Consider the following 56,947-nt stretch of genomic DNA (forward strand, 5'->3'; position numbering starts at 1 on the left):
AGAAGCCGTCCTCGTCCCGCCGGGCCATGTCACCGGTGCGGAACCAGCCGTCCCTGATCGCGTCGGCGGTCGCGTCCGGCTGCTGCCAGTAGCCCTTCATCACGTTGTGGCCTCGGATCGCGATCTCACCGACCTCGCCCGGCTCGACCTCCTCTCCCCCGTCGTCGACGAGATTCAGGTCGACGCCGTCGACCGGCAGCCCGATCGAGCCCGGCTTGTGGTGGTCGGCCCGGTTGAACGTGGCCACCGGTGAGGTCTCGGACAGCCCGTAGCCCTCGAGGATCGTCGCTCCGAAGGTCTGCTCGAAGCAACGCAGCACGTCGACCGGCAGCGCGGCGCCCCCGGAGACGCAGAGCTGAAGCGTCGACGTGTCCGCCGTTCCCCCACCCTGGGCGAGCAGACCGACGTACATCGTGGGCACGCCCTCGAAGATCGTGACCTTGTCGCGTTCGATCACCTTCAGCGCGGTCGCCGGGTCGAACCGCGGGACCAGCGTCAGGCAGGCTCCGGTGGCCACCGCACAGTTGAGCCCGCAGGTCTGGCCGAAAGCGTGGAAGAGCGGCAGGCACCCCATCACCACGTCCTCGTGCCCGAAGCCGAACAGCCCGGCCGTGACCGCAGCGTTGCGGCGCAGGTTGGCGTGGGTCAGTTCGGCGCCCTTCGACGTCCCTGTCGTGCCGGAGGTGTAGAGGATCACGGCGGTGTCGTCGTCGGCACGGTCGGGGACCGCACTCTGCCGCGTCCACTGCGCGACCTCGCGGAGGGTGTCGTCGTCGACGGTCACCATCTGCGCACCGACCGTGTCGGCGCCCCTGCGGGCTTCGGCGGCGGCCCAGGTCCAGGCGAACATCAGCCTCGCCTGCGCGTCACCCAGGTAGTGCTCGACCTCGCGTCCTTTGAGCAGCGGGTTCATCGGGACGACGACGCCGCCGGCGCGCAGCACGCCGTAGTAGAGGACAGGGAAGGCCGCCACGTTGGGCAACATGACCCCGACCCGGTCGCCCGGCTCCACGCCGAGGCTGCGCAGCCGGCCCGCGACCCGGGCGGACAGGTCGTCGAGGTCGGCGTAGGTCAGCACGAGGTCGTCCTGGCGGACCGCCGATCGCTGCGCCTGCTCGGCTGCGGCTCGGAGGAGGTTGTCGGTGAGGTTGGCCATGGTCCGGCTCCTTCCTGCTGGGTCGACGGTCAGGCGAACGCGGACACGCCGGTGATGTCGCGGCCGACGATGAGCGTCTGCATCGCCTCGGTGCCTTCGAAGGTGTGGATCGCCTCGATGTCGGCGAAGTGCCGGACGACATGGAAGTCGAGCAGGATGCCGTTGCCCCCGAGCAGATCCCGGGCCTCCGCGAGCACCACCCGGGCAGTGCTCGTGTTGTGTGCCTTGGCCAGGCCCGCGAGGGTCGGTTCGACGCGGCCGGCGAGCGCCAGGTCGGCCAGCCGCCGGCAGTAGAGCTGCATCGCCGTGACCTTCATCAGCATCTTGACCAGCCGGTCCTGGATCAACTGGAAGCTGACGAGGGGCTTGCCGAACTGGGTGCGTCGCTTGGCGTAGGCCAGCGCGGCGTCGTACCCGGCGACCGCATGACCCAACGCCGCCCAGGCGCAGGTGGCGCGGGTGGTGGCCAGTACGGCCGCGCAGTCGCGGAAGGACTCGGCGCGGGGCAGCTTGTTCTCGGCCGGCACGCGCATCTCCGTCATGTCGATCTCGGCCTGCCAGACCGCCCGCAGCAGGCCCTTGCCCTCGATGACCCTGGCCCGGTAGCCGGGAGTCCCCTTCTCGACCAGGAAGCCCTTGACCTGACTGTCTGCGACGTCGCGGGCCCACACGACGACGACGTCGGCGATGCTGCCGTTGCCGATCCACTTCTTCGACCCGTTGATGACGTACGAGTCGCCGTCGCGCCGGGCGGATGTCTCCAGGCCGACCGAGTCCGAGCCGTGGTCGGGCTCGGTCAGCGCGAACGCCCCGAGCTTGTCCACCCGAGCCATGGACGCCAACCAGCGCTGCTTCTGCTCCTCGGAGCCGAGCATCGCGATCGAGCGCATCGCCAGGCCCGCCTGGACTCCCAGAAACGTCCCCAGGCTGCCGTCGCCTCGGTTGATCTCCATGTGGATCAGGCCGGCGGACAGGGCGTCCATGTCCGGGCACCCGTATCCGGCGATGCCGTCGCCGACCAGCCCGGCCGCGCCCATCTTCTCCACCAGCGGCCAGGGGAACTCCGCCCGCTCCCAGTAGCCGTTGATCGACGGAAGCACCTCGCCCTGCACGAAGTCCCTCGCCCGCTGCAGGTATTCGAGCTGCTCCGGGGTGAACTCCTCCCGCAGCTGGAAGTAGTCGGTGTGGAGCGAGTCACCGATGTGCGTCGTGAGGTCCATGTCCCGGTCCTTCCAGCGGTCGGGCGGCTCTCGCCGCGCGACGGCCCCGTCAGGCTTCTGCGACGGCTCCCGCCCACACACGGAACAGTAGGAATGCACGAGGTCTCTGGCTTCAGGTTCCGGTACCAACCAGGTCGACACCTACTGGGCGCCGGGACCAACGGCCGGGACTGCAGGCTGTGTCGCTACCGCGCCGCCACACCGAGTTCGGGAGCTAGCGCGGTCAAGATGGGCAGCCGATCAGCGCTCGGGACCGCATTCGCGACTAGGTGTGAGGCGCCGGCGTTCAGTTGGCTGCGCAGCTGCTCGGCTGCCGTCGCCGCGTCACCCTGCGCCACCAGGGCGTCGACCAGCGCATCGCTACCTCGATCGGCCAGGTCGTCTTCGCCGAAGCCCATTCGGGTGAGGTTGACCCGGTAGTTCGCCAGCCCCAGGTTGACCTGGATGGCCGCACGACCAGCGGCGCGGGTGCTGGTCGGGTCGCCGAGGGTCACGGTGTGCTCCACCGCCAGCAGCGAGTCCGGGCCGATCAGCTCGCGCGCCTGCCTGGTGTACGCCGGCGTCACCAGAAACGGGAATGCCCCGGCAGACCGCTCGGCGGCCAGCTTCAGCACCCTCGGGCCGAGCGCGGCCAGCACCCGCCGCTGCTTCGGCACGCCACGCTCGTCCAACACGTCCAGGTAGTCGACCAGCGCCTGGTACGGGGAGCGGAAGTCGGTCCCGAGCTCCCGGTGCCCCACGCCGATACCAAGCAGGAACCGCCCGGGGTAGGCCGCCTCGAGCCGGTGGTAGGTGTCTGCCACAGCGCGCGCTTCGACATGCCAGATGTTCACGACGCCGGTGGCCACGGCGAGCGTCTCGGTCGCCGTTAGCACCCGCTCCACGATGGTGAGGCGCGCTTCGCGCGTGCCCGCGATCCATACCGCCGTGTAGCCCAGGCGCTCCACCTCGGCCGCCGCCTCCGGGGTCAGCTCCCCCTCGACGTAGAACACCCCGATCGTGCCGAGGTTGACGGGCGTCGCGGTGTGGCTCATCGATGATCTCCTCACGTGCACGTGAGAGCACGTGGTGGGCGGTCGGCTGCCGAATCCGCAGCGCCACCCCCTGGCCTCGTCACCGTCGCTCATCGAAGCTTCCGCCGACGAACACAGGTCGGCATCACCCGACTCGTGCGATTCGAGTTGGCCGCTCAGGCCGGATCCGCGGCGGGCGCTGCCCGGTCCGGCGAAGATTCCCGATGTGCCGGTCCGGGTTGATGCGTCGGTTCGCCGGGGTGGCTTCGTGTGAGTGGGGCGTGGTGCGCGAGCCACATCATGTAGCCCTCGGTGAGCAGTGCGAGCCCGATGCGTCCGAGCAGCGCCGCAGGGACACCGAATCCGGTCCACAGGAGGCTGGCGAGGAGGGGCGCGGCGACACTGCCGGCGTCCTCGCCTGCGGTGAGGTAGCCCATGGTCCGGCCGCGTTTGCTCGGGTCCTGGGATGAGATCTCGGCCATGAGGGAGCCCCATGCGGGCCGGTAGGCGGCCTTGCCGAGGTCGTCGATGCTCTTCCCCACCCAGATGCCGGCCAGGGTGGGCGCGAACAGGTAGAGCAGCGCCGAGCCGGCGTTGGCGATGCCGCGTATGGCCAGGACGAGGGAGCGGCTGACCCGGTCGGCCAGCCGGCCCCAGAGCGGGCCGGTGAAGGCGAACGCCGGCGTGACCAGGTACAGAGCCCCAGCCTGGGCCGGGGTGAGGTGGGCGTACTCGGTGGCGAGGATGGGAAACAGCGAGGTGAGCATCGACGAGGTGCCGGAGACGAGGAAGCCGAGTCCCGCGTAGCGGACGACAGGTGGGCGGGCGGTGCTCGGCGCCGGGCGCGGCGGAGCGTTTACGGGGACGACGGCCGGGGCCGGCCGCGGGACCGCTGAGTCGCGTGGCACAAGGAGCAGCACGGGCAGCACGGGCAGCAGGGAGAGGGCGAACGCGACCATGAAGGCTAGCCCGAAGCTGCCCCCGGCGGCCCAGGTCAGCAGGACCCCGGCGATGCTCCTTCCTGCGGCGCCGGCGGTGGTCTTGGCCGTCTGGTACCAGGCGAAGGCGGAGGCGACGGCCTTCTCGCCGCCGTTCGTGGCGATCAGGGCGTTCACCGCCGGGTCCCGCACCGCATCCGAGGCGCCGTGAAGACCCTCGATGGCGTACAGCTGCCAGGGTAGGCGGGCCATCACGTACCCGAGGCCGATAACGCTGCGCACCACGAGCCCGGCGAGCAGGCTGCGACGCAGCCCGGTCCGGTCGACCAGCCGGCCGAGCACCGGTTTGAGCAGGATCGCCACGACCGGTTCGAGCGAGGCCAGCACGCCGATCGCGACGATGGACATTCCCAGCGAGCGACCGTAGAGCGGCACGGCGAACGAGAGCACGCCGAACGCGATGCGGGAGGCGAACCCCTCGCAGACCAGCGCGGCGAGCGGTCCGGGGCGGCGCATCTAGACCGCCGGCGGGAGGGCGGTGGCGAGCGGTGCCGCGTCGGGGACCGCTTCCAGCGGGGGCAGCGGGAGCTCGCGCCGGTTCTCGGCGTAGTCGGCGATGTAGTCGGCCATAGGGCCGGCCACGCCCTCGCACCCCTTGTAGCCGGGAAAGGCGTTGAGGTCGACGACTACCGGACCGTCGGGGCTTTCGATGACGTCGATCCCGAACAGCCCCAGCCCGCTTGCGGTGCCCACGCGCAGGGCGATCGCCTCGATCTCCGATCCCACCGGGACCGGTCGTCCCGGGAGCGAGAAGCTCGTCGCCGCGAACGGTTTGCGGACCGCCCAGACCAGTTCGCCGACGACGTAGACCTTGAGGTCCACACCCGGCCCGGCGACGAGGTCCTGGACCATCACCGGGCCGTCCAGCGGCGGCAGCGCGACCACGTCGCGTGGTGTGCACACCTCGTGCACCCCGACGCCGCGGTAGCCGCGGACCGGCTTGACCACCAGCGGCCCCCGCTCCTCGAGCAGGTCCAAGAGCCGGCGGACGTCACCGGTCACGAACGTGCGCGGCACCGGCACACCGGCCCCGCGGAGCCGCTGGACCGCCAGCACCTTGTCGTGCGCCACCGCCGTGGCCGGAACAGGGTTCAGCACGCGAGCCCCCTGCGCATGCAGGGACGCGGCCACCGACAGGGCCAGTTCGGTGTGCGACTTGAGCACATAGAGGTCGTGCGCGGGGGCCAGCCGGTCGCCTTCGACGAGCATCTCCTCGGGGGTCCCGGACTCGACCTCGTAGCCCCGGGTCCGCAACCGGGCGGCGACGTCGACGAGCAGCGGGCTCGGCACTGGGGGGACTCGTCGGGCGAGCAGAAAGTAAAGCTTCATGAGGTCCTCTTTCGCGTCAGGACGCCAGCAGCGGCGTCTGGTCGATCTCGGCGGCGAGCGCCGCACGGACGCTGGTGATCGAGCAGTTCCGGTCCAGGAGCGAGAAGGCGCGGGTCACGAGCCCGGTGAGCGGGCTGTTCGCGGGCAGCCCGGCGGGGCGTTCGAGCACGGCCGGGACCCCGTCGCGGTGCAACCGGCGCGAGAGCATCGGGTTCTCGGTGCCGAACCGGAGGGCGGCGGCGGCGACGACGGGCAGGGACACCGGGCGGATCCCGGCCTCGGCGGCCAGGAGGGCGGGACCGAGGATCCTGTCGTCCGGGCCGAGCTTGCGCAGCGGGTCGTGGCCCACCCGCTCGACGGTGTCGGCGAGGGCGACCTGGCCGAAACGGGCCAGTTCGGCAAACCGCCGGCTCGCCCCGCCGGCGAAGCCGCTGCCGTAGCGCGCGGCCAGTCCGGCCTGGCCCTCCTCCATCGCTGCGAGGACGCCGGCGCGCACGTCCGGGTCGTCCACGGCGCGGGAGACGAGTCGATGGCCGCGCAGTGCACCGAGGTAGGCGGCCGCCGCGTGCCCGGCGCTGAAGACATACAGCTTGCGCTGCACGTTGGCGCCGTAGTTCTCCACCGGACGCAGCCCGGCGACACGGGGCAGGGCCGCCCGCAGCGCCCCCGCCTCGACCGCGGCGTTGATCCGGGCCTCGGCGACGTACCGCACCGCGCCGTCCGCAGCGTCCCGGCGCGTGGTGACGACCCGGTCGACGAGAACCCCGGCGTAGCCGTGGTGCTCCACCGCGCCAGGCGCGTGAGCCGTCACGAGTTCCCGCAGCCGAGGTCCCCCGTCGGCCTGGTTCCCCACCACCAGGACGTTGACCGGCTCACGGTGCGCGGCCAGCCCCGGCGCGATGGTCGCGGCCACGTCGGCCAACTGAGAGCTGCCCACGGAGACAACGACCAGCGCCGACTCCGCGACGCGGCGGGTGACGGCGGGGCCATCCTCAGTGGGCAGCGCCTCCAGGGGACCGACGAACCGGTCACGGACACCCGCGTGGGTCAACAGATCCACCCGCACCCCGCCGTCCCGGTTCACAGCCTCCGCGCGCTCCGCGGTGCGGGCCACCAGCGTGACCTCGAACCCCGCCTCGAGCAGCCGCTCGGCGACGTAGCCGCAGCCGATGCGGCCGGCCCCGACCACAACCGCCCGCCCCGTGTTCACGCCGCACCCACCAGGCTTGACGCGAATCCGGTCACCACGTCCGCGATCGCCTCGGAAGCGCCTGGCGCCCCGCGGTAGGTCGGGTAGTCGTTGACCTCGATCACCAGCGGCCCCGACGGACCGGCCACGCAGTCCACGCCATACAGCCGCAGCCCGAACACCTCGCCGCACCGCCGGGCCAGCTCGGCCAAGGCCGGTGTCACGGGAATCGCATCCCCGCTGGTGGCGATCTGGCGGGTGCGCCCGGCGGCGTCGATCGGGGACGGCCGGCGAACCGCCCACACCCGGTCACCGGCCACGTAGAGCTTCAGGTCGAGGCCGGTCCCGCGGTGGTAGCTCTGAGCCAGAGCCACCGGCTCCGGCCACCACAGCCCGGCCAGCTGGGCGCGGGAGTGGACCACGACCAACCCACGCGCGTTGTCGCCGTACACGGGCTTGAGCACCAAAGGGAACGACAGGTCACTACGCGCAGCCAGAGCCTCGACGGGCCCGACCCAGGTACGGGGCACCGGGATCCCCGCGGCCGCGAGCGCGGCGCCCATGCCTGCCTTGTTCGCCACCGCCGCGATCGCCGCCGCCGAATTGACCACGGCGACACCGGCGGCCTCCGCGGCACTCAGCAGGCTCACGAACGCCGCGCTGCGGCCCCGCCCGAGCAGCACATCAACGCCGGCGGACGCCCCCAGAGCCGCGGCCTGCCGGTCCGCGACCACCACGTCCACGTCGTGACCCGCCGCCCGCAGCACATCCACCGTTCCCGCCGGCTCGCGCTGGGCCAAGTAACGATCCTCCACCAGCACGCCGATGCGCAGTGCCGAGCCGCCCGTTGGTTCGCGGGAAATCCGTGGCGGCATCGGGACGTGGTGGTGCGGACGGCGCGCGGGGACGGGCGCCAAGACCCCACCCCTCCGATTCGTAGAGCTGATCCCCTGCCTTCGTGCGTTGTTCACTCGCGAGACACCCGCGAGGGCCAGGCTCCGGTTGCGGTCGATCGGATGGTGCTGCAGCATGGCGCCGCTCCCTTCATCGCTGTCGGTGTCGTGCAGCCTTCGGCCCGACGGGATGAGTGGGGATCGCGCGATCCTGGTTAATCGCGCGTTTCTGCGATCTGCTCGCCGTTCCGACCCGGGTGCGGCACTGTCGATGAGCCTGGTCACAGCCCTGTCAGTGCCTGGCGCGTCCAGGCGCGTACGCGGCGTTGGTTCTGATGCGCCCAAGTTTTTCGGGGTGACAGGGTCGCCAGGAGGGTGAGAGTTCGTCACACTTTAGTGATGAGCCGCGAAGGCGGCCGGGGCTTGAGCGCCGTCCACCTGCGGGATGACGGCTTCCACACCGCCGATGCCTCCGTCACTCGCCGCAGGACAGCCGGCATCGTCGAACGCCCTGTGCTGTTCGACCGGTTGACCGCCGCCCCGCGGATCACGCTGATCTCGGCACCGACGGGAAGCGGGAAGACGCTCTTGCTGCGGTCCTGGCTCGTCGCGGCGGGGCTGACGGAGTGCACCGGGTGGGTGTCGGTGCCACGCGAAGAATGCGCTGCGCAGCGTTTCTGGATCACGGTGCTGGACGCGCTGCGAGCCACCACGCCAGGGGCGGCGCTCATCGGTCCCTTGACGGCGGCGCCGGAGCTGAACTGCGGGACGGTCCTTGAGCGGCTGCTGGCAGACCTCGCCGAGCTCGACGAGCCGCTCTGGCTGGTCATTGACGACTTGCATGAGCTACCGGCCGAGGTGCTGCACCAGCTCACGCTGCTGCTGCTGCGCGCACCGGAGCAACTGCGGTTCGTGCTGACGACCCGCCGGGACCTGCGGCTGGGACTGCACCGGTTGCGCCTGGCGGGCGAGCTCACGGAACTGCGCGCTGCCGATCTGTACTTCACCCTGGACGAGGCCCGGGAGCTGCTGCAATCGGCGGGGGCGGAGCTGTCCGAGTCCGCCCTCGCGCGGTTGCTGGAGCGGACCGAGGGCTGGGCCGCCGGGCTCCGGCTCGCCGCCCTGCAGTTGGCCGGGCACCCCGATCCGGAGCGCGCCGCTGCGGAGTTCGTCGGCAGCGAGCGCACCGTGGCCGAGTACCTGCTCGCCGAGGTGCTCGACCGCCAGCCCGAGCCGGTCCGGCGGCTGCTGCTGCGCACCTCGATCCTCGACCGGGTCAATGGCCCGCTCGCCGACCTGCTGACGGGAGAATCCGGCGGCGAGCGGACCCTGCAGGAATTGGAAGAGGCCAACGCCTTCGTCGTTGCACTGGACCCGCAGCGGACCTGGTTCCGCTACCACGCGCTGTTCGCCGACATGCTGCAGCTGCAGCTGCGGCGAACCTCGCCGGGCGATGTCCCCGCATTGCACGCCACGGCGGCTGAGTGGTACGCCCAGCACGGGTACCCCGTCGAGGCCATCCGCCACGCCCAGGTCGCGGAGAACTGGCACCTGGCGTCCCGGCTTCTCGCCGGCCACTGGCACGACCTCTGCTTCGACGGACATACGGCCACCGCGCACCAACTCCTCGCCGCATTCCCGGCCGGCGTGGTCGCCACCGACCCGGAGCTGGCTGGCCTCGCGGTCATCGACGAACTGGCGAGTGGATCACTCAAGAAGGCGGAGTGGCAATTCGCCGTGGCCAGCCGAGCGACGGCCGCGGTGCCCGCCGAGCGCGGCGAACACCTCCAGATCCAGCTCGCCCGGCTGCGACTCATGCTCGCCCGTCGTCGCGGCAACCTGCCGGCCGTCATCGAAGAATCCTGCCGCCTGCTCGCTCCCGCCGAGGGCGCGACCTCCCCCCGCGTCGACTTCAGCGAGGAGTGGGCTGCGGTGACCCTCAACCAACTCGGCATCGCCGAGGCGTGGGCCGGTCGATTCCATGACGCCGAGCGCCACCTCGAGCGAGGCGTTGCCCTGGCGCGCCAGATCGGACGTCCCTTCCTCGAGGTGAGCGGCCTGGCACATGGGGCGGTGGTCGCAGCCACTTCGTCCTCGGCCCTGGCAGCACAGCGCAGCGGGCAGGCGATCGAGCTGGCCCGGCAGCATGGCTGGACCGACGAGCCGATCATCGGCGTCGCCTACGCCGCCCGCGGTCGTACGTACATCGCCCAGGGGCGGCTCGAGGAGGCCGCGCGGTGGCTCGGACAAGCGGAACGCGTGCTCCACACCGAGAGCGACCCTGCGGCCGGGCTGATGCTCCACCATGGCCGCGGCATGCTCGAGATGGCGCGCGGCCGAGACCAGGAGGCGCTGATCGCTTTCCGAACCGCCGAGCGGCTGGCCGGCCAACTCGTCATGCCGCCCAGGCTGGCCGCGAATGCGCGCGCATTGCTGCTGCACACCCTGGTGCGGCTGGGCGCGACCGACCGCGTCGAACAGATCCTCGCCGAGATGGACCAACAGGAGCGCGACACCGCAGAGATGCGCACCGCACTGGCGGCGCTACGGCTCGGCCAGCACGATCCGCAGGCGGCGACGAAGGCGCTCGCGCCCGTCCTCGCCGGGCCCGCGGCCACACACCCACTCTGGTTGGTGCGGGGTTTCCTGCTCGAGGCGATCGCTCGCGACGCGCTCGGCGACCTGCCTGCCGCCGAGCGTGCCCTTGAGCGTGCACTCGACCTCGCCGAACCGGACGGACTGCTCTGGCCGTTCCTCATCCACCCCGAGGCACGGGACCTGCTCGAACGCCACCCCGGGCATCGCAGCACGCACGCTGCCTTGATCGTCGAGATCCGCAACGTGCTCGCCGGCAGCGGGCCGCCGGCATCAGGCGGCGAACCCGAGCCGCTGCGCAATCCGCTCAGCACCAGCGAGACCCGAATCCTGCGCTACCTGCCGACGAACCTCACCACGCCGGAGATCGCCGACCAGCTCCACCTGTCGGTGCACACCGTCAAGACGCACATACGCCACCTCTACGACAAGCTCGGCTCCCATCGACGGGGCGAGGCCGTCGAGCGGGCCCGCACCCTCGGCCTGCTCGCCCCTGCCCCGCGCCGCGCCGGCTAGTGCGGTGGCCACGAACGTTGCCGGGGTGATCGCGGGATCAGAACGGCGCCTCGCAAGGCGCCCCCGCACCCTCGTACCGGGCGTACTTGGGTGCGGGGGCAACGCGGCGAGGCATCGTTCTGGCCCGCGAGGACCCGGCGGACGTTTGTGGCCACCGCACTAGACACCGTCGCTCCCGCCGAGCGTCGACGCGAATCCCACCACCTGAATCCCACCACCTGTGTGATGCTCCGTGCGATGTCCGCTCATCCCGCCGCCGGTGAGAGTTGCGAGCCCAATACGGCGACAGACGGACAGCAACAACAAAAGCAAGGAGCAGCTCTGATGGCTTACTCCACGGCTCGACCCGAGGTTCCCTGGACCACCCTCGTGCCCGTGACCGATCCCCTGGACATCGTGCTCGACGAGCTCGCGGCGGCACGTGACCGGCTGAACGAGGCCCGGCTGCGGCAGATCGGCCGAAACTCGCCCCGCCACCGCGCCGCCGTCGCCGAGCGCCTCGCCCAGATCGACGCCTTGCTCGACGTGTACCTCCAGGTCAGGTCCCGTCGACGATGAGCAGCCCATGCTTGCCGCCGATCAACTCGGCAGGAGAACCATGACCGAGAACGTGATCACGACCGCGATCCTCGAGTCAGCGCGACGGCACTTCGGGGGTGCCGGTTCGCCGGTTGTGGTGCTCCGACAGCCTGGACAGCAGCGGCCAGGCTGTCGGCCGTCGCATCGTCGATCTCGTCGAGGTGTCAACAACGGCTGCCTTTGGTGACCACGGCGACCTTGCCGTCCAGGGAGAATAAGTCTCCGGTCACGACGCGCTGAAGCCGCCGGGGAGAACCGTGGCCAGCTTCTGCAGCGCGGCCTCCCGACGGGTCGGCAGGTGCCCGCTCGGGAAGAGCGTCTCGACCGGCTGGTATCCGGCGAGCACGTCACGGGCGATCGTCACCCGGTGGACCTCGGTTGGCCCGTCGGCGAGCGCGAGCATCTCGGCGTCGACCATCATCGCGACGAAGTCCATCTCGTTCGACACACCCAGCGCCCCGTGCAGGTGCAGCGTCCGCCGGGCCACGTCGCTCAGCACCTTGGGCATCGCCACCTTCACCGCCGCGATATCGCGCCGGACCTTCTTGTAGTCGTTGTGCTTGTCGATCAACCAGGCCGTCCGCATGACGAGCAGGCGGAACTGCTCGATCTGGATCCAACTCTCGGCGATCTGTTCCTGTACGACGCCGAGCGTGGCCAGCCGACCGGTGCGCACATCACGGGACAGAGCCCGCTCGCACATCGCGTCGAAGGCCTTGCGGGCGCGCCCGATCGTCCGCATGGCGTGATGCACGCGACCGCCACCGAGCCGGGTCTGGGCGATGACGAACCCGTCACCGCGCTCCCCCAACAGGTGGTCGACCGGGACACGCACCTCGTCGTAGCGGACGTAGCCGTGGCTGCCGTGACCCGCCGGCTCGTAGCCGAGGCCCACGTTCCGGATGATCTCGACCCCGGGGGTCTCAGCCGGGACGATGAACATGCTCATGCTGCGGTGCGGCGCGGCCCCGGGATCCGTAACCGCCATGACCAGGAAGAAGGCCGCATAGCGCGCGTTGGTCGAGAACCACTTCTCGCCGTTGAGGACCCAGGAATCGCCCTCGAGCCGAGCAGCGGCCCGGAACAACGTCGGGTCCGCACCCGCCTGCGGCTCGGTCATCGAGTAGCAGGAGGAGATCGAACCGTCCAACAGGGGCTCGAGATAGCGCTCCTTCTGATCCGCGGTGCCGAACCGGGCGAGGATCTCGGCGTTGCCGGAGTCCGGCGCCTGGCACCCGAACACCGACGGCGCCCACCGCGATCGGCCGAGGATCTCATTCAACAGAGCCAGCTTGAGCTGGCCGTAGCCGGGCCCGCCGAGCTCGGGGCCGAGGTGGGCGGCCCACAATCCGCGCTCCCGCACCGTCTTCTGCAGTGGATGGACGATCGCGTTCGCCACCTCGTCGGTCTTGTCGTACGGGTTCCCGAGCACGACATCGAGGGGCTCCACCTCATCCCGGACGAACTCCTCGACCCAGTCCAGCTGCTCCGCGTACCGAGGGTCTACCTCGAAGTCCCACGCCATGTGTTCGTGCCCTTTCTGGTCACCTGCTGATCAAGCTCGTTCGAGGTCGTCAAGAAATTCGAGGAATGCCCTGCTGACCTCGGCAGGGCATTCCATGCAGAGCAAAGCGGACGAATCGGTTGCGCAGTCGGATGGGCTCACCGGCTTAGCCATGTCCATTGGGGCGAGCGGCTCGCAGCCCGACCAATCATAGCCCCAGTAGCTGTCGGCCGTGATCTTTTCCGCGGCGTAGTAGGTCTCGTCGACTTTTATCCCATCGCAGCCGTATTCGATGTCCCTCCAAGCTCCGGTCGATCGTCAGCGGCCTGATCAGCACCGACGGCTGACGGGATGCCGTCAGGCGCCGCACGTCCTCGCCGCTCCACCCGCATCCTGGTAATCCGGATGTCCTCGTCGAAGGTCATCACATCGATCGTTCGATCTCGATCCGCCGAATAGAACTCGCGGATCACGGCGCGGCCCCATGGCATTCCGGCTTCTCCTCACGTCGGAAGGGGCGCGCCGTCACATGCTGGCGGCGGCCGCCCCGGCGCGGCGGCCGAAGAAGGTGCCATCGCCGAGCGAAGTGCCGCTGATGTATCCCCAGGAGTGCAGTCCGGAGGTCGCCCGACCGGCGGCGAACAGGCCCGGGACGGGCCGTCCGTCCAAGTTGAGCACCTCGCCGTCGACGGTCGTGTGCAGCCCGCCGATCGTGAACACCGATGCACCGCTGCCACGCCCGCTGCCGGATTCCGACGGCGGCCGCAGCCCCATCTTCACGTCGATCGCCGCGAACGGCGGGACGAGCGGCCGCAACCACCGGTCGGACTTGTGGAAGAGCGGATCCTGGCCGCGGGCCGCATGCTCGTTGTAGACATCGATCGTGGCACGCAGGCCAGCAGGCGGCACGCCGATCAGCGCGGCGAGCTCCTCCGGGGTTCCGGCCACGTGGTACGGGCGCACCCCCCAGCGCTCGGGTTCCGGGACCGCCTCGTAGCCCTGCTCATCGATGATTACCCAGACGTCCATGTTCTGCCGGTACAACGCCGCCTGGCCGACCAGGCCCGGATAGGTGTCCTCGGTGATGAATCGCTGCCCCTGGCCGTTGACGATCATTCCGCGGGCGATCAGGCCCGGAACCAGCGAGATTCCGATCTGCCCTGCCGACATGTGCTTGACCGCCGCGCCGACGGCCTGCGCCATGAGGATCCCGCGTCCGTCGTCCGAGCCGTCGCTGTTCTTGTTGTGCCCCACCAGCTGCGGGGCGTGCAGCGCGAGCATCTCCTCGTTATCGACGAAACCGCCGGTCGTGAGCACCACCGCCCGGCGGGCACGGACCGTGTACTCCATGCCGTAGCGGCGCGCCACCACGCCGAGAACATCGCCTCCGGAGCCCTCCACAAGGTTGGTCGCGTAGGTGTCGCACAGCACGTCCACGCCCACGGCCGCCACCGCCGCGGTGAGCTGCTTCATCAGCAACCATCCGCCGAAGTCGTTCGAGGTGGGCCGGTGCCCGCGCGGTGCCGGCTTGGCGATCTCGGTGAACGGCCAGCTGTTCTCCCCCATCCACATCAGACCGTCGTCGGTCGGTGGCACCCAGGTCGGGGAGTCCCACAGGCTCGGTTTGAACGGCACCCCCCGCTCGACAAGCCACTCGAAGTGGCGCACGCTCTGCTCGGCATACAGCGTCACCTTCTCGCGGTCGGCGTCCGGGCCGAGCGCCGCGAGCAAGAACTTCGCCATCTCCTCGGCGTCGTCGTCGAAGCCGCAGGCCCGCTGGATCGGAGTGCCGCCACCCAGATAGATCTCCCCCCCGGCCAGTGCCGAGGAGCCTCCCCCGGCGCTCGCTCGCTCGAGCAGGAGCACCTGGGCGCCCGAGCTCGCGGCCTCGAAGGCCGCCGCCGCGCCGGCGCAGCCGTACCCGACGACGAGCACGTCGGTCTCGACATCGAAGGTCCTGATCTCCGACGCAGCGCGGGGCATGACCGTGCGGTCGGTCGCCATCGAGCCTCCTTCCTCGGGGTTCCTCGGCACGCGACGCTGCCCGCTTCGGGGTGTCGGCGGCTAGGCCGCGTCCTGCTGACCGGGATGGACGCAGGACCGGCGGCGATGCTGCTGGGTTACGGTCCGGGCACCGGAACGCCCGCCCAGATCGCCGGCGGATTCAGATGCGAACGGAGCGCCCCGCCTGCACCATCGTCCCGGCCAGCGGGAGCGATCCTTCAAGGCCCGCCGGCCGGCTCGCATCATGAGATCCGAGCTCATGGCGCCACGTGGCTTCTCCGGGCGCCGCATGATCGGGGAGGTTGCATGACATCACTGCAGACGCATACCGACGACGAGGTCCGCGTGATCGAGGCGGCGGCGCCGCCCACCCGATACGCGCGGGGCTGGCACTGCCTGGGACTGGCCGACAGCTACCGGGACGGCAAGCCGCACTCGATCGAAGCGTTCGGCACGAAGCTCGTTGTGTTCGCCGACAGCGCCGGAAAGCTGAACGTGCTGAACGGGTACTGCCCGCACATGGGTGGCGACCTGAGCCAGGGCTCCGTCAAGGGCGACGACGTCGCATGCCCGTTCCACGACTGGCGATGGTCGGGCAGCGGGCGGTGCGCAAGCATCCCGTACGCGCGGCGGGTGCCCGCGCGGGCGCGGACGAAGGCATGGCCGGTGCTGGAGCGCAACCAGCAACTGTTCGTGTGGAACGACCCGCAGGGCAAGCAGCCGCCGCTGGAGGTGACGATCCCGGAGATCGCGGGAGTCGGTGACCCGGCGTGGACGTCGTGGACCTGGAACTCGCTGCGCATCGAGGGCTCCCACTGCCGCGAGATTGTCGACAACGTCGTGGACATGGCGCACTTCTTCTACATCCACTACACGTTCCCGAGGTACTTCAAGAACGTGTTCGAGGGGCACATCGCCAGCCAGTACATGAACTCGACGGCCCGGCCGGACGTCCACATCGGGACGAACTACTCCTTGGACAACTCGCTGCGATCGGAGGCGTCGTACTACGGGCCGTCATACATGATCGACTACCTGTGGACCTCCCTCGGCGAGGGCGACACGATCGAGACCGTCTTGATCAACTGTCACTACCCGGTCTCGCCGACGGGCTTCGTGCTGCAGTGGGGGGCGATCGCGAAGAAGCCGGCGGGCGTGTCGGACGAGCAGGCCCAGCAGATGGCCGAATCCTTCACCAAGGGCGTGGAGCTGGGCTTCCTGCAGGACGTCGAGATCTGGCGGAACAAGGCCAAGATTGACAACCCGCTGCTGTGCGAGGAGGACGGCCCCGTCTACCAGCTGCGCCGCTGGTACGAGCAGTTCTACGTCGACGTGGAGGACGTGACCCCGGAGATGTCCCAGCGGTTCGAGTTCGAGATCGACACTGAGCGGGCGATGCAGTTCTGGCAGGCCGAGGTGGACGATAATCTGGCGAACGGCCGCCTGATGACCCAGGAACCGGGGGATCGGGCCACCGCGGCCGGCGCCGGGAGCGCTCGAAGCTGAGGATCTGCGACCGGGAGTGGCGGCACCGCGCCGCCACCACCCGCGCCGCCACCACCCGTACCGCACCTGGGGCCGGCTCCACATCGCCGAGCTGTGACCTGCCGGGGGAGCTCGGAGAGGAACCGGTGATAGCCGAGCCCGCGGCGCAGCGGCTGCGCGTCCATTCCGGCACTTGGCCGGCCGTCAGGGCACCGCGACCGCGCGTGCGTGCAGCCGCCCGTCATCGAAGCGGCGATAGGCCTCCTCGACGTCGTTCAGCGCGAAAACCTCGGTCTCGTTGGTGATCGCCCCCGCCCGGGCCAGCGCGATCACCGCCCTCGTGTCGGACAGGTCGGAGCCCTGGAAGGTGAACACCTCACCATCGCGCGGGAGCCCATAGATCCACGACGCACCGAAGCCGCCGCCCGCTGCGCCGACCAGCCCGAACGCACCGCCAGGGGCCAGTGCGCCGAGCCCGGCGGCGATCGTCATGTCCGACCCGACGAAGTCGAGAACGACGTCGACGCCCGCACCGCCGCCGCGCTCGCGCAGGCGCGCGGTGGTCGACTCGTCGACCCCCTCCATGGCCTCGTCCGCGCCGAGCTCGACGGCTCGCGCCCGGCGCTCGGGGGAGATGTCCACCGCGACGACCCGGGCCGCGCCGAGCAGGCCGAGGAACTGAAGCCCGAACGCGCCGAGCCCGCCCGCGCCGATCACGACGGCGGTCGCGCCAGGCAGGAGCCGCGACCGCACCCGCCGCGCCGCGTGGTAGCTGGTCGCCCCTGCGTCGGTGAGCGGCCCTGCCGTCGTCGGGTCGAGGTCGCCGAGCGGCACGATGTCTCGCGGGTCGTTGACCAGCACATACTCGGCCAGGCCACCGTCGCGGCCGTACCCGCGCCCGGCCGCTCCCGACGGGCAAGCGCTATCCTGCCCTGCAAGGCAGTACCGGCAACGACCGCACGATTCCGCAGCGGCGAGCGCGACGGCCTCACCCTCCACGGCGTCCACCACGGCGCCGGGGCCGATCTCCGCCAGCCACCCGGCCGTCTCGTGGCCGAGGGTGAACGGCATCGACCAGCCCAGCGACTCGCCATACTGTGCAGGCATCCCCATCATGTCCAGGTCGGAGTGGCAGAGCCCGCACCCTGCAACCTTGACGAGGACCTGACCGGGTCCGGGCACCGGGACGGGCACCTCGGTCAGCTTCGCCGGACCACCCCATTCGGTGAGCCGGTAGGCCTGCATTACACGCTCAGGCATTGTCGCTGCCTCCTCGCGGTGTGCTCACTGGTTCTGAAATCGCGACGCGCTCGGTGACACGGCTCGACATCCGCCATCCGTGGGCGGTCCGGACGAGGGTGTCGTGGTACCAGAGGGCACACGTCATGACGTGCTCGGTTCCGTCGACCTCGCGCACCAATGGGTTGTGGCACATGGTCACCGCGGAGGCGGAGTCGCCGTCCAGCGCGACCCGGCTCGACGCGACCATGTGGTGCGAGCGGACGAAGGCCTCCATCGAGGTGGCCAGGAACTCTTTGATCTCGGGCAACGTGCCGCGGATCCCGCCCATCTCCCGGTAGTCGATGATCGCGTCGGGGGTGAAGACGTCGTCGAGGGCGTCCCACCGGCCTCGGTCCACGGCGTGTGCGTAGGCCACGAGCAGGTCGGCGATCTCCAACCGGTCCGAGAGCGCCTCCAGGGAGACCGTCATCCGACCCAGCTCCTCGGGCGAGTGGCAGTACCTGTCGTACTCATCGTCAAGCCTCCAGGAAGTGGACGGGGATCGAGGTGAAGCGACTCCGGCCGGGCCGGGGCGAAGGCCTCGCCCGGTCGGACTCGCGCGTCGGTCGCACCCGCGCCCGGCAGCCGTGCGCGCCGTGACAGCCGTCTCACCGAACTCACGCAACCACCGCCGCTACCCCGCGGATCGCATCACGGTCGATCAGCAAGTCGATACCCTCCGCGATGAGGTCGCGTTGCCGTAAGGACGCTAAGAGTGTCGTGACGGCGCTTACACCTCGCGTCCCGATGAGCGGGAGTCCAACCGTGTGCTCCGGTGGCGTCGGGTGACGAAGACGTTCTTTCGGTGATCATGCTGTCTCCGTGAGGGGTCGGATGCGGGTGGACTCCGCCGCAGGGCGCGGGATGAGCAGGGCCACCGCCCCGCCGACGGCGATGGTGAGCCCCACGACCAGGTACGCGGCGTCGAAACCGCCGGCTGCGTAGACGGGTTGACCCCCGGCTAGCTGGGCGATGTTGCTGTTCAACACCACGAACACCACCGGGGTGACGATCGAGGCGATGAGCGTGCGGCTGACCTCGACGATGCTGGAGCTGATGACCTGGCGTTCCGGCGGGACCGACTCGATGACCAGGTTCGGGATCGCGGCCCCACCGATGCCGAGCCCGAGCCCGGCCGCGGCCGTCGCAAGCACGAGCAGCGCATAGTCGCCCTTGAACAGGGCCGACCCGACCGCTCCGACCATCATCACCACGGCCGCCATGACAAGGTGCAGCTGGGCCCCGTGCCGCGCCGTCAGGCCCACGAGCAGGCCGCCGACCACCAGGCCCGCCCCGGAGACCAGCCCGAAGATCGCGTACTGGGTGGCGGTCAGCCCGAAGCCGTAGCTGCCGCCAAGTTCCCGCGGGGTCATGGCCAGCATCGGCAGCACCAGGGTCGTCGAGGCGCCCGCCCCGTAGACGAGGCCACCGGCAACCACGATCGGCAGCAGACTGCGGCTGCCCAGCAGCCGCAGGTCGATGAGCGGCTGGGCCGCCCGCCGGCTCTGGACGAGCCAGCAGGCGAGCAGCACCAGGCCGATCAGCACCAGCAGCAGCACCGGAGCGCCGAGGAGGCCGGCGCCCGGCGCGATGCTCACCCCGAGCAGCACCGCCGCGACGCCGAACCCCAGCAGTCCCGCGCCGACGAAGTCCGGCCTGGACTCGGGGGCGCGCACCCCGCTCTCCGGGACGACGACCACGGCGAGCGCGAGCAGCACGGCAACCAGGACGGCGAGGAACCAGAAGACCCCGGCCACGCCGTAGCCGTCGATCAGCCAGCCGGCGAGGAAAGGCTGGCCGATGAGGACCAGCCCGGTGCCGGTGACCGTCACGCTCACCGCGAAGGTCACCAGCCGGGGCGGGAACAGGTCCCGGATCAGCGAGTAGCACAGGAACGCCAGCGCGAACGAGGCGCCCTGCAGCACGCGGCCGACCACGAAGACCGGGAAGCTCGGCGCCAGCGCGCTGAGCACCGAGCCGACAACGGTCAATGCCAGCACCACGAGCAGGAGCTTCTTCTTGCCCGCGATGTCCGCCAGCTTGCCGATCAACGGCATCGACACCGCCGCCGCCAGGTACGAGGCGGTTAGCGTCCAGCTGCCCTGGGTCGTCCGGTACTCGGCGCCGATCGCGGGCAACGCCGTCGCGGCGAGGCTCATCGACACCGGGATGATCTCCGAGACCAGCACCAGGACCAGCAGCCTGCCGACCCAGCGAGGCGACCAGCGCTCGTCCCCGTCCCCGTTCCCGCGGCCGCCGGCCTCCTGCTCCGTTGTCATGGGTCAGCGCCCGGGCACAGGGACGTCCGCCGGAACGATCTGCTCGGCCAGCCGATCCCGATCCACGATCATCGAGTCCTGGCGCCGGCCACGCAGCACCGTAAGCGCGAGGAGCAGGGCCACCGCGAGCACGCCCGCCATCAGGATGCCGCCCCACTGGAAGGCCTCCGCGCTGTAGACCACGAAGCCGTCGCTGGCGATGGTCGCATACGAGCCGAGGATGATGAACAGGACGACCGGGGTGATGGCGGAGAAGCTGCTGTAGGAGACCTGCACCATGCCGGCGATCGTTGCCTGGTTCTCGGGCGTGGTGCCGGAGATGACCAGCGCCGGCAGGGTGCCCCAGCACAGGCCGCAGCCGATGCCCGTCACCGCGCAGGCGGTGAGCAGGCCACCGAAGGTGTCGCTGCTGAAGCCGATCAGCACGCCGCCGATCATCATCATCACGAGGCCGACGTTCATCAGCAGCGCGGCGCCTACCTTGTTGGTCAGCTTGCCGACCATGATCCCCGCCAGCACGATCAACAGTGCCTGGGGCGCGCTCAGCCAGCCGAACTCCAGCGCGGTCAACCCGAGCCCGTAGTCCCCGCCGACCTCGCGCGGGGTCTGAGCGATGATCGGCGACATCGCCCAGAAGTTGCCCGACATGGACTGCGCGGCCGCCGCGGTGACCACGGCCAGCAGGATCGCGCGGGTCGTGAAGATGCGCAGGTTGACGATCGGCGCGGAGTACCGCAGCGAGCGGACCACGAAGCAGACGAGCAGCACGAGGCCGAGCGCGATGCCGCCGAGGGTGGCCGCCGAGGTCCAGCCCCAGGTGTTGCCCAGGCTGATCGCGGCCAGCACGATGCACAGACCCAGGCCCAGCGACGCGGCGCCGAGGACGTCGACCTTCGACCGGTGGCGGACCGGCGACTCGGGGGTCGTCACGACCAGCAACGGGATCAGGACCGCCAGCCAGGCGATGTCGAAGGCGAACAGGGCGCGGAAGCCCCAGGTGTCCAGCAGGGCACCGACCAGGAACGGGGTGCCGATGGAGAAGACGCCGATACCGGTCATGGACATCGAGGTCGCCAACGCCAGGATCCGAGTCGGGTAGACGTCGCGCATCAGCGAGTAGCTGAGGAACATCGTCGGGATCGTGGCTCCCTGGAGGAACCGGCCGAGGATCAGCACCCCGAAGGTCGGCGCCGCGGTGGTGATGATGGCACCCACCAGGCTCACCGACAGGCAGATGACCATGACCTTTCGTTTGCCGAGGATGTCCGCCAGCTTGCCCATAAGCGGGGAGAGCACCGCGCCGGACAGGACGTAGGCGGTGATCAGCCACCCGCCCTGCGTGGTCTGGAAGTGCTGCGAGACCTGCGGCAGCGCGACCGAGACGAGCAGGAACCCGAGGCTCGTCGCCTCGAGGATCAGGATCATCACGCACGCGGAGAACGCGAGCCGGGGCGTCCAGCCACCGGCAGACGTATCTGTAACTGTCGTACTCATTGTCAGACCTCCATGAAGGACGTACGGGGAGAGGTGGCAAGTCGTGGCGGGACGCGTCGACCCGGCGCGCTCCCGATCGCGCGTGCCGGGTGGGGGGCGTCGTGCGGCAGACGGTACGAGCGGTGTGGTGCCGGCTACAGGAATCCATCCCGATGAGCGGGAGGCCAAAGTCCGGACGGCCGGCGGGCCCGCAGGCCGGCTCCCGGTCAGTGGGAGCAGCGATAGCCGCCCATTTCGCGAGGTGCTTAGCGTCACCTCCAGACGGCGGCCCGGGAGTCGCCCTTCCCGGATGACCTCGTGGACGAGAAGGTGGAGAAGGTCGATGACGACACTCGAGATCGCGCCGAAGGTGAGCCGCGGGGCATACGAGGTGACCTACCGCGAGGCGGGCACCGGCCCGGTACTGGTGATGCTGCACGGATCCGGCCCCGGCGTCTCCGGAATGTCGAACTTCGCGGCGAACCTGGAGCCGCTCTCCCGCACGTTTCGCACCATCGTGGTCGACATGCCCGGGTTCGGCGACAGCCCCGAGGTCCCGTATACCAAGCCGTACCCCGAGCACGCTGCCGACTCCGTGGTCTCGCTGTTGGACGACCTGGGCATCGACAAGGCCCACCTGGTCGGCAACTCGATGGGCGGGTCCGTGGCGCTGGAAGCGGCGTTCTACTACCCCGAGCGGGTCGACCGGATCGTTCTGATGGGCCCTGGCGGCCTCGCTGCGGAGATCTTCGCCCCGCAGATGTCCGAAGGCGGGCGGCGGCTCTTCGACTTCATCGCCGCCCCCTCCGCGCAGGCCATGCGCGCCTGGGTCGACTGCATGGTCTCCGACCCGACCAGCGTGTCCGACGAGCTCATCCAGGAGCGCCTCGACCGGGCGCTGGCCCCCGGCGCGATCGAGCGGATCCGCAACGTCTTCGGCAGCCTCGCCATCCCGTCGGCCGGCGGTCCGATGTGGACCCGGACCGGGCGGATCCCGCACCGCACCCTGGTCACCTGGGGCCGCGACGACCGGATGCTCCCGCTGGAGGGCGCGTTCTTCGCGACCCGCCGCATGCCCAACGCCGACCTGCACATCTTCTCCAACTGCGGCCACTGGGCCCAGGTGGAGCGCAAGGATGCGTTCGAGACGCTCGTCCGTGAGTTCCTCACCGTCGCCTGAGGCGTACCCGCCCCGCCACCCGTCCGCGAGCCCCGGCCGGTCCTGCTCAACCTTGACTTTCGAACGCCGCGAACTGAGGATTCAGAAATGCCAAGCAAGCGCTCAGTCAACTGTGAGCCGGCGCAGGCCGTTGTCGATGAGCTGGCGCTGTTGATCATCGGTATCGGAGGCCAGGGCGTTCAGCTGATCGGCAAGACGCTCGCGCTCGCCGCCACCGCGGAGGGCAAGCACGCGATGCTGGCGGCGGACTACGGGGGCGAGATGCGAGGCGGTCCGTCGAACGCCTCGGTCGTGATCGGTTCGGCGCCGCTGCGGTCGCTGCCGGTGCTGCCGGCGGCCGACGCCGCGATCGTGGCCAACCACAAGTTCACCGGCGTGGTGCCTGAGCGGCTGCGGCCAGGTTCGCTGCTGCTGCTCAACTCCTCGATCGTCGACCCAGAGGCGGCGGGCGACGCGCACCGGGTCGTCGCCGTGCCGGCCACCGCGATGGCCGCCAAGATCGGCGCGCCACAGGCAGGCGGATTCGTCCTGCTCGGCGCGTTCGCCGCGCTCACCGGGCTGGTCGAGCGGGACTCGCTGGTCGAGGCGATGACCTCGTTGCTGCCGCCCTACCGCCGCCAGCACGCAGGCACGAACGCCGAGGCGCTCGACGCCGGCGCCGCGGCAGTCACCGACCACGCCGCATTGGGAGCCCCATGACCACCACCACACAGCCGGCCGACGCGCCGACCCTGCAACTGATGGAGGGTGCCGCCGCGATCGCCGAGTCGGCGATCCTCGCCGGCTGCCGGTTCTTCGCCGGCTACCCGATGTCGCCCTTCACCCCGCTGCTGGAGCACATGGCAAAGGTCATGCCGGCCGCGGGAGGGACCTGCATCAACTGCGAAAGCGAGATCGAGGGCGTCAACATGACGCTCGGCGCAGGCTCCACCGGAGCGCGTGCCGCGACCGGCTCGTGCGGGCAGGGCATCGCGCTCATGCAGGAGGCCATTGCGGAGGCCGCGCTCAACGAGACCCCGATGGTCGTGTTCAACCTGGCCCGCGGCCAGCAGGACTACTTCCAGGCGACCCGTGGCGGCGGCTGGGGCGACTACCGCACGATCACGCTCGCCCCGAAGGACGTCCCCGAGGCCGTTGAGCACACCCAGCTGCTGTTCCACCTCTCCGAGCTCTACCGCGCCCCGACCCTGCTCTACGGCGACCCGCTGATCGCCCAGACCAGGGTCGGCGTGCACCTGCGGAAGATCGACTACGGCCCGCTTCCCCCGAAGGACTGGGCCCTCGACGGGACCAGCAGCGGGACCGGGCGATCACGCCAGATCTGGACCTGGGCGATGGGCAAGGCCACCGACCCCGGCCTCGGGCCCGACCTGCACTGGCAGAAGATCGCCGCGAAGTTCGACCACATCGCCGAACTCGAGCAGCGCCACGAGAGCCGCTACTGCCCCGATTCCCGGGTCGACCCCGAGGACGACTCCGACACCGTCGTCGTCGCGTTCGGGTCGGCGGCGAAGTTCGTCGAGTACGTCGTCGAGGAACTGCGCGCCGAGGGCCACCGCATCGGCTGGTTCCGCCCGATCACCCTGTGGCCCTTCCCCAGCCGAGCGCTGGCCGAGGCCACCCGGACCGCCCGCCGGGTGCTGGTCTTCGAGCTGAACTCCGGCCAGATGCTCGACGACGTGCGCCAATACGCCCACGACCGCTCGGCCATCAGGTTCATCGGTGGCGTGAGCATCCACGAGTCCGGGCTGAGCTACGGCCCCATGCTCGACGCCCCGGAGATCCGCACCCGGATCCTCGCGGCGCTGCCCGCGGAGAACCGCTCCGGCCGCCCCTCCGCCTCGATTGCGAACCCGCGATGACGACACAGAACATCGAGATCGTCCCCACCGGCGCGCCGCCGCAGCGACCGGCCACGAAGGTGGCCGACGCCAGCCCGTCGCTGATGCTCGGCGAGCACTCGCTCTGCCCCGGCTGCGGCGAACCGGTCGCCCTACGCATCCTGCTCGAGACGCTGCAGGAGCTGGACATCGTGCAGCGCTCCATCGGCGTCGTCGGGCACGGCTGCTACGGCAGCTTCGTGCGGATCATGGACATCGACGTGCTGCAGTGCCTGCACGGCCGTGCCCCGTCCTGCGCGACCGGCATCAAGCGGATGCGCCCCGACACCGCCGTGTTCACCATGCAGGGCGACGGCGACATGGTCAACGAAGGGCTCCAGGAGGTCATCCACACCGCCGCCCGCGGCGAGAACGTCACCGCGATCCTGTTGAACAACGGTGTGTTCGGTGACACCGGCGGGCAGCAGACCGCCACCACCGTGCTCGGCCAGCGCACCAAGACCAGCATCGATGGCCGCGACGCCGAGCAGCACGGCCACCCCATTCCGATCGCCGACATCATCGCCCGGATGGACGGCGTCGGCTACGTCGCCCGCGGCGCGGTCGGCACCGCGGGCGGCGTGCTGCGCACCAAGAAGATGATCCGCACCGCGTTCGAGGCCCAACTCGCAGGCGAGGGTTTCAGCCTTGTCGAAATCCTCACCATGTGCCCCACGGGATGGTTCGTCACCGCCCCCCAGGGCCCGGACTACCTCGCCGAGTCCATGGAGCAGGTCTACCCTCTCGGCGACCTGCACCCCCGCGGCTCGGCCGCCCCGCACGGGGCAGGCCGATGACGATGAGCGCACGCGGCACCCTCGTCATCGACATCGACAAGTGCAAGGGCTGCGAGCTGTGCATCGCCGCCTGCCCACCCGACGTCCTGACCATGTCGGCCACGGTCAACGAGACCGGCTACCGCTACCCCGAACTCCACGACGGCTGCACCGGATGCACCGCCTGCCAGCTCGTCTGCCCCGACCATGTCTTCGAGGTCTACCGGTTCGACCGCTCGCGCGCCAAGCCAGGGACATGAGTGCCACCTGCGTGTGCGCACGTTGGTGGCCGAGCCGCTCGGCGCCGCCGCGCACCTGCAGTATCGCTGGCACGACCGGGTCCGCATGCCCGACCTGCTGACGATCGCCGGGGTTGCAGGCGGCTGGACGTTCAGCCTCCCGTAGGAGATCAGGCCGGCCTGGGAGGACGACGGGCAGCTGCCCCACCCGGAGCACGGGATGCGGATCCGGGTGCTCTACCTCGACGACGACCGGTCGAGGGTGACGAGTCGGATCGCCGACCGCGAGCAGCGCTGGGACGTGGAGGGCCGTGGGAGCACGCAGGCCAGGACCGAGGACGTGCTGTTCTCGGCCCCACTAACGGCGATCCAACCGTTCCAACCGTGCCCGCCGGTGGCGACAGCGGGCTGAGGTATCGCGGCGATCAAGCGAGGCGTGCCACATGTAGCGTCGGTGCAGGACACAGCGTCGCGGACGGCGCCGAGCAGCGGGGAGGCCGGCTGTCCAACCACGTGGTTTCGGCGGGCCGGGGTCCCCGGCCCGAACGGGCGCCTGGTGGACGTTGCGGAGCAGAAGCGGGACTGCGACGCCGGCGAGGGCCGATTCCCCGGCGGGCACCGCGGCCCGGCCCCGGTCGGGCGGGGCGGGCATCGCGGGCATGACCTCCGCTGCAAACCAGGCGAGGAAGTCGTGGATCGGGGGCCACGGCCGTTGCACCCGGGGGTGGGCTCGACCGCCGGCCCGGTGATCTCGTAGCGGCGGCCGCGGTGCTCCAAGCGGTCAGCGGTCAGCGGTCCAGAGCGTGACCAGCGCGGCGAGGATTTCGTCGGTAGCCGTCCGCGTCGAGCCCGCGGGCCCACTCGTTCGTCCCGGAAAGGCGGTTGGTCCCGGGCAGGATGACGTCGAACTCCATCGTTCCCCTCCCTCACCGACCCCCGGGCCGGGGGGAACGGTGTCGCTCTGGTCGGCCGCCATCCCACTCAGTGGACCCCGACCAAGCGCTTGACCAAATGGCTGCCCGCCCGTAACCTGGACGAACCTGGGCACGAGCTCGGCCGAGCGAGGAGCCCCCATCAGCCCCAGGCGGAAGGGCCGACCCATGACGACGACGTCACCGGCTCCGGTGTCGATGATCGACCGGATCGTGATCATCCTCGATGTGTTCGACGGCGCGCACGGCCTAACCCTGGCCCAGGTCGTCACCCGTACTGGCCTGCCCCGCTCGTCGGCACACCGCATCCTCGAGCACCTCGTCGGGGTCCACTGGCTGCGCCGCGACCAGCTGCGCTACCACCTCGGGCTGCGGATCATGGAGCTCGGCACGCTCGCGGGCTACCAGCACCAGCTCCGCAGGGCCGCCGCGGCCCACCTGCACGAGCTCGCCCACAGGACCGGCTTCATCGTGCACCTTGCGGAGCTGGACGGGCCCGAGATCATCTACCTGGACAAGCTCGGCGGCCGTTTCGCTCTGCGAGTGCCGTCCCGGGTCGGGGGCCGGGCCCCGTCGACCTGCACCAGTGCCGGGAAGGCACTGCTGGCCTACGCCGGCGAGCACACGCTGGAGTCCCTGCTCAGCCGCCCGCTCCCGCTCCCGACGCCGGTCAGCATCGGCACCGAGCGTCGGCTGCGCAACGAGCTCGCGCACATACAGGACCGCGGGATCGCCTTCGACCGCGAGGAGTCCGCCCGCGGGCTCGCCTGCGTCGGGGCACCGGTGGGCGCGCCCGGCGCGCCCGTCGCCGCGATCTCGGTCTGCGGGCCGGTCGGCCGGGTCAACCTCGAACAGCTCGTCGCCCCGGTACGGGCGACCGCGCAGGCCGTCTGGGCCTCCTTCAGCGCGGGCCGCACCGCACCGCCGGGCAACCTGCGCGAGATCGCCCAGCAGCCACGCCAGCAGGTCGGCGCCTGAGTGGCTCTCCAGTGGCGACGCAGGCGTTCGCCGAACCCATCGCACCACAGTGGAGTCGTCGCGTGACCGACCAGCGGATGCGCCGGACCGTCATCCTGACCAGCGCGGCCCGGCTCTTCGCCGAGAAGGGTTTCGCCGCGACCACCGTCCGCGAGATCGCCGACAGCGTCGGCGTCCTCTCCGGCAGCCTCTACCACCACTTCCCGTCGAAGGAGGCCATTGTCGGCGAGGTCGTCGACAGCTACCTGAGCGACCTGCTCACCGGCTACCGGGCCGTGATCGCCCGCGACCTACCGCCGCGCGAGGCCGTCCGCGAGCTGGTCGTCGCGTCCGCGGAGGCGATCATCCGCCATCCCCACGCGACCGACATCTACCGGCGGGAACGGCGCCGCGTGCACGAAGGGGCGGACGCTCAGAGGCTCGGCGACGCCGCCGACGAGGTCAAGCAGACCTGGCTCACCGTGCTCGCGCAGGGCCGCGCCGGCGGCGCCTTCCGCGGCGACGTCCCCACCTGGATCGCCTACCGGCTCATCCGAGACGCGCTCTTCCACTCCTCCCCCGTCTCGACACCCGACACGACCGATCCGGCCACTGCGCTCGCCGAGACCTTCGCGACCGTGGTGCTCGACGGGCTCACCCGACCGCCACGCCGGACCGCCGGGAGGACCGACCGCCGGAGCTCCTGAGACCGGGCCCCGCACACACCACAGAAGGGCGGCGCCGGTGGCGCCGCCCTTCTCGTGTCCGCCGGTCCGGCGGGGCCGATCAGGCGCGGATATCGCTGGGCGACCAGAACGCGCGCGTGATCCGGGCCTTGGCGTCGAACGTCATGACCTCGATCGGCTCGATCTCGACGACCTGGTCCGGGAGATGGGTCCGCACGCGGAAGCGGAACGCCGCGTTCGCCCCGGCCACCCGCACCGTGACGAGTTCGGTCTCCCGCCCGGCACCCCGGAGTGCCGCGTAGAACTCTTGGATCGCGGCCCCTGCCGCACCGCGGCTCGCTGCCGACCGGGTCCTCCAGCGTGGCGTCGTCGGCGTAGCAGGCGACGATGTCCTCGGCGGAGCCGCTCCCGACGGCGGCCAGGTACCGCTCGACCTTCTCGGTGATCCGCTCGGCCGCCGGCGCGGTCCGGCGACCGTCACCGCGGGTCCCGGGCGACGGCCGAGATGGTGGGCGGCACCTCGGCGGGTTCGGCCTGCGCCGCGTGCCCGGCCACGATAGTGCCGAAGACGATGCCCTGGCCGATCGTGGCGCCCGCACCCGGGTAGACCTTGCCGAAGGCGTTGGCCGCGGTGTTGCCGATGGCGTAGAGCCCGTCGATCACCGTGCCGTCCGCGCGCTGCACCCGGCCGTGCCGGTCGGTGCGCAGGCCACCGCACGTGCCGAGGTCGCCGAGGACGACCTTCACCGCGTACAGCGTCCCCTCGAGCGGCCGTAGGTTCGGGTTCGGCGCGACGGTCGGGTCCCCGTAGTACCGGTCGTAGGCGCTCTCGCCGCGGTGGAGGTCGTGGTCGATCCCGGCGGCGGCGAGCTCGTTGAACCGGTCGAACGTCGCGACGAACGTCTCCTCCGGCAGTCCGGCGGCGCGCGCCAGATCAGCCGGGGTCTTCGCGCGGTGCACGATCCCGCCGTCGTACCAGGCCTGCGGGATCGGCATCCGCGGGAACAGCACGCCGGCGAACACGTAGCTGTTGCGGTAGCGCTGGTCGAAAACCAGCCAGGTCGTGCCGACCGAGTCGCCCGCGCGCTCGCGGGCCTGCACGCACTGCCCGAAGCTCATGTAGTCCGTCGACTCGTTGACGAACCGCTTCCCCGAGCCGTCGACCATGAACGAGCTGGGCAGCGAGCGCTCGGCGAGCAGGTTCTGCGGCGCGTCGCCGGGGAGCGGCGCCACCACCGGGTACCACCAGGCCTGGTCCATCAGGGCGGTCCCCGCGCCGACCTTCTCACCGGCCTTGATCCCGTCGCCGGTATTGCCCTCGCTGCCGAGGCTCCAGCCCGGCTCGAGGGCCTTCAGCTGGTGCTCGTGGCGCATCACGATGTCGTGGTCGAACCCGCCGGTGGCGAGCACGATGCCGCGCCGAGCGCCGACGGTGACCTCCCGGCCGTCCTGCTCCAGCACGGCGCCGGTCACCCGCTCGCCCTCGGTGACCAGCCGGGTAAGCGAGGTCCGGGTCCACAGCGGGATGCCAGCTCGCAGCACACCGGCGTACAGCCCGGCGGCCAGCGCCTGCCCCCCGGCCGTGTACTCCCGGCCCAGCGCCATGCCCCCGATCCCCTGCGTGACCCGGCGCAGCACCCGGGGAATCGCCTTGCGGGGCACCCGCAGCATGAGGTTCATCCACCTGTAGTCCGCGCCGGTCACGGGCATCGGCACCGGCGCCTTCAGGTCTCCCGCCCGGAGCCGGGCCCGCTCGGGTCCGAGGACGGAGGCGTCGAAGGGGCGGCACTCACAGGTCCGGCCGACGGCCGAGCCGCCGGGCAGTTCCGCGTGATAGTCCGAGTAGCCCTTCGCCCAAATGAACTTCATGGGTGTGGTGCGGCGCAGCATCTCGACGGTCTCGGTGCCGTGCTCGAGGAACGCCTGCCACCGCTCGTCGGGGGCGGTGCCGCCGACGACGGCGCGGGTGTACTCGGCCGCCTGCTCGGGCGAGTCGGGGGATCCGTTCTCGCGCAGGATCGGGTTCGCCGGGATCCAGAACGCTCCGCCGGAGCGGGCGGTGGAGCCGCCGACGTAGTCGGTCTTCTCCACGATCAGCACGTCCAGCCCGCGTTCCTTGGCGGCGAGCGCGGCGGCCATCCCGGTCCCGGACCCGATCACGAGCAGGTCCACGGTGATGTCGCGCGCTGCCACCGGGGCGAGTGGCTCGGGGGTGGTCATCGGTGTCCTCCGGTACGGGGTGGGGTGCGGGAGCGGCTGTTCCCGGTCAGGGCAGGAGCGAGTTGAAGGCGTTCTGCTCGCGGCCCGGGCCGGTGAACAGGAAGTCCAGTTCCACGACGGAGCCGAACAACGCCATGCCGGTGGAGAACAGGTCGGTGCGGATGTGGACCTGCACCCCGTGGGGTGGCGATGCGGCCAAGGTGCGCAGTACCGCCGCCTCGCCGGTGGATGCGGCGCCGGTGGATGCCACGTCGGTCGGTGTCGTGGTCACGGGTCCTCCACCGGGGTCGGCGCCTGCTCCGCGTCGAGCAGGTCGGCGAGCCTCCATTATGCCAGCTCGACCAAGCGCTTGGTACTCTTCAAACCGTCATCCCAGCCCGGCCGGCGCGAATCGGCTGTACGGGTCGGCGGGGCCGCTCGGATCGCCGCCACCGTCTCCTCGAGGTCCGCCGCGGTCGCCAGCGGGTAGTCGACCAAGCCGACCCGTGCCACGACGTCGGCCACCACGACGATCGCCCCGGCTGCGGCCAGCGCCTCGGCGTGCGACCGGTCCTTACGCCGCGCTCCCCCGGTGACGAGGGCTACCTGGCCTGTGAGCTCCACCGCGCCATCGGCGCCGACCAGCCTGTCGCTCATACCGCCACCTCGAGTCCGTGCCGGACAGACGACCGACCTCGGAGCCTAGTGCACCAAGCGCTTGGTAGGCACCTGGATTCGTGCCACCATGCGCTGTGCGATTTTCGTGCCCGAGTCGGACCAGCCGGCCACGACGGGAAAGGACGGCGCGATGACGACACCGGGAGCGGATCTTCGGCCGGACGGGGCCGCAACGATCCCCGCGGTGCTCCGCAGCACCGCCGACCGACACGGTGCCATCGAGGCTATCGCCGACGACGGCGGAACGCGCCTGGACTACGCCCGGCTGCTCGTGGAGGTCGAACAGGTCGCCGCGGCCCTGCTGGCCCGCGGCCTTCGCCCGGGCGACGTCGTCGCCGTGTGGGCACCCAACTCCGCCCGCTGGGCCGTGGCCGCGCTGGGCTGCCTGCACGTCGGGATCACCCTGGTCCCCGTGAACACCCGCTACCGCGGCGAGGAGGCCCACCACGTGCTGGCGCGCAGCCGCGCGGTGGGGCTGTTCGTCGAGCACGGCTTTCTGGGCCAGGACCACCTCGGCATGCTTCGCGGCGCGGGCCCGCTGCCCGGCCTGCGCACCGTGGTGACGCTGGGCGAGCCCCGTCCGGAGGGCCCGGTCCCGGAGGGCGCCGTCGGCTGGGCCGAGCTCCCGTGGGAGGAGTTCCTGGCGGGGGCGGACAGCTGCCCGCACGGCGCCGTCGCGGCCGCTCGCGACGCCGTCACCCCGGACACGCGCATGCAGGTCATGTTCACCTCCGGCACGACCGGCCGCCCCAAGGGCGTTCCGCATACACACGGCCAGGTCGTCCGCCTCTACACCACCTACACCGGCAACCTCGGGCTCCGCGCCGGCGACCGGTACCTGCTGGTCAACCCGTTCTTCCACAGCTTCGGGCTGCTGGCGGGGCTGCTGTCGTGCCTGGTGCGGGGGGCGACCGCACTGCCGGTGCGGCGGCTCGACCCGCGTTCGGTCCTCGAGCTCATCGAGCGCGAGCGGGTGACCGGCATCCCCGGCCCACCCACCCTCTACGCCACGTTGATGAACGACCCCACACGCCTGCAGCGCGACCTGTCGTCGCTGCGGCTGGCGGTCACCGGCGCGGCCGTCATCCCCTCCGAGCTCATCCGGCGGATGCGCAGCGACCTCGGCTTCCGCGACATCCTCACCGCCTACGGCCTCACCGAGATCACCGGCGTCGCCACGATGTGCCGGCTGGGCGACCCGGACGACCTGGTCGAGTCGACCAGCGGTCGCGCCGTCGACGACGTCGAGGTCGCCATCGACCCGGTGGGCGGCGACGGCAGCGGGGAGATCCTGGTCCGCGGCTACAACGTCATGTCGGGCTACCTCGGCGACCCGGAGGCGGCCACCGCAGCCGCCCTGGACGCCGACGGCTGGCTGCACACCGGGGACATCGGCCATCTCGATGAGGGCGGGAACCTGCACATCACCGGCCGGCTCGGGGACATGTTCATCGTCGGCGGCTTCAACGTCTCGCCTGCCGAGGTCGAGCAGCTGCTGTGCCGGCACCCGGCGGTGTCCGAGGCGGCGGTCGTCGGGGTGCCCGACGAGCGGCTGGGCGAGGTCGGCCGGGCGTTCGTGGTACTGCGGCACGGCGCCGCGCCGTCCACCGAGGAGGAGCTGCTCGCGTGGTGCCGGGAGCGGCTGGCGAACTTCAAGGTGCCGCGCTCGGTGGTGGTCCTGCCCGAGCTGCCTCGCGCGGCGACCGGCAAGGTCGCGAAGGCGGCCCTGCGCGAGCCCGCCCTGAACAAGAACGCCCGGCCGTCGGCCACGCGCTGAGCCCCGGCTGGGAACGAAACGAGAGGAGCGGGGTCCCGCCTGGCGGCAGGGCCCCGCGTGCGCCGATCTGGTCAGGGGCCGGCGACGTCGACCCCGATCGTCAGACTCGACCGACACCTTTCCGAGCAAGCGCTTGGTATAGTCAGGTCCCGGCCGGACGAAGGGACACCTCATGGCACGCGATCGGCTCCCCGCGCCGGATGCCGCGGGCGGCACATCCGTCGCTGCGCCGGCGCGAGGACCGGACCCGGCGGGCCCCCTCAGCGGGTGGTTCGCCACCCACGTGCCGGGCAGCCTGCTCCCGCTGCGGATCGAGGAGCTGTCCGGCGGACGGTCGAACCTGACGCTCGTGGTGACCGATGCGGCCGGCACGCGCCACGTGCTGCGCATGCCACCGCCCGGGCCGGTCCTGGCGACCGCGCACGACGTGCTGCGCGAGGCGCGCATCCTGCGGGCGATCGGGCCTACCGCGGTGCCGGTCCCCCGGGTCGTCGCTGTCTGCGAGGACCCCTCCGTGGCCGGGGCGCCGTTTGTGGTCTCCCGGTTCGCCGAGGGCCGCGTACTGCGCGACGCGGCCTCCGCGTGCGAGGCGCCCGCCGCGTGCCGCGCTGCCAGTGGCCACCAGCTGGTCGGCGCGCTGGCCCGGCTGCACAGCCTGCGGCCCGACGACGTCGGCCTCGGTGACCTCGTGCGCGGCGGCGACTACGTGGACCGGCAGCTGCGCCGCTGGTCGCGCCAGGTGGAGGACGGCGGCGGCGAGTACCGGACCATGTTGCTGGACCTCGCCGGGCGGGTGGGCCGCGCGGTGCCGGCGCAGGAGCGCGTCGCACTCGTGCACGGGGATCCGAAGCTGGACAACTGCATCCTCGACGACGGCGGGGGGCTGCGGGCGATCGTGGACTGGGAGCTCGCGGCGGTGGGCGACCCGGTCGCCGACCTGGCCCTGCTGCTGGCCTACTGGGGCGAGCCAGGCGACGCGGAGGTCGCGCTCCAGGATCCGCCCTCGGGGGTGCCCGGCTTCGCCACCCGCGCCGAGCTCGTCGCCACCTACCGCGAGGTCGCGGGCTGGGAGCCCCGAGGGGTCGAGGCCTACCTGGCGTTCTGCTATTGGAAGCTGGCCTGCATCGTCGCGGGCGTCGTCCAGCGGGAGGCGATTGCCGCCGCACGCACGACGGCCACGCCCGGGCCGGACCTGGTGCCCTTCCGCGCGCAGGTCGAACGGCTCGCCCGGCTCACCGAGGCGGCGCTGGCCGATGGTCGTTGACGGATGTTCGAGTAGGAAGGAGTCGCAGGTGGGTGAAATGACCATCCCCGCGGTCGGGACAGGTGGCACATGACCGTGACTGAGCCAGCATCCCCCCTGGTCGTCGAGGGCCTGGACGGGCTGCGCTCCGCCGTCGGCGCGGAGCTCCGGCCCACCGAGTGGCTCCTGATCGACCAGCCCCGCGTCGACGCCTTCGCCGATGTCACCGGCGACCACCAGTGGATCCACGTCGATCCCGAGCGCGCCCGGGAGTCGCCCTTCGGGTCGACGATCGCGCACGGCTACCTCACGTTGTCGCTGTGCAACTTCTTCCTGCCTCAGATGCTCAGCGTCCGCGGGGTCAGCATGGGAGTGAACTACGGCGCCAACCGGGTCCGCTTCCCGGCCCCGGTCACGGTGGGCTCCCGCATCCGGGGCCGGGGCGAGGTCCTGGCCTGCGACGACGTTCCTGGCGGCGTGCAGGCGACGATCCGGGTGACCGCGGAGATCGAGGGCCGCGCCAAGCCCGGGTGCGTGGTCGAGACCCTCAACCGTTGGATGGCCTGACGTGACCCGGGCTTCAGCACCGACCCCGGCTCAGCTGCCGACCTCGCCTGGACCGACCGGCTGGTCCGCGAGCGAATAGGCACTCGACGCGCTGGCCGTCTCGCTCTAAGCCCAGGGAAGGCCGCCGGCCCGGATCCCGGACCGGCGGCCTTCCTCATGCCCGCACGGGACCCGGGGCGGTGGCACGGCCCAGGGCGGCGCCGAGGGCCAGCGCGTCCGCCATCAGGTCACGCTCCGGATCGAGCGGCATCAGCTTGACGATCGGCCGGGTCACCCCGGCCTCGACGTAGCGGCCCAGGTGCTCGGCGCAGTCCTCGACGCTGCCGTGCACGATCAGGTCATCCACGACGCGATCGGGGACTGCGGCGGTCGCCGCCTTCCGGTCCCCGGCCTCCCACGCCGACCAGGTCGTGGCCAGCAGGTCGCCACGCCCGAGCCAGCGATGGAACGCCGCGTACGCCGGCTGGCTCGCGTAGGTGGAGATCAGCCGGCGGGCGGCCCCCCGGACGACGTCGGTCCGCGGCGACGGGCACACGAAGATCCGGGCCGCGACGTGCGGCACGTCGCTCGCGGCCTTCTCCGCCACGCGGAGCACCGTGCCCACGTCCTCGGCCGAGAGCCAATTCAGCACCAGCCCGTCCGACTCGCGCACCGCCATCTCGATCATCTTCGGACGCAGCGCGGCGACCAGGACCGGCGGCGGCACCGGCGGGGGGCGCTCCAGCCGAAACCCGCGGACCGCGAACGTCTCGAACTCGGTGCTCACCCGCTCCCCGGCCAGCGCCGCACGCAGAAACCTGACCGTATCCCGCACGCGCGCGAGCGGGCGCTCGAACGGCGTCGCGTGCCAGCCCTCGCTCATCGTCGGCGTTGACGCCCCGACACCCAAGAGGAACCGGCCGGGGGCGAGGTCCGCCAGCGCCGCCGCCGTCATCGCCAGCATCCCGGGCCCGCGCGCGAAGACGGACGCGATCGCGGTGCCGAGACCGAGCTCCGGGACGGCGTGCGCGGCCGCCACCAGGGGGGTGAACGCGTCGAACCGCGCCGTCTCGGCCGACCACAGATCGCCGTACCCGGCGTCGCGCAGGGCGCGGGCCGTCCCGGGCACGTCAGTGAGCGGATCCGTCAGCGGGATCGTCATCCCGAACGGGGTCGGCGCTCCCCGGGTCACTGGACGCACCGCCGACTCGGCGAGCGCGCAATGACGCCCGCTTCCGACTGCCCGTAAGCCATCATCGAGACCACCCTCCGCATAAGAACAAGCGCTTGGTTAATCCTTGATGTCCAGCTTGCCCGGGCCTCCGAGAGGACACAAGGCGTCCGGTCGTCGCGCGGCACCCTCTCCGGCCTCTGTCGCCCGTCACCCTTTCCTGAGCGGGGGTGCCCGGGTACGGTCGAGCTAGCGCTTGTTCAAGCCGCGTGCGACGTCGGCGGAGCGGCCATCCAAGGCCCTGCGGCGTCCGGAACGAGGGAGACGATGGTGGGCGGGCTGTTGACCGATCGAGTGATCGCGGTGACCGGTGCGGGTGGCGGCCTCGGCCGTGCGCACGCCTTGGCCCTTGCGGCGGAGGGGGCGCACGTCGTGGTCAACGACCTGGGCTGCGCGGTCGACGGGAGCGGGGCCGATCCGGCCGTCGCCCAGGCCGTCGCGGCCGAGATCACCGAGGCCGGCGGGTCCGCCGTGGCCTCCTCGGCCGACATCGCCACCATGGGCGGCGCGCAGTCGCTGCTCGATCTCGCCCTGGGGCACTACGGCCGGCTCGACGGGCTGGTGAACAGCGCGGGCGTGCTGCGCGACCGGATGTTCGTGAACATGTCCGAGGACGAGTGGGACGGCGCCATCCGCAACCACCTCAAGTCCTTCTTCTGCCCCACCCGGATCGCCGCGGCGTACTGGCGCGACGAGAGCAAGGCCGGTCGCCGGTTCGCCGCGTCGGTGGTGTCGATGTCCTCGACCTCGGGCCTGGTCGGCCAGGTCGGCCAGTCGAACTACGGGGCCGCGAAGGCCGCGATCGCCGGCGCGACGGTCATCCTCGCCCAGGAGCTCGGGCGCTACGGGGTGCGGGTCAACGCGCTGACCCCGGTCGCCCGGACGCGGATGACCGAGGACACCCCAGGCGTGGCGGACCTTGTGCGCGCCCCGGCCGATCCCGCGGAGTTCGACATCTTCGATCCCGCCAACGTCTCCCCGACCGTCGCCTGGCTCGTGTCGGCGGACTGCGACATCACCGGCCGGGTCCTCTACGCCAAAGGTGGCGAGCTGCGCCTCTTCGACGGCTGGCGCTACGTCGGCACCGTCGACGCCGGGCGGCGGATGACGGTGGCGGAGGCGGGCCAGGCGGTCGCCGGGCTGCTGGCCGAGCGCACCGCCGCCAACGGCGCCGGCTCGACCGTCACGGCGGCTACCCATGCGTGAGGCAGACGCCGCGATCCTGACCCAGTCGGTCGGGGCCGGCACGGCGGACCCGCAGTCGTTGCACGGCAAGGTCGCGCTGATCACCGGGGCGGCCCGCGGCCAGGGCCGCAGCCACGCCGTCCGGCTCGCCGAGGAGGGCGCCGACATCATCGCGGTCGACCTGTGCCGGCAGCTGGACTGCGTGCACTGAGGGATGGGCACAGAGGAGGGGCTCGCGGAGACGGTCGCACAGGTCGAGGCGCTCGACCGGCGCGTCCACGCCGGGGTCGCCGACGTCCGCGACCTGGACGGGCTCGCCGCGGTCCTCGACGCCGGGGGCGCGGAGCTGGGCCGTCTCGACGTCGTGGCGGCGAACGCGTCGAGGATCGACCCGGGTGCGGGACGTCCGGCGGCACCGGGCCCCCATCCCGCACCCCACCCCACCAGGGAGATCGCCATGTCCACCGTCCCCCAGCGCCTCACCGGCAAGACGGCCCTCGTCACGGGAGCGGCGTCCGGCATCGGTCGGGCGACGGCCCTGCGCCTCGCGGCCGAGGGCGCCCAGGTCTTCTGCGCCGACATCCAGGCCGAGGCGGGCGAGGCCACCGCGGCCCAGATCCGCGACGCGGGCGGCGACGCCGCTTTCCAAGTGTGCGACGTGAGCGACGAGGCGTCGATCGTGGCCTGCGTCGCCGTAGCCGTCGAGCGCTACGGCAAGCTCGACAACCTCAGCAACATCGCCGGCCTCGGCCACTTCGCCGAGTCGAGCCAGGAGACGCTGGCCGGCTGGAACGAGATCATCGGCATCAACCTCACCGGCACGTTCCTCTTCTGCCGGGAGGCCATCCCCCACCTGCTCGCGACCCGCGGCTCCATCACAAACTGTGCGTCGACGGCCGCCACCAAGGGCCAGCCGTGGAGCGCCGCCTACTCGGCGTCGAAGGGCGGGGTGATCTCACTCACGCAGACCCTCGCCGTCGACTACGGCCGGCAGGGCGTCCGCGTCAACGCCATCGCCCCGGGCGTCGTCGACACACCCATCTCCGGCCAGTTCACGCCGCCCGAAGGCGTCGACGTGTCGCTGATGGACCGGATCATGCCGCTCGACCCCGAGCGCTTCGGCTATCCCGACGAACTCGCCGCCGGCTTCGCCTACCTCGCCTCCGACGACGCCGGCTACGTCAACGGCATCGTCCTGCGCATCGACGGCGGCATGCAGGCGTAGCGGTCGGGCGGGCCGCCCGGCCCGGGCCAGGGGGTGGCTGGTCTACCGCATGATCCGCGACTCGCTCTTCCACTCCCGACCCTGGGGGACTCACTCCGTCGAGGACCGGCACGGGGTGACCAAGGTGATGACCTCGGTCGTGCTTGACGGCGGCGCCGCGCCCGCACGGCGGCGTTCGCCTCCCATCCACCGGGACTGACCGCCGGCGTGAGCTTTCCGACCAAGCGCTTGGTTCATCTCGGTATAGGCTGGCGGTGACTCGCGCAGAAGGAGGGCCCAGTGGCTGAGGCATACCTGGTGGAGGCGGTCAGGTCACCGGTCGGCAGGCGTGGCGGCGGCCTGGCAGGAGTGCACGCGGCCGATCTCGGGGCCGCGGTCCTCACCGCACTGGTCGAGCGCTCCGGGATCGACCCCGCCGCCGTCGAGGACGTCGTGTTCGGCTGCGTGGACACCGTCGGCTCGCAGGCCGGCGACGTCGCCCGCACCTGCTGGCTGGCCGCAGGCCTGCCCGAGGAGGTTCCCGGTGTCACGGTGGACCGCCAGTGCGGATCCTCCCAGCAGGCCGTCCACTTCGCGGCCCAGGCGGTGATGAGCGGCACCGCCGACCTCGTCGTCGCGGGCGGCGTGCAGACCATGAGCAGCATCCCGATCAGCTCGGCGATGACGCTCGCCCAGCCGCTGGGCTTCCCCGACCCGTTCTCGGGATCCACCGGCTGGCGAGCGCGGTACGGCACCCAGGAGATCAACCAGATCCGGTCGGCCGAGATGATCGCCGAGAACTGGGGCATCTCGCGGGAGGACATGGAGGCCTTCGCGGTGACCTCGCACGTGCGGGCGCTGCGGGCGCGCGCCGAGGGCCGATTCGCCCGCGAGATCGTGCCCGTCGCGGGCGTCGAGCACGACGAGGGTCCCCGCGAGCCGAACCTGGAGAAGATCCGCTCGCTCAAGCCGGTCCACGAGGGCGGGATCGTCACCGCGGCCGTGTCCAGCCAGATCTCCGACGGCGCGGCCGCGCTGCTCGTCGCCTCGGCCGACGCCGTGCGCAGGTTCGGGCTCACCCCCCGGGCCCGCATCCACCACCTCTCGGCGCGCGGCGCCGACCCGGTGTGGATGCTGACCGCGCCGATCCCGGCCACCGCTTACGCGCTGGAGAAGACCGGCATGACGCTCGACGACATCGACCTCGTGGAGATCAACGAGGCATTCGCGTCCGTCGCGCAGGCCTGGCTGCAGGAGACGAAGGCGGACCCGGAGAAGGTCAACGTCAACGGCGGCGCGATCGCCCTTGGCCACCCGCTCGGGGCGACCGGTGCCCGGCTGATGACCACCCTGCTGCACGAGCTCGAGCGCACCGGCGGCCGGTTCGGCCTGCAGACCATGTGCGAGGGCGGCGGCCAGGCCAACGTCACCATCCTCGAGCGTCTCGGCTGAGCTCGCGATGACTGACCCCCTGCACCCCTGGGACTTCAAGGGCCGGGCAGTGCTCGTCACCGGCGGCGGGCGCGGGATCGGCCGCGTGATCGCCACCCGGTTCCTCGCCTCTGGTGCGGACGTGATGGTGTGCGGGCGCACCGAGCCCGAGCAGCTGCCGGAGGCGGACGGGCGCACCGCCGCCTTCGTCGCCGCGGACCTGCGTCAGGCGGACCAGGCCGCTGCGGCCGTCCGAGCCGCGGCCGAAGCCTTCGGCGGCCTCGACGTTCTGGTCAACAACGCGGGCGGCTCCCCGGCCGCCGATGCGGCGACGATGTCGACCCGCTTCTTCGACCGGGTCGTCGCGCTGAACCTGCACTCGGCGTTCTACGTGGCGCAGGCCGCCAACGCAGTGATGCAGGAGCGCGGCCGGGGCTGCATCGTCAACATCGGCAGTCTGAGCGGGCACGACCCCAGCCCCGGCACCGCCGCTTACTCCGCGGCCAAGGCGGGGCTGCTGATGCTGACCCGCGCACTGGCCCTGGAGTGGGCGCCCGCCGTGCGGGTGAACCACGTGACGGTGGGGCAGGTCGCGACCGAGGGCATGGCCGACTGGTACGCCTCCGCGGCCGAGGCGGGCGAGGACGTCCTGAAACGCCTCGACCACACGGTCCCGGCCGGGCGCATGGCCTCCCCCGAGGACGTCGCGTCAGCCTGCGTCTACCTGGCGTCGCCGCTGGCCGGCTATGTCAACGGGGCCGACCTCGCGGTCACGGGCGGCGGGGAGTTCCCCGCCCGGTTCCTGGCGTCACTCCCCCCGTCCGCGGCCGGCGGCACCCGCTAGCGCGAGAGCCTCCGAGAACATGCGGCCGCGGGCGCTCGCCGAAGAACGAGCCCCGCCGGGGCCGGTGGCGCTCAGTAGGTCGCCCCCCTCGATCCGCGACGGGCCGGTCCGGCCAGCCCCGCCCGCCTGGCGACGAGCGACCGGACCCAGGCCCGGCCGCCAAAGAGAAGGTCGGTGGAGGTCGCGCGCTTGAAGTAGCGGTGCGCCGGGTGCTCCCAGGTGAAGCCGATCCCGCCGTGGAGCTGGATCATCTCCCCCGCGACCGTCCGGAACGTGTCCGCGCAATACGCCTTCGCCAGCGGGGCCGACACCGCGGCCGACCCGCTGCCGGTACCAGCAGCGAGTCCGGCGGCCCACATCGCGTACCACGCGGTCGACGTCGCCGCCTCGACCAGAACGGCGAGGTCCGCGCAGCGGTGCTGCACCGCCTGGAACGTGCCGACCGGCCGGCCGAACTGCACCCGCGTGCCCAGGTACTCGACCGTGGTGTTGAGGCAGTACCGCGCCGCGCCGGCGCTCTCCACCGCAACGGCGGTGAGCAGCAGGTCGTCCGCGCGCGACGCTGCCGCGGCGTCACCCAGCTCGACGGCGGCGGCGCCGTCGAGCACGATCCGGGCCTGCGGGCGGCTCCGGTCGAGGGTGGGCAGCGTCGTCGACGTCACGCCGGAGGCGGCCGTGCGGACCGCGGCGAGCACCGTCGCACCCTCCACGACCGCCGGGGTGAGCAGCAGGCCGAGGTATGGCCCGTCCACGACGTTCTCCAGCGTCCCGCGCAGCACCAGGCCGTCGGCCGTGCGCGTCGCGCTCGGGTAACCGGCCGCGGGGCCGGGCGTCGCAAGGCCCGCGACCAACTCGCCGGCGGCGATCGCGGGCAGCACCTCGGCCGCGAGGGCGGCACCCGACTCGGCGAGGGCGGTCGCCGCCACCGCCGTCTGCAGGAACGGGACGGGGGTCAGGGCCCGGCCGAGCTCGGCGAGCACGATCCCCAGCTCGATCGACGACGCGCCCGCGCCGCCGTGCTCCTCCGGGACGGTGATCCCGGTCAGCCCCAGCTCGCCGGACAGCCGCTTCCAGATCGTGGAGGCGGGGCCCTCGCCAGCCTCCCGGGAGAGCAGCTCGCGCACCATCAGGCGCAGGTCGCGCTGCTCGTCGCTGAAGGTGACGTCCACTAGACCGGCCCCCGGGGCAAGCCCAGCATCCGCTGGGCGATCACATTGCGCTGCACTTCGTTCGAGCCCCCGTAGATGGTGTCGGAACGGGTGAACAGGAACAGCTGCTGGGCCGGGGTGAGCTCGGCCTCGCCCGGCCCCACCGCGACCGTGCCCGCCGCGCCAAGGACGTCGACGGCCAGCTCGCCGAGCCGCTGGTGCCACGGCGCCCACATCAGCTTCGCGACGTTGGCCTCCGTACCGGGGGTGGCGCCCACAGGTGCGCCGAGGGTCATCACGGCCGTGTGCCGGAGTACCTGCAGCTCCATCCAGGAGTCCAGAAGCCGGTCGGCCGTCGAGGGGTCGTCGGCCGCCCCCGTGGCCCTGGCCATGGCCAGGACCTGCTCGAACTCCCGGGCGAAACCCATCTGCTGGCCGAAGGTCGACACCCCGCGCTCGATGGCCAGGGTGCCCATCGCGACCTTCCACCCCTCCCCCGGCGCGCCGACGACGTCGTCGGCGGCGGCGCGGGCGTCGTCCAGGAAGACCTCGTTGAACTCCGACGTGCCGGTGAGCTGCACGATCGGCCGGACGTCAACGCCCGGCTGGTCCATCGGCACGAGCAGATAGGACAGCCCACGGTGCCGGGACGACGCGGGCTCGGTGCGGGCCAGCACGAAACACCAGTCGGCCTCGGTGGCGAGCGAGGTCCACACCTTCTGCCCGTCGATGTGCCACTCGCGGTCGCGGAGCACGGCCCGGGTGGAGACCGCGGCCAGGTCCGATCCCGCGCCGGGCTCGGAGTAGCCCTGGCACCACAGCTGGGTGCCGTCGAGGATCCCGGGCAGGAAGCGCCTGCGCTGCTCGGGCGTGCCGAACATCAGCAGCGTCGGGCCGAGCAGCTGCTCGCCGATGTGCCCGACCCGGCCGGGCGCGCCCGCCCTGGCGTACTCCTCGTAGAAGATCACCTGCCGTTCCCACGACAGGCCGCGCCCGCCGTCGGACTCCGGCCAGCCGAGCCCGATCCAGCCGTCGCGGCCCAGGCGCCGCTCCCAGGCCTTTCGGGCCTCGAGGTGCTCGTGCTCGCGGCCGGGCCCGCCCGCACCGACCAGCTCGGCGAACTCCCCGGTGAGGTTGGCGGCGAGCCAGGTGGCCACCTCGGCGCGGAAGGCCTCGTCCGCCGCGGAGAACCGGAGGTCCACGTCAGGCCCCGTATACCGGCGTCGGCGGCTCGGCCTCGGCGAGCAGGTCCAGCACCGCCTTGCCGGCCTCGGCGACCTCCCAGCGGCGGTCGAGCTCGCGGCGCACGCCGTAGCGCCAGCCGTCGGCGAGGCCGATCCGGCCGCCCTCGACCTCGAAGACCCGGCCGGACACGCCACCGGCCTCCGCCGAGCCCAGCCAGACCACCAGCGGCGAGACGTTCTCGGGGGCCATCGCGTCGAACCCGGCTCCCTGCGTCGCCATCATGTCGGCGAACACCGCCTCGGTCATCGGGGTCCGGGCGGCTGGGGCGAGCGCGTTGGCGGTGACCCCGTAGCGGCCCAGCTCCGCGGACGCGACGAGCGTGAGGCCGACGACCCCGGCCTTGGCCGCGGTGTAGTTGCCCTGCCCGATGCTGCCCATCAGGCCCGCGCCGGAGCTGGTGTTGACGATCCGCCCGCTCACCGGCCTGCCCGCTTTCGCCTGGGCCCGCCAGTACGCCGCGGCGTGCCGGAGCGGGCAGAAGTGGCCCTTCAGGTCGACCTTCACCACCAGATCCCACTCCTGCTCGCTCATCCCGACGAGCATGCGGTCACGCACCAGCCCGGCGTTGTTCACCAGCACGTGCAGGTCCCCGAAGCGATCCACGGCGGTCCGCACGAGCGACTCGGCGTACTCCCAGTCCGAGACGTCCCCGGACGTGGCCACCGCCGAGCCACCGGCTGCGGTGATCTCCGCCGCGACGGTCTCGGCCGCCGGCCCGACGTCGTTGACCACCACGTCGTAGCCCTCCGCCGCGAAGGCGTGGGCGTGCGCCCGGCCGAGACCCTGGCCGGCCCCGGTCACGATGACGACCCGTCCCATCACGAGCTCCCTTCAGAACTGCGCCGGGCGTCGCGCATGCTGCGCGCGTCCTGCCCACCGAGCGAGTCCGACCCGACCTCGGCGTTGTGCGCGTGCGCCAGGTGGTGCAGGCCGAACACCGAGTCCATCCCGGCGGCCTGGCCCATCAGGTCCTCGGCCTGGTTGACGGCCTTCTTGGTGAGCGCAAGCCCGAGCCTGGGCATGGCCGCGATCCGCTGCGCGATCGAGAACGTGTACTCGTCCAGCTCGGCGCGCGGCACGACGTGGTTGACCATGCCCCAAGACAGGGCCCGCTGCGCGTCGATCCGCTCACCCAGGTAGAGGAACTCCTTGGCCTGCCGCGGCCCCATCACCCACGGGTGGGCGAAGTACTCGACACCCGGAATGCCCATCCGCACGACCGGGTCGGCGAAGAACGCGTCGCCGGAGGCGACGATGAAGTCGCAGACCCAGGCGAGCATCAGACCGCCGGCGATGCAGGCGCCCTGCACCTGGGCGATCAGCGGCTTCGGCAGCTCCCGCCAGCGCCGGCACATGCCCAGGTAGACCTCCGACTCGCGGGCCAGCCGCGACTCGGCGCCGGACTTGCCGACGTGGTCCCACCACAGCCCGGCGCGGCGCGGGAACGACGTGTCGACGTCGCGACCAGGCGTACCGATGTCGTGGCCTGCGCTGAAGTGCTTGCCCGCGCCGCGCAGGATGATCGCCGACACGGCGTCGTCCTCGGCCGCGCGGTAGAACGCCTCGTCGAGGGCGTAGGTCATCGCCGAGTTCTGCGCGTTGCGGAACTCGGGCCGGTTCATCGTGACCAGGGCGACGGCGCCGGACTTCTCGTACCGGACGACCGGCTCGGCCGTCTCCTGCTGGGCCGCGGCGCCCGGTGCGGGTTCGGTGGCGGTCATCGGGTCTTCCTCTCTCCTGGCGGATGGTGCGCCCGTGGGGTCGCGTCAGCGGGCCGGGGGCAGGCCGAGGGCGTCGCCGTACGCGGCGCGGTGCTCCCCAGCGGTCCCCCACGCGGCGGCGAGGGCCCACGTCCGCTTGGCGTAGAGCTGCAGGTCGTACTCGTCGGTGTAGCCGATCGCGCCGTGACACTGGATCGCGGTGCGAGACACCGTGTCCGCGGCGTCCGACGCGAACGCCTTCGCCATCGACACGGCCATGGCGGTGTCCGGCCGCTCCGCCGCGGGGTCGGCGTCGACGGCGAGACCGGCGCGGCGCACCGCGGGCTCGGCGAAACGGACTCCGAGCAGGGCGTCGGCGAGGTGGTGCTTGACCGCCTGGAAGCTGCCGACGGGCACCCCGAACTGGTGGCGCTGCGTGACGTAGCCGACGGTCATCTCCAGCTGCCGCTCGGCCAGCCCGACCAACTGGGCGGCGGTACCGAGCGCCCCGCGCAGCCGGGCGGCGCGCACCGCACCGGGATCGGCGGTCATGGCCGCCCCGGCGCTCGGATCCACCCGGGCGAGCGGCCGGGACCCGTCGACGCTCGGCAGCTGCTCCGCGCCCTGGGCCGGCTGCGCGAGCAGGCGGGCCGCTCCCGCGGTGTCGAGCAGCAGGGCATGGCCCGACGACCCGGTCCACGGCACGGGCTCGCCTGCGAGAGCCGCGGTGACCACTGCGTCCCCCGCGGCGATTCGGCCGGCGAGCTCGTCGTGGCCACTGCCGGCGAGCAGCAGCGGGACCGCGACGAGCGCGGTCTCGACGACGGGTGCGGGCACGCCCGCGCGACCGGTCTCGAGCAGGGCCGGCAGCAGGTCGCTGACCGTGAGCCCGAGCCCACCCGCCCCCTCCGGCACAAGCGCGCCGGGCAGGCCCAGCTCCGCCAGGGCGGACCAGAGCGCGTCCGGCCCGTTGGCACCGGGCTTCTCCCAGGCGGCCCGGACGACAGTTGGCGGGCAGTGCCGGTCCAGCACCTCCCGGGTGCCCTCGGCGAGCTCACGCTGCAGCTCGGTGGGACTGAAGTCCACGACTACCTCCCGGCCCGTGGCAGGCCAAGCACCCGTTCGGCCACGACGTTGCGCTGGATCTCGTTGGTCCCGGCGTAGATCGGCCCGGCGAGGGCGAACTGGAAGCCGCGGCTCCACTGCTCGTCGACACCGGCCTCCGCGCCTCGCAGGGCCAGCGCCGTGCGGTGGGTGAGCACGTCCAGCTCCGACCACCAGATCTTGTTCAGGCTCGACTCCGCACCCGCGGGCCTGCCCTTCACCAGGTCGCTGACCTGCGACAGGGTGAACAGCTGGTAAGCCTCGGCCCGCATGCACGCCTCGACGACGTCCTCCCGGAGCCGACCGGAGAGCCGCTCGGGGTGCGCCACTGCGAGGTCGCGCAGCCGCCGGGTGGACTCCAGGAACCGGCCGGGTGGGCGCAGCGTGAGCCCGCGCTCGGAGCCGGTGGTGGCCATCGCGACCGACCAGCCCTTGCCGACCCCGCCCAGCACCGCGGAGTCGGGGACGAACACGTCGTCGAGGAAGACCTCGGCGAAGCCCTCGTCACCGTCGAGCCTGCCGAAGCCGCGCACCGCCACGCCCTCGGCGTCGAGTGGCACCAGAAAGTAGGTCAACCCCTTGTGCCGGACCGACTCGGGGTCGGACCGGAACAGCCCGAACAGGTGGGTGCAGAACGCTCCGCGGGTGGTCCAGGTTTTCTGCCCGGACAGCCGCCACCCGCCGTCGACCCGGCTCGCCCGGCTGCTGAGGTCGGCGAGGTCCGAGCCCGCGCCCGGCTCCGACCAGCCCTGGCACCACAGGTCCTGCGCGGCGGCCATCCGAGGCAGCAGGGTGTCCTGCTGCCCCGGGGTGCCGAACTCGAACAGCGTCGGGGCGAGCAGGAAGACGCCGTTCTGCGTGACCCGCTGCGGCGCGCCCGCCCGGTAGTACTCCTCCTCGAAGATCAGCCACTCCCACAGCGAGGCGTCCCGCCCGCCGTAGCGCTCGGGCCACGAGACCACCGACCAGCGGGCGTCGAACAGCCGGCGCTCCCAGTCCAGGTGCGCGGTGAAGCCCTCCCGGGTGTCGCCGGAGGGCAGCGGGGTGTCCGGCACGTTGACGGTGAGCCACTCGCGCGCCTCCGCGCGGAACGCCTCCTCCGCCTCGCTCCAGATCAGGTCCATGCCGGCCCCGTCAGCGCCCGAACGTGTTGCGGACCTCGTCCGCGACACCGGAGAGGTTCAGCTCGAAGGTGAAGCCCTGCTCGTAGCGGTAGCTGCGCTTCACGTCCCACGGGTCGATGCCGTTGAGCGACTCCTTCGCGGCCCTGATGATCGGCGACGACTTGGCGGCGATCTCGCCGCCAAGGTCGAGCGCCGTCGCGCGCAACTGCTCGCGCGGGACGACGCTGTGCACCGAGCCGAAGGCGTGCAGCTGGGCTGCGGTGGCCGGCTTGGCGGTGTAGACCATCGCGCGCATCAGGTGCTGGGGTACCAGCCGGGACAGGTGCGTCGCGGCGCCGAGCGCCCCGCGGTCGACCTCCGGCAGCCCGAAGGTGGCGTCCTCGCTCGCGACGATCACATCGGAGTTGCCGACCAGGCCGACCCCGCCGCCCAGGCAGAAGCCGTGCACGGCTGTGACCACCGGGACCGGGCAGTCGTAGACCGCGGCGAACGCCGCGGAACAGCCGCGGTTCACCCCGATCAACGCCGAGTTGTCCGGGCAGGCCTGCAGCTCCTTGATGTCCACCCCGGCGTTGAAGCCGCGGCCCTCGGCGCGCAGGACCACGACGTGCGTCGCGGGATCGGCGCCCGCCGCAGTGAGAGCGTCGGCGAGGGCGAACCAGCCCGCCGCGGTCAGCGCGTTGACCGGCGGCGCGTCCATCACTACCTCGACGACGCCCGGGCTTGCGGTGGACACGGTGATGCCGTGGTTGGCGGTCCCGGCGCGGGCGGTGTCGGTACTCATCGGAGGAGTTCCTCTCAGGGGTGCTGGCTGGAGACCGAGACGACCTCGCCGGTCATGTAGTTCGCGTAGTCGCTGGCCAGGAACGCGATCACGCTGGCCACCTCCCATGGCTCCGCGGCGCGGCCGAACGCCTCCCGGCTCGCGAGCTCGTCGAGCAGCTCCTCGGTCGTGGTCCGCGCGAGGAACTCGTGGGCGGCGATGCTGGGCGACACGGCGTTGACCCGGATGCCCAGGTGGGCGACGTCGAGCGCGGAGCAGCGGGTGAGCGCCATGACCCCGGCCTTCGCCGCGGCGTAGTGCGCCTGCTCCTTCTGGGCCCGCCAGCCGATCACCGAGGCGTTGTTGACGATCACCCCGGAGCGCTGCTCGGCCATCTGCTTCAGCGCCGCCCTGGTGCAGCGGAACGTGCCGTTCAATGTCACGTCGAGCACCCGCAACCACTGCTCGTCGGTCATCTCCAGCACGCTCGCGCTGCCACCGAGACCGGCGTTGTTGACCAGTACGTCGAGCCGGCCGAACGTCTCCACCGTGGCTGCGATCATCCGCTGGACCTGGTCCTCGATGGTGACGTCGCAGGGGATGGCGAACGGCTTCTCCCCCGTGACCTCGGCGAGGGCCTCGGCCGTCTCGGCGAGCCGGCGTTCGTGCCGGTCGCTGATCGCGACCCGGGCGCCCTCCTGCAGGCAGCGCCGCGCGGTGGCCGAGCCGATGCCAGTGCCGGCGGCAGCGGTCACCAGGACGGTCTTGCCCGCGAGCAGGCCGTGCCCGGCAGGCGGCTCGGGGACGGACGGGACACCCCGTGTCACTGGGCCGCTCATGCGTTCCCTCCCAACGAGCCCAGCCGGGCAAGCGTCTTCTCGGCCTCGGCCATGATGCGCTCGATCAGCTCGGCGCAGGAGGGCAGCTCGTCGATCAGGCCGGCCACCTGGCCGCTGGCGAGGCTGCCGACGTCGACCCGGCCCTCGACCATGCCGGTGCGGATCATCATCGGGGTGTTGGCGGCCATCAGCAGCTGGCGCCAACTCAGCTCCCGCTGCTTGCGCATGGCGATGCCCTGGCGGACGATTTCGGGCCAGCTCGAGCCGACCGCCTGCTTGAGGGCGACGGCGCTGCGGACCGAGCGGGCCAGCGCCCGCGGGCTCTGGCCACCCTCGGCGGTGAGCCGCTCCACCATCGGCGTGCGCAGCACCCGCTGGGGCACGCCGTCGATCAGGTCGGTGACGACGGTGCCCTCCACCCCGGCGTCGAGGTAGGCCTGCTTGACCCGCCGCGGGACGGTGCTGTCGGAGGTGAGCAGGAACCGGGTGCCCATCGCGATCGCGTCGGCGCCGTAGGCCAGCGCCGCGACCAGGCCGCGGCCGTCAAAGAACCCGCCCGCCGCGATCACCGGGATGTCAACGGCGTCGACGACCTGCGGCAGCAGCAGGCTGGTCGGCACCTTGCCGGTGTGCCCGCCGCCCTCGCCACCCTGCACCAGCACCGCGTCGGCACCCCACGCGGCGACCTTCTCCGCGTGCCGGCGCGCGCCGATCGAGGGGATCACGGTGATCCCGGCGTCCTTGAGCAGGCCGAACACCCGCTGCTGTGGAGCTAGGGCGAACGAGGCCACCAGGACCTTCTCCGAGATCAGCGCCTTGGCCCGCTCCTCGACGTCCGGCGCCGTGCCGACCAGGTTCACGCCGAACGGGGCGTCCGTGCGCTCCTTGATCGCGTGGATGCCGGCGAGCATCTCCGCGAGCGAGAGGGTGCCGCTGGCGAGGATGCCCAGCCCGCCCGCGTTCGCGGTCGCGGCAGTCAGTTCCGGCCCGGACACCCAGCCCATCCCGGTCTGCACGACCGGATACCGCACCCCGATGAGGTCGGTGATCCGAGTGCGCAGGGCGGTCATCGCGGCTTCACCTCACGCTCGCGCAGGCCCTTAGGATCGATGACCTCCCGAATGAGCCGCAGCTCCTCGGCCGTCGGCAGCGGGGTGGTGACGACCTCGTCGGCCATCGCCAGCTCGAACCCGGTCGCCTCGACGACCTCGTCCACCGTGACGCCGGGATGGGTCGAGACCAGCCGCATCGCACCGTCCGGGCCGCCGAAGTCCAGCACGGCCAGATCGCTGACCACCCGGCGCAGATCCAGGAACTCCTGGGCAGTGGGGCCTGCGGCCGCCGCCCGGTCGTAGCCGATCCCGCACACGACGTCGACCTTGTCCACGAACACCCGCGGGCGGTGCTTGCGCACCCAGTAGCTGGTGGGGTGGTTGACGGTGTTGCCCGGCGCCCCGCGCATCCCGAGCAGCGCCCGCTCGGGCCGGTCGAAGTCACCGATCGCCGAGATGTTCGCGTTGCCGAACCGGTCGAGCTGGACCGGCCCCATCATGACGTGCCGCTTGCCCGCCCAGCAGACGTCGAACACGGCACGGTAGGGCAGCCAGCCCTCGATCTCCGGCGGGTCGTCGCCGACCGCCCACACGCCACCGGCCAGGGACGCCTCTCCGTCGGAGAGCAGCAGGTCCGGATCCGTGGTTGCCCGGGCGAGCCGGGCCGCGATCGACGGGATGAGCGTGATCGGGCTGGCGAGGATCTCGCCGTCGCCCTCCCAGGCCCGCGCGCATGCCACGGCGCAGATCTCCGCCAGGGTGGCGGCCTCGGCCGGGCTCGCGGCGCCGTTGTTCGCGCCGGTCTCGATCACCTCGGTCATGCCGTCGCCCCCACGGTCTCCTGGTACTGCTTCTCGTCGCTCGACAGGTAGCGGGACACGAACGCCTCCCAAGCCTGTGGGTTCGCGGCGGCCTCGGCGTACTCCCGTTGGAACGGCTCGTCGCGCCCGTAGTCAGGCTCGCAGGACGTGAAGTGCGCGCCGTTCGGGGCGTGCACCACCCCGTGGGTGTGCCAGCGCTGGATCAGCAGGCTCTGCGGCGGCCCGCCGGCGAGCAGTTCGCCGGTCGGCACGATCCGCTCCGCGGAGACGTACGCCCGGTCCGCGGCCTGACAGAACAGGTCGTCGAAGTAGGGGTCGATCCCCAGGTACTGGGCGTTGCCCGCGGCGTCGGCGCGGTTCATGTGCACCAGCGCCGCGTCGAGCCTCAGGGCCGGCATGGCCAGCAGCTCCTCCTCGCCGTAGGGCGAGCGCACGGTGCGCAGGTCCGGGTTGGACCGCAGCACGTCCGACGCGAGCCCCGCGCGGATGGGCAGGAAGGGCAGCCGGTTGGCCGCGGCCCGCAGCCCCCACTGGAGCATGCCCTCGTCGTACTCGGTGAACCGCACCCCGCCCCGCTCCCGGGCCGCCCGGAAGTGCGGCTCGAGCGGGATCGAGTCCAAGGAGACGAAGCCGTAGACGAGGTGGGAGATCTTGCCCGCCGCCAGCAGCAGCCCGATGTCCGGGCCCCCATAGCTCACGACGGTCAGGTCGGTCACGTCCGACCGCAGCAACGCTCTGACCAGCGACATCGGCTTACGCCTCGAGCCCCAGCCGCCGATCCCGATCGTCATCCCGGAGCTCAACCGGGAGACGACGTCGGCTTCAATCATGAGTTTGTCGGCCATGCCAGCACTCCGTTCCACGCCTCGTGGCGTCGACCCGCAGAGTATATGAACAAGCGCTTGGTTGAAAGGCGGCACGGACGAGGGAACCGTGGGACGAGCCCGCGACGGTAGCCGGGTGACCGGTCACCGGCAGCGCCGACTCCCGCTCGTCGAGACGCCCGGATGCGCACGGCCGCGAGTCGGAACACCCGACGTGCTACCTTGCAAGCAAGCGCTTGACTCAACCTCAACTCGTGCCCTACTGATCGGGGAGTACACGTGGCCCCACAACAGGACCGCAAGTCGGCAATCCTTCGCAGCTCAGCGGACCTCTTCGCGCGTCAGGGCGTCGCGTCGACCACCGTCCGACAGATCGCCGACGAGGTGGGCGTGCTCTCCGGCAGCCTCTACCACCATTTCCCGTCGAAGGATGCGATCGTCAACGAGATCGTGACGACGTATCTCGAGCACCTGCGCGGCCGCTACCGGGAGGTCCTCAGCGCGAACCTGTCGCCCCGCGACCGGCTCGAAGAGCTCATCACCGCGTCGCTGCTGGCCGCCGACGCAGAGCCGAACGCTTCGATCATCTACCAGAACGAGATGAACTACCTCCGCGAGATGCCGCAGTACGAGGCGGTGAAGGCGGCGGCCGCGGAGGTCCAGCAGACCTGGCTGGCCGTGATCGAGGAGGGTCGGGCGGACGGCTCGTTCCGCACCGACATCGAGCCGCGGGTCTTCTACCGCTTCGTCCGCGACGCCGTCTGGCTGTCCGTGCGCTGGTACCGCCCCGAGGGCCCGTACACGATCGAGCGGCTCGCCGCGGACTGCGCGTCGATCTTCCTTGACGGCTACGCGGCGTTCGACCTGGATTGATCCGGGCCGACCCGCGGGGCGGCCCGGTGCAGGCCCGCCCCCGGAGGGTCAGCGTGCGGCGCAGCGGACCGGGACGACGTGCGGACCGGCGATCACACCCCCGATCGAGTGGTGGGCGATGTCGGTGACGCGTTAACCGACGCGCTCGATCACCAGCGCCATGCCCTGGCCGCCCGCCGCGCACATGGTGACCACGCCGACCTCGGCGTCCGCATCCTGCAGCCCGTGCAGCAGGGTGGTCGTCAGGCGGGCGCCGGTCTGACCGAACGGATGACCCAGGGCGATGGCGCCGCCGTGCACGTTCACGCGGTCCACGCCGACCTCGATCTTGTCCAGGCACGGCAGCACCTGCGCCGCGAACGCCTCGTTGACCTCCATCAGGTCGACGTCGCCGATCGTCATGCCCGCGTGCGCCAGCGCGCGCTCCACTGCGGCCACCGGACCGAGCCCCATTATCTCCGGGCTCAGCGCGGATACACCGGTCGCGACTACCCGGGCGAGCGGGGTGATCCCCAGCTCCGCGGCGCGGGTGTCGGACATGAGCACCAGCGCGGCCGCCCCGTCGTTGAGCGGGCAGCAGTTGCCGGCGGTCACGGTCCCGTCCTCGCGGAACACGGGCGCGAGCCCGGCCAGCTTCTCCACCGTGACGCCGGCGCGCGGGCCGTCGTCCGCCACGACCACCGAGCCGTCGGGCAGGGTGACGGGGGTGATGTCGCGGGCGAAGAACCCGGAGGCGATCGACGCCTCCGCTCGGTTCTGGCTCAGCGCGGCGAACTCGTCCTGCGCGGCGCGGGAGACCCTGCACAGGCCGGCGACGTTCTCGGCGGTCTCCCCCATGGCGACGTACAGGTCGGGGAGGTGACCGTCGAGCCGCGGGTCCTTCCACGGCTCGCCATCCACCCGCCGGCGCTCGGTGCACTCCGTGGCCTCGGCGAACACCGGGTTGCGGGTGTCCGGCATCCCGTCGGACTTGCCGCGCGCGTACCGCGAGACGCACTCGACCCCGGCGGAGACGACGACGTCGGCCTCGCCGACCCGGATCGCGTGTGCGGCCGTCCGGGTGGTCTGCAAGCTCGACGCGCAGTAGCGCTGGACGGTCGCGCCCGGCACGGCGTCGAGCCCCAGCAGCACGGCGACCGCGCGGCCGAGTCCGTACCCCTGCTCGCCCGCGGGCTGTCCGCACCCCATCTGGAGGTCGTCGATCTCGCCGGGATCGAGCGCCGGGACCTGGTCGAGCGCCGCGCGGACCAACTGCGCGGCGAGGTCGTCCGGTCGCATGTCGCGCAACGATCCCTTGTAGGCCCGGCCGATGGGCGACCGCGCAGCCGCGACGATCACGGCCTGCGGCCCGCCAGCGGAAACCCCCATGTTGACCTCCCCTAACCAACCAATCGCTTGCTTCGGTCCGACCATACATGCCGCGTTCCTCCAGCAGGAGGCCTCGGTGATGAGCGGCCGCTCAAGAGAACACCGGGACACTTTCAGCAAGCGAGCAAGCGTTTGGTTCACCCTGCTGGTTCGCCGTCAGCGGCGTCAAGGGCCGGCCGGGCCGCATGCGCGGAGCGTTCGTCCGGTGGTCCGGTTCCGGCCGCGGCCACCGGATCCCGCCCGTCCTGCTCAGCGGAAAGTCGCGTATCCGCCCCGCCCCCGGCCTTCTAGCGTCCGAGCGATGAGGCACCGATGCCCGACCGTCAGCGGGTGCCCGGATCATGAGCGGGCCCGTCGGTGCCGCCCACCGCCCACCGCTCCGCAAACCCGGCGACCGGCTGGGCCGCACTCCCACCGAGGTCGACGTCGTGGTCGTCGGCTCCGGCGGTGCCGCCCTGACGGGCGCCTACACCGCCGCCGCACAGGGCCTACAGCGTCCTCGTGCTGGAGAAGACGGACCTCCTCGGCGGCACCAGCGCCTACTCGGGGGCCGGCCTGTGACTGCCCGGCAACGACGCGTAGCAGCGTGGCGTTCCTCGAGAACGACCCGGGGCTCGAGTTCGAGTTTCTGCCTAGTCGGAGGACGGCAGGGGCGTCGCCGTGCGCTCCACCATGACCATTTCGCAGCAACGGACGTCACCGGAGCCTGCGGAGCAGCAGAGCACGACAGCGTCGCATGTGTCGCAGGAGTAGCGCTTACCGAGCGTGGACATGCGAGCGCCCCTCCGGGACCTTGGCGCTCATCGGCACCCCGCCGCAGCACGTGAAGGCGGTCTTGGACGGCTTCACGACGACGATCTGATTGCCGCAGCTGGGGCAGGTCAGGCGGGTTCCGACGCGTACGGGATCCGGCATCAGCGCGAACCTCCCAATTAGTGTGTCTCAGAGAGAGACAACTCATATTACCTAGTGATACATTTCGGATCGTACGGTCGGCTGGTGGCACGGGTCAAGGCGCCACTCGGCCCTCATGGACGACGAAAGGCCCAGATGTCGACGGTCAAACGGGTCCAGGCGGTGGACAACGCGTGCCGGGTGTTCGAGGCTGTCGCCGCCCGTCAGCCCATCGGTGTCAGCGAGCTCTCACGCGAAACCGGGATCGACAAAAGCGGTGTCCACCGCATCGCGGTCACCCTGCACCAGGCGGGCTGGCTGCAGCCGACGGCTGACCGTCCGACGCGGTGGCAGCTAGGCGCGAGAATCCTGGAGATCGCCGGTTCCGCCCGGCTCACGCGGACTGTGGAGAGGTCGCGCTGGGCCATCCGGACACTGCGGGACGCCACCGGCGAGACGGTTCTCCTGGTCGCGGCACAGGGTGGTCAGCTCGTCGTCGTCGACGTCGCCGACAGCAGCGCGACGGTCGCCAGCATGGCGCGCGTCGGTGACGTCATGCCGCTGTTCGGAGCCAGTGCGTCCGCATGGTTCGCCGCGCTGCCGCCCGTCCCCACGAGCGCGGCGGTCGTCGCCCCGACCGGTGAGCTCGACGCCGAGCTGATCGACGCGGCCCGGCAGCGCGGCTACGCCGTGTACAGCGCGAACGACGTCACGAGCATCGGTGCTGCCGTCCTCGACGCGTCGGCAACGCCGATCGCCGTCATGGTCGTGCTCGCACCCGATTTCCGCATCTCCGCGTCCGGGGTCAAGCAGGTCGGCGCTCTCGTTCGCGCTGCCGCGCAGGACGCCTCCGGCAGCTGACCTCTACCGCCCGCGGGCCCCGGGCCCCGTGCCCGATCGAAGGAGGCCAGATGGCCGGCTCCGCTGCTCCGCTCCGTGCAATGCCACCCGTCGAGCAGATGAGTTCGGGGCTGTGGAGCCTGCCCCTTCCCCTGCCCCTCGACACGCTCCGGCATGTCTTCGTCTACGTCTTCGAGACGCCGCAGGGCCCGTACCTCATCGACGCCGGGTGGGACACCCCCGATGGATGGGACGCCCTGTGCGCGGGCCTCGACCGGATCGGCACGGGGGTCCACGAGGTGCAGGGCCTGCTCGTCACGCATGCTCTCTGCACTGGGAGAGGCGGCCGCGCACGCGCGCGCCCTCGCACCGCGCGGGGCCGTCGTCCAGGTGGAGGAGAGCCCCACCACCTGGCGGCGCAGCGGCGGCACGGCACCGCATCCCGCGGCCGACGCCGCCCACCGCCGATGACTTCCCTGCGCCGTGCCGATTCGTGAGACACGGCATCCACACCTACCGGCACGGCCGACACGAGAGACGGTGAGCGCGCAGTGAACATCGCGATGCTGTTGCAGATGGCGGCCGACGGATTCGGGGACCGCGCCGCGATCGGTCCCCGGGGCTCGAGCACGTCCTACGCGAGCCTGTTCGCTCGCGCGAAGCGGGCGGCGTCCTGGATCACCGACCAGGACCGTGCGCGGGTCGTCGCGATCGACGTCAACTCCAACGCCATGCCGGTACTGCTCTTTGGAGCCGCCATCGCGGGCGTGCCGTTCGTGCCGATCAACTACCGGCTCGCCGACGACCGGCTCCGCGGCGTGGTCCGGCGGACCGCGCCGAGCGTCGCCGTCGTCGACGCACCCGCCGTCCCCAGGGTCGCCGGGATCGAACAGGTGATGGTGGTGTCCCGACCGGAGTTCCTGGAGCAGCTCGCCAACCGCGCCGCCATGGCCGAGTTGGACGTCGTGGACGGTGACATCGCGATCCTGCTGTTCACCAGCGGCACCACGGGTGAGCCGAAGGCGGCGGTGCTCAGACACCAGAACCTGTTCTCATACATCATCGGAACGGTCGGGTTCGCGGCGGCGGACGAGGCGGAGTGCGCGCTGGTGAGCGTTCCCGGCTATCACGTGGCCGGCATCTCCGCCGTGCTGAGCTCCATCTACTCCGGGCGCCGCCTGGTCTACCTCGAACAGTTCGATCCGGAGGGCTGGGTGCGGACGGTCCGCGACGAGTCGGTGACCCACGCGATGGTGGTCCCGACAATGCTCGTGCGAATCCTCGACGTCCTCGAGCGGGCCGGTACCACCTTGCCGGGCCTTCGACACCTCTCCTACGGAGGTGGGCGTATGCCGCTCCCCGTCATCGAGCGGGCGATGGCGCTGCTGCCGGACGTCGACTTCGTCAATGCCTACGGGCTGACCGAGACCAGCTCGACGATCGCAGTGCTCGGTCCTGACGACCACCGCTCCGCTGCGGCCAGCACCGATCCGGCAGTCCGGCTCCGGCTCGGCTCCGTCGGGCGCCCGCTTCCCGGGATCGAGTTGCAGGTGCGAGGGGCGGACGGGCTCGCAGTCGGTGCGGGGCAGTCCGGCGAGGTATGGGTGCGCGGCGAGCAGGTGTCCGGTGAGTACCTCGGCGCCGCGCCCGGGCTCCGCGACGGGTGGTTCGCCACGCGCGACGGCGGGCATCTGGACGACGGCGGCTACCTGTTCATCGACGGTCGCATGGACGACGTGATCGTCCGGGGTGGCGAGAACATGTCGCCAGGGGAGATCGAGGAGGTACTGCTGCGCCATCCCGACGTCGCCGACGTCGCGGTGATCGGCGTCCCTGACGTCGAGTGGGGC

Annotated in this window: 54 protein-coding genes (2 of these 54 only partly in view); 24 read left to right on the top strand and 30 right to left on the bottom strand. The window is 71.6% G+C overall.

What is annotated here, in order from left to right:
• The 7 genes from ABD143_RS16240 to ABD143_RS16270 all read right to left on the bottom strand — a co-directional run.
• Positions 1–1,156, bottom strand: the 5' portion of a protein-coding gene (locus ABD143_RS16240; protein WP_343978281.1) for a long-chain-fatty-acid--CoA ligase. The gene continues 347 nt to the left of window position 1, outside the view; only the first 1,156 of its 1,503 coding nucleotides appear in the window; it begins with the start codon at positions 1,154–1,156; its stop codon lies beyond the left edge, outside the window.
• Between the two features lie 29 nt (positions 1,157–1,185).
• Complete coding sequence (locus ABD143_RS16245) at positions 1,186–2,376, bottom strand: acyl-CoA dehydrogenase family protein (protein WP_343978284.1); 1,191 nt, start codon at positions 2,374–2,376, stop codon at positions 1,186–1,188.
• Between the two features lie 185 nt (positions 2,377–2,561).
• Positions 2,562–3,410, bottom strand: coding sequence for a TIGR03620 family F420-dependent LLM class oxidoreductase (locus tag ABD143_RS16250; protein ID WP_343978287.1), 849 nt, complete (start codon positions 3,408–3,410; stop codon positions 2,562–2,564).
• Between the two features lie 155 nt (positions 3,411–3,565).
• Positions 3,566–4,843 (bottom strand): MFS transporter, encoded by a 1,278-nt coding sequence (locus ABD143_RS16255; protein WP_343978290.1) that lies wholly within the window; start codon positions 4,841–4,843, stop codon positions 3,566–3,568.
• Complete coding sequence (locus tag ABD143_RS16260; RefSeq protein ID WP_343978293.1) at positions 4,844–5,716, bottom strand: ATP-grasp domain-containing protein; 873 nt, start codon at positions 5,714–5,716, stop codon at positions 4,844–4,846.
• A 16-nt stretch (positions 5,717–5,732) separates the two neighbouring features.
• Positions 5,733–6,926 (bottom strand): mannitol dehydrogenase family protein, encoded by a 1,194-nt coding sequence (locus ABD143_RS16265; protein WP_343978295.1) that lies wholly within the window; start codon positions 6,924–6,926, stop codon positions 5,733–5,735.
• Positions 6,923–7,780 (bottom strand): ATP-grasp domain-containing protein, encoded by an 858-nt coding sequence (locus ABD143_RS16270; protein ID WP_343978298.1) that lies wholly within the window; start codon positions 7,778–7,780, stop codon positions 6,923–6,925. The genes ABD143_RS16265 and ABD143_RS16270 overlap by 4 nt, the downstream gene beginning before the upstream one ends.
• A 393-nt stretch (positions 7,781–8,173) precedes the next feature.
• Between ABD143_RS16270 and ABD143_RS16275 the strand changes: the two genes are divergently transcribed.
• Together ABD143_RS16275 and ABD143_RS16280 are read left to right on the top strand one after the other, a co-directional pair.
• A complete protein-coding gene (locus tag ABD143_RS16275; RefSeq protein WP_343978301.1) occupies positions 8,174–10,909 on the top strand; it encodes a winged helix-turn-helix domain-containing protein in 2,736 nt (911 codons plus the stop codon).
• 375 nt (positions 10,910–11,284) lie between these two features.
• Positions 11,285–11,467, top strand: coding sequence for a hypothetical protein (locus ABD143_RS16280; RefSeq protein WP_343978304.1), 183 nt, complete (start codon positions 11,285–11,287; stop codon positions 11,465–11,467).
• A gap of 247 nt (positions 11,468–11,714) precedes the next feature.
• Here ABD143_RS16280 and ABD143_RS16285 read toward each other — a convergent pair whose 3' ends face one another.
• Both ABD143_RS16285 and ABD143_RS16290 read right to left on the bottom strand, forming a co-directional pair.
• Positions 11,715–13,013, bottom strand: coding sequence for an acyl-CoA dehydrogenase family protein (locus ABD143_RS16285; protein WP_343978307.1), 1,299 nt, complete (start codon positions 13,011–13,013; stop codon positions 11,715–11,717).
• Positions 13,014–13,517: 504 nt separating this feature from the next.
• Positions 13,518–14,996 carry an FAD-dependent oxidoreductase gene (locus ABD143_RS16290; protein WP_343978310.1) on the bottom strand — a complete coding sequence of 493 codons (1,479 nt, stop codon included), beginning with the start codon at positions 14,994–14,996 and terminating at the stop codon, positions 13,518–13,520.
• 306 nt (positions 14,997–15,302) lie between these two features.
• Here ABD143_RS16290 and ABD143_RS16295 point away from each other — a divergent pair, with 306 nt between their 5' ends.
• A complete protein-coding gene (locus ABD143_RS16295; protein WP_343978313.1) occupies positions 15,303–16,502 on the top strand; it encodes a 3-ketosteroid-9-alpha-monooxygenase, oxygenase component in 1,200 nt (399 codons plus the stop codon).
• 183 nt (positions 16,503–16,685) lie between these two features.
• Here the strand turns inward: ABD143_RS16295 and ABD143_RS16300 are convergent, their stop codons facing one another.
• From ABD143_RS16300 to ABD143_RS16315, 4 genes are all read right to left on the bottom strand, one after another.
• Positions 16,686–17,741, bottom strand: a complete 1,056-nt coding sequence (locus tag ABD143_RS16300) for an alcohol dehydrogenase catalytic domain-containing protein (RefSeq protein ID WP_343978316.1) — start codon at positions 17,739–17,741, stop codon at positions 16,686–16,688.
• Positions 17,734–18,192 carry a nuclear transport factor 2 family protein gene (locus tag ABD143_RS16305; protein ID WP_343978319.1) on the bottom strand — a complete coding sequence of 153 codons (459 nt, stop codon included), beginning with the start codon at positions 18,190–18,192 and terminating at the stop codon, positions 17,734–17,736. The genes ABD143_RS16300 and ABD143_RS16305 overlap by 8 nt, the downstream gene beginning before the upstream one ends.
• 379 nt (positions 18,193–18,571) lie before the next feature.
• Positions 18,572–20,041, bottom strand: coding sequence for an MFS transporter (locus ABD143_RS16310; RefSeq protein WP_343978323.1), 1,470 nt, complete (start codon positions 20,039–20,041; stop codon positions 18,572–18,574).
• A 3-nt stretch (positions 20,042–20,044) separates the two neighbouring features.
• Positions 20,045–21,535, bottom strand: coding sequence for an MFS transporter (locus ABD143_RS16315; protein ID WP_343978326.1), 1,491 nt, complete (start codon positions 21,533–21,535; stop codon positions 20,045–20,047).
• A 322-nt stretch (positions 21,536–21,857) separates the two neighbouring features.
• On the opposite strand from ABD143_RS16315, the gene ABD143_RS16320 reads away from it, so the two are divergent.
• The 9 genes from ABD143_RS16320 to ABD143_RS16360 all read left to right on the top strand — a co-directional run bounded on the left by ABD143_RS16320 (position 21,858) and on the right by ABD143_RS16360 (position 28,185).
• On the top strand, positions 21,858–22,694 hold the full coding sequence (locus tag ABD143_RS16320) for an alpha/beta fold hydrolase (RefSeq protein ID WP_343978329.1): 837 nt from the start codon (positions 21,858–21,860) through the stop codon (positions 22,692–22,694).
• Positions 22,695–22,781: 87 nt separating this feature from the next.
• The gene (locus ABD143_RS16325; RefSeq protein ID WP_343978332.1) at positions 22,782–23,393 is read left to right on the top strand and encodes a 2-oxoacid:ferredoxin oxidoreductase family protein; all 612 of its coding nucleotides are present in this window, start codon (positions 22,782–22,784) and stop codon (positions 23,391–23,393) included.
• Positions 23,390–24,556, top strand: a complete 1,167-nt coding sequence (locus tag ABD143_RS16330; protein ID WP_343978335.1) for a hypothetical protein — start codon at positions 23,390–23,392, stop codon at positions 24,554–24,556. The genes ABD143_RS16325 and ABD143_RS16330 overlap by 4 nt, the downstream gene beginning before the upstream one ends.
• Positions 24,553–25,371 (top strand): thiamine pyrophosphate-dependent enzyme, encoded by an 819-nt coding sequence (locus tag ABD143_RS16335; protein WP_343978338.1) that lies wholly within the window; start codon positions 24,553–24,555, stop codon positions 25,369–25,371. The genes ABD143_RS16330 and ABD143_RS16335 overlap by 4 nt, the downstream gene beginning before the upstream one ends.
• Positions 25,368–25,610 (top strand): 4Fe-4S dicluster domain-containing protein, encoded by a 243-nt coding sequence (locus tag ABD143_RS16340; protein ID WP_343978342.1) that lies wholly within the window; start codon positions 25,368–25,370, stop codon positions 25,608–25,610. The genes ABD143_RS16335 and ABD143_RS16340 overlap by 4 nt, the downstream gene beginning before the upstream one ends.
• Positions 25,611–25,623: 13 nt before the next feature.
• On the top strand, positions 25,624–25,755 hold the full coding sequence (locus ABD143_RS16345) for a hypothetical protein (protein WP_343978345.1): 132 nt from the start codon (positions 25,624–25,626) through the stop codon (positions 25,753–25,755).
• A gap of 54 nt (positions 25,756–25,809) precedes the next feature.
• A complete protein-coding gene (locus ABD143_RS16350; protein ID WP_343978348.1) occupies positions 25,810–26,001 on the top strand; it encodes a hypothetical protein in 192 nt (63 codons plus the stop codon).
• Positions 26,002–26,689: 688 nt separating this feature from the next.
• Positions 26,690–27,499, top strand: a complete 810-nt coding sequence (locus ABD143_RS16355) for an IclR family transcriptional regulator (RefSeq protein ID WP_343978351.1) — start codon at positions 26,690–26,692, stop codon at positions 27,497–27,499.
• A gap of 62 nt (positions 27,500–27,561) precedes the next feature.
• On the top strand, positions 27,562–28,185 hold the full coding sequence (locus tag ABD143_RS16360) for a TetR/AcrR family transcriptional regulator (RefSeq protein ID WP_343978353.1): 624 nt from the start codon (positions 27,562–27,564) through the stop codon (positions 28,183–28,185).
• A gap of 79 nt (positions 28,186–28,264) precedes the next feature.
• On the opposite strand, the gene ABD143_RS16365 is transcribed toward ABD143_RS16360, so the two are convergent.
• The 4 genes from ABD143_RS16365 to ABD143_RS16380 form a co-directional block, all read right to left on the bottom strand.
• A complete protein-coding gene (locus ABD143_RS16365) occupies positions 28,265–28,414 on the bottom strand; it encodes a nuclear transport factor 2 family protein (RefSeq protein ID WP_343978354.1) in 150 nt (49 codons plus the stop codon).
• A 227-nt stretch (positions 28,415–28,641) separates the two neighbouring features.
• Positions 28,642–30,384 (bottom strand): 3-ketosteroid-delta-1-dehydrogenase, encoded by a 1,743-nt coding sequence (locus ABD143_RS16370; protein WP_343978356.1) that lies wholly within the window; start codon positions 30,382–30,384, stop codon positions 28,642–28,644.
• Positions 30,385–30,430: 46 nt separating this feature from the next.
• The gene (locus tag ABD143_RS16375; protein ID WP_343978358.1) at positions 30,431–30,655 is read right to left on the bottom strand and encodes a hypothetical protein; all 225 of its coding nucleotides are present in this window, start codon (positions 30,653–30,655) and stop codon (positions 30,431–30,433) included.
• Positions 30,656–30,711: 56 nt separating this feature from the next.
• A complete protein-coding gene (locus tag ABD143_RS16380; RefSeq protein WP_343978361.1) occupies positions 30,712–31,020 on the bottom strand; it encodes a hypothetical protein in 309 nt (102 codons plus the stop codon).
• 151 nt (positions 31,021–31,171) lie between these two features.
• On the opposite strand from ABD143_RS16380, the gene ABD143_RS16385 reads away from it, so the two are divergent.
• The 3 genes from ABD143_RS16385 to ABD143_RS16395 all read left to right on the top strand — a co-directional run bounded on the left by ABD143_RS16385 (position 31,172) and on the right by ABD143_RS16395 (position 34,628).
• Entirely contained in the window at positions 31,172–32,818 is a 1,647-nt protein-coding gene (locus tag ABD143_RS16385) for a FadD3 family acyl-CoA ligase (protein WP_343978364.1), read from the top strand.
• Positions 32,819–32,990: 172 nt separating this feature from the next.
• Positions 32,991–34,082, top strand: coding sequence for a phosphotransferase family protein (locus ABD143_RS16390; protein WP_343978367.1), 1,092 nt, complete (start codon positions 32,991–32,993; stop codon positions 34,080–34,082).
• Between the two features lie 75 nt (positions 34,083–34,157).
• On the top strand, positions 34,158–34,628 hold the full coding sequence (locus ABD143_RS16395; RefSeq protein WP_343978369.1) for a MaoC family dehydratase: 471 nt from the start codon (positions 34,158–34,160) through the stop codon (positions 34,626–34,628).
• Positions 34,629–34,782: 154 nt separating this feature from the next.
• On the opposite strand, the gene ABD143_RS16400 is transcribed toward ABD143_RS16395, so the two are convergent.
• The gene (locus ABD143_RS16400; RefSeq protein ID WP_343978371.1) at positions 34,783–35,769 is read right to left on the bottom strand and encodes an LLM class F420-dependent oxidoreductase; all 987 of its coding nucleotides are present in this window, start codon (positions 35,767–35,769) and stop codon (positions 34,783–34,785) included.
• A gap of 351 nt (positions 35,770–36,120) precedes the next feature.
• Between ABD143_RS16400 and ABD143_RS16405 the strand changes: the two genes are divergently transcribed.
• From ABD143_RS16405 to ABD143_RS16425, 5 genes are all read left to right on the top strand, one after another.
• Entirely contained in the window at positions 36,121–37,044 is a 924-nt protein-coding gene (locus tag ABD143_RS16405; RefSeq protein WP_343978373.1) for an SDR family NAD(P)-dependent oxidoreductase, read from the top strand.
• Positions 37,037–37,234 (top strand): hypothetical protein, encoded by a 198-nt coding sequence (locus tag ABD143_RS16410; protein ID WP_343978375.1) that lies wholly within the window; start codon positions 37,037–37,039, stop codon positions 37,232–37,234. The genes ABD143_RS16405 and ABD143_RS16410 overlap by 8 nt, the downstream gene beginning before the upstream one ends.
• A 3-nt stretch (positions 37,235–37,237) precedes the next feature.
• Positions 37,238–38,248: an SDR family NAD(P)-dependent oxidoreductase gene (locus ABD143_RS16415; protein ID WP_343978378.1), complete on the top strand. Its 1,011-nt coding sequence runs from the start codon at positions 37,238–37,240 to the stop codon at positions 38,246–38,248.
• A 279-nt stretch (positions 38,249–38,527) separates the two neighbouring features.
• Entirely contained in the window at positions 38,528–39,679 is a 1,152-nt protein-coding gene (locus tag ABD143_RS16420) for an acetyl-CoA C-acetyltransferase (protein ID WP_343978381.1), read from the top strand.
• A 7-nt stretch (positions 39,680–39,686) separates the two neighbouring features.
• Complete coding sequence (locus tag ABD143_RS16425) at positions 39,687–40,502, top strand: SDR family oxidoreductase (protein WP_343978384.1); 816 nt, start codon at positions 39,687–39,689, stop codon at positions 40,500–40,502.
• Positions 40,503–40,573: 71 nt separating this feature from the next.
• Here ABD143_RS16425 and ABD143_RS16430 read toward each other — a convergent pair whose 3' ends face one another.
• The 11 genes from ABD143_RS16430 to ABD143_RS16480 are packed head-to-tail and all read right to left on the bottom strand — an operon-like array spanning position 40,574 to position 51,143.
• Positions 40,574–41,671, bottom strand: a complete 1,098-nt coding sequence (locus ABD143_RS16430; protein ID WP_343978387.1) for an acyl-CoA dehydrogenase family protein — start codon at positions 41,669–41,671, stop codon at positions 40,574–40,576.
• Complete coding sequence (locus ABD143_RS16435; protein WP_343978390.1) at positions 41,671–42,852, bottom strand: acyl-CoA dehydrogenase family protein; 1,182 nt, start codon at positions 42,850–42,852, stop codon at positions 41,671–41,673. Before ABD143_RS16435 ends, ABD143_RS16430 begins: the two co-directional genes overlap by 1 nt.
• A 1-nt stretch (position 42,853) precedes the next feature.
• Positions 42,854–43,714: an SDR family oxidoreductase gene (locus ABD143_RS16440; protein ID WP_343978393.1), complete on the bottom strand. Its 861-nt coding sequence runs from the start codon at positions 43,712–43,714 to the stop codon at positions 42,854–42,856.
• Entirely contained in the window at positions 43,714–44,616 is a 903-nt protein-coding gene (locus tag ABD143_RS16445) for an enoyl-CoA hydratase (protein WP_343978396.1), read from the bottom strand. The genes ABD143_RS16440 and ABD143_RS16445 overlap by 1 nt, the downstream gene beginning before the upstream one ends.
• Positions 44,617–44,661: 45 nt before the next feature.
• Positions 44,662–45,681, bottom strand: a complete 1,020-nt coding sequence (locus ABD143_RS16450) for an acyl-CoA dehydrogenase family protein (RefSeq protein WP_343978399.1) — start codon at positions 45,679–45,681, stop codon at positions 44,662–44,664.
• A gap of 2 nt (positions 45,682–45,683) precedes the next feature.
• Complete coding sequence (locus tag ABD143_RS16455; RefSeq protein WP_343978402.1) at positions 45,684–46,823, bottom strand: acyl-CoA dehydrogenase family protein; 1,140 nt, start codon at positions 46,821–46,823, stop codon at positions 45,684–45,686.
• A 10-nt stretch (positions 46,824–46,833) separates the two neighbouring features.
• Entirely contained in the window at positions 46,834–47,565 is a 732-nt protein-coding gene (locus tag ABD143_RS16460) for an enoyl-CoA hydratase family protein (protein ID WP_343979098.1), read from the bottom strand.
• 56 nt (positions 47,566–47,621) lie between these two features.
• Entirely contained in the window at positions 47,622–48,425 is an 804-nt protein-coding gene (locus ABD143_RS16465; protein ID WP_343978405.1) for an SDR family oxidoreductase, read from the bottom strand.
• Positions 48,422–49,486, bottom strand: a complete 1,065-nt coding sequence (locus ABD143_RS16470; RefSeq protein WP_343979101.1) for an NAD(P)H-dependent flavin oxidoreductase — start codon at positions 49,484–49,486, stop codon at positions 48,422–48,424. Before ABD143_RS16470 ends, ABD143_RS16465 begins: the two co-directional genes overlap by 4 nt.
• 5 nt (positions 49,487–49,491) lie before the next feature.
• Positions 49,492–50,298, bottom strand: coding sequence for a CoA-transferase subunit beta (locus ABD143_RS16475; protein WP_343978408.1), 807 nt, complete (start codon positions 50,296–50,298; stop codon positions 49,492–49,494).
• Positions 50,295–51,143 carry a CoA transferase subunit A gene (locus tag ABD143_RS16480; RefSeq protein WP_343978411.1) on the bottom strand — a complete coding sequence of 283 codons (849 nt, stop codon included), beginning with the start codon at positions 51,141–51,143 and terminating at the stop codon, positions 50,295–50,297. The genes ABD143_RS16475 and ABD143_RS16480 overlap by 4 nt, the downstream gene beginning before the upstream one ends.
• A 258-nt stretch (positions 51,144–51,401) precedes the next feature.
• Here ABD143_RS16480 and ABD143_RS16485 point away from each other — a divergent pair, with 258 nt between their 5' ends.
• Positions 51,402–51,995, top strand: coding sequence for a TetR/AcrR family transcriptional regulator (locus ABD143_RS16485; RefSeq protein ID WP_343978414.1), 594 nt, complete (start codon positions 51,402–51,404; stop codon positions 51,993–51,995).
• Between the two features lie 132 nt (positions 51,996–52,127).
• Here ABD143_RS16485 and ABD143_RS16490 read toward each other — a convergent pair whose 3' ends face one another.
• Positions 52,128–53,363 (bottom strand): acetyl-CoA C-acetyltransferase, encoded by a 1,236-nt coding sequence (locus ABD143_RS16490; protein WP_343978417.1) that lies wholly within the window; start codon positions 53,361–53,363, stop codon positions 52,128–52,130.
• 999 nt (positions 53,364–54,362) lie between these two features.
• Between ABD143_RS16490 and ABD143_RS16495 the strand changes: the two genes are divergently transcribed.
• From ABD143_RS16495 to ABD143_RS16505, 3 genes are all read left to right on the top strand, one after another.
• On the top strand, positions 54,363–55,118 hold the full coding sequence (locus ABD143_RS16495) for an IclR family transcriptional regulator (protein ID WP_343978420.1): 756 nt from the start codon (positions 54,363–54,365) through the stop codon (positions 55,116–55,118).
• 300 nt (positions 55,119–55,418) lie between these two features.
• A complete protein-coding gene (locus tag ABD143_RS16500) occupies positions 55,419–55,568 on the top strand; it encodes a hypothetical protein (RefSeq protein WP_343978422.1) in 150 nt (49 codons plus the stop codon).
• A gap of 80 nt (positions 55,569–55,648) precedes the next feature.
• A protein-coding gene (locus ABD143_RS16505) for a class I adenylate-forming enzyme family protein (RefSeq protein ID WP_343978425.1) crosses the window boundary here: on the top strand, positions 55,649–56,947 show its 5' portion. 228 nt of this gene lie beyond the right edge of the window; the window shows 1,299 of its 1,527 coding nt (coding positions 1–1,299); it begins with the start codon at positions 55,649–55,651; its stop codon lies beyond the right edge, outside the window.

This window comes from Pseudonocardia aurantiaca (assembly GCF_039526725.1).
GTDB classification, from domain to species: Bacteria; Actinomycetota; Actinomycetes; order Mycobacteriales; family Pseudonocardiaceae; genus Pseudonocardia; species Pseudonocardia aurantiaca.

Bases quoted from the DNA above. Each gene is read 5' to 3' on its own strand.
- ABD143_RS16355 (WP_343978351.1), top strand. From the start codon at position 26,690: ATGACGACGACGTCACCGGCTCCGGTGTCGATGATCGACCGGATCGTG.
- ABD143_RS16455 (WP_343978402.1), bottom strand. From the start codon at position 46,823: ATGGACCTGATCTGGAGCGAGGCGGAGGAGGCGTTCCGCGCGGAGGCG.
- ABD143_RS16335 (WP_343978338.1), top strand. From the start codon at position 24,553: ATGACGACACAGAACATCGAGATCGTCCCCACCGGCGCGCCGCCGCAG.
- ABD143_RS16305 (WP_343978319.1), bottom strand. From the start codon at position 18,192: ATGACGGTCTCCCTGGAGGCGCTCTCGGACCGGTTGGAGATCGCCGAC.
- ABD143_RS16440 (WP_343978393.1), bottom strand. From the start codon at position 43,714: ATGGGACGGGTCGTCATCGTGACCGGGGCCGGCCAGGGTCTCGGCCGG.
- ABD143_RS16425 (WP_343978384.1), top strand. From the start codon at position 39,687: ATGACTGACCCCCTGCACCCCTGGGACTTCAAGGGCCGGGCAGTGCTC.
- ABD143_RS16400 (WP_343978371.1), bottom strand. From the start codon at position 35,769: ATGACGATCCCGCTGACGGATCCGCTCACTGACGTGCCCGGGACGGCC.
- ABD143_RS16410 (WP_343978375.1), top strand. From the start codon at position 37,037: ATGCGTGAGGCAGACGCCGCGATCCTGACCCAGTCGGTCGGGGCCGGC.
- ABD143_RS16270 (WP_343978298.1), bottom strand. From the start codon at position 7,780: ATGCCGCCACGGATTTCCCGCGAACCAACGGGCGGCTCGGCACTGCGC.
- ABD143_RS16330 (WP_343978335.1), top strand. From the start codon at position 23,390: ATGACCACCACCACACAGCCGGCCGACGCGCCGACCCTGCAACTGATG.
- ABD143_RS16350 (WP_343978348.1), top strand. From the start codon at position 25,810: ATGCGGATCCGGGTGCTCTACCTCGACGACGACCGGTCGAGGGTGACG.
- ABD143_RS16490 (WP_343978417.1), bottom strand. From the start codon at position 53,363: ATGGGGGTTTCCGCTGGCGGGCCGCAGGCCGTGATCGTCGCGGCTGCG.
- ABD143_RS16445 (WP_343978396.1), bottom strand. From the start codon at position 44,616: ATGACCGCCACCGAACCCGCACCGGGCGCCGCGGCCCAGCAGGAGACG.
- ABD143_RS16295 (WP_343978313.1), top strand. From the start codon at position 15,303: ATGACATCACTGCAGACGCATACCGACGACGAGGTCCGCGTGATCGAG.
- ABD143_RS16340 (WP_343978342.1), top strand. From the start codon at position 25,368: ATGACGATGAGCGCACGCGGCACCCTCGTCATCGACATCGACAAGTGC.
- ABD143_RS16325 (WP_343978332.1), top strand. From the start codon at position 22,782: ATGCCAAGCAAGCGCTCAGTCAACTGTGAGCCGGCGCAGGCCGTTGTC.
- ABD143_RS16370 (WP_343978356.1), bottom strand. From the start codon at position 30,384: ATGACCACCCCCGAGCCACTCGCCCCGGTGGCAGCGCGCGACATCACC.
- ABD143_RS16385 (WP_343978364.1), top strand. From the start codon at position 31,172: ATGACGACACCGGGAGCGGATCTTCGGCCGGACGGGGCCGCAACGATC.
- ABD143_RS16260 (WP_343978293.1), bottom strand. From the start codon at position 5,716: ATGAAGCTTTACTTTCTGCTCGCCCGACGAGTCCCCCCAGTGCCGAGC.
- ABD143_RS16250 (WP_343978287.1), bottom strand. From the start codon at position 3,410: ATGAGCCACACCGCGACGCCCGTCAACCTCGGCACGATCGGGGTGTTC.
- ABD143_RS16315 (WP_343978326.1), bottom strand. From the start codon at position 21,535: ATGAGTACGACAGTTACAGATACGTCTGCCGGTGGCTGGACGCCCCGG.
- ABD143_RS16415 (WP_343978378.1), top strand. From the start codon at position 37,238: ATGGGCACAGAGGAGGGGCTCGCGGAGACGGTCGCACAGGTCGAGGCG.
- ABD143_RS16255 (WP_343978290.1), bottom strand. From the start codon at position 4,843: ATGCGCCGCCCCGGACCGCTCGCCGCGCTGGTCTGCGAGGGGTTCGCC.
- ABD143_RS16310 (WP_343978323.1), bottom strand. From the start codon at position 20,041: ATGACAACGGAGCAGGAGGCCGGCGGCCGCGGGAACGGGGACGGGGAC.
- ABD143_RS16390 (WP_343978367.1), top strand. From the start codon at position 32,991: ATGGCACGCGATCGGCTCCCCGCGCCGGATGCCGCGGGCGGCACATCC.
- ABD143_RS16300 (WP_343978316.1), bottom strand. From the start codon at position 17,741: ATGCCTGAGCGTGTAATGCAGGCCTACCGGCTCACCGAATGGGGTGGT.
- ABD143_RS16285 (WP_343978307.1), bottom strand. From the start codon at position 13,013: ATGGCGTGGGACTTCGAGGTAGACCCTCGGTACGCGGAGCAGCTGGAC.
- ABD143_RS16465 (WP_343978405.1), bottom strand. From the start codon at position 48,425: ATGAGCGGCCCAGTGACACGGGGTGTCCCGTCCGTCCCCGAGCCGCCT.
- ABD143_RS16500 (WP_343978422.1), top strand. From the start codon at position 55,419: ATGCTCTCTGCACTGGGAGAGGCGGCCGCGCACGCGCGCGCCCTCGCA.
- ABD143_RS16290 (WP_343978310.1), bottom strand. From the start codon at position 14,996: ATGGCGACCGACCGCACGGTCATGCCCCGCGCTGCGTCGGAGATCAGG.
- ABD143_RS16480 (WP_343978411.1), bottom strand. From the start codon at position 51,143: ATGGCCGACAAACTCATGATTGAAGCCGACGTCGTCTCCCGGTTGAGC.
- ABD143_RS16245 (WP_343978284.1), bottom strand. From the start codon at position 2,376: ATGGACCTCACGACGCACATCGGTGACTCGCTCCACACCGACTACTTC.
- ABD143_RS16475 (WP_343978408.1), bottom strand. From the start codon at position 50,298: ATGACCGAGGTGATCGAGACCGGCGCGAACAACGGCGCCGCGAGCCCG.
- ABD143_RS16380 (WP_343978361.1), bottom strand. From the start codon at position 31,020: ATGAGCGACAGGCTGGTCGGCGCCGATGGCGCGGTGGAGCTCACAGGC.
- ABD143_RS16320 (WP_343978329.1), top strand. From the start codon at position 21,858: ATGACGACACTCGAGATCGCGCCGAAGGTGAGCCGCGGGGCATACGAG.